Source organism: Flavobacterium cucumis, assembly GCF_900148835.1.
In the GTDB taxonomy this organism is placed as follows: domain Bacteria; phylum Bacteroidota; class Bacteroidia; order Flavobacteriales; family Flavobacteriaceae; genus Flavobacterium; species Flavobacterium cucumis.
Genome location: NZ_FRYK01000003.1, coordinates 288358 through 340712 on the forward strand (window position 1 = coordinate 288358; position 52355 = coordinate 340712).

General features: G+C 34.6%; 52 protein-coding genes and 1 tRNA gene (1 of these 53 running past the window's edge). 20 read left to right on the forward strand and 33 right to left on the reverse strand.

Annotated elements, in window-relative coordinates; all coding sequences use genetic code 11:
• The 4 genes in view from BUE95_RS10160 to arsB are tightly spaced (at most 11 nt apart) and all read left to right on the forward strand, a layout consistent with a single transcriptional unit that may run on beyond the window.
• Nucleotides 1-21, forward strand: the 3' portion of a protein-coding gene (locus tag BUE95_RS10160; RefSeq protein WP_073584080.1) for a class I SAM-dependent methyltransferase. The gene continues 594 nt to the left of window position 1, outside the view; the window shows 21 of its 615 coding nt (coding positions 595-615); the start codon falls outside the window, past its left edge; the stop codon is at nucleotides 19-21.
• Between the two features lie 11 nt (nucleotides 22-32).
• Nucleotides 33-1166, forward strand: a complete 1134-nt coding sequence (gene chrA / locus BUE95_RS10165; RefSeq protein ID WP_073584082.1) for a chromate efflux transporter — start codon at nucleotides 33-35, stop codon at nucleotides 1164-1166.
• Between the two features lie 5 nt (nucleotides 1167-1171).
• Nucleotides 1172-1780: an arsenate-mycothiol transferase ArsC gene (locus tag BUE95_RS10170; RefSeq protein WP_073584084.1), complete on the forward strand. Its 609-nt coding sequence runs from the start codon at nucleotides 1172-1174 to the stop codon at nucleotides 1778-1780.
• A gap of 4 nt (nucleotides 1781-1784) precedes the next feature.
• Nucleotides 1785-2816, forward strand: coding sequence for an ACR3 family arsenite efflux transporter (arsB, locus tag BUE95_RS10175; protein WP_073584086.1), 1032 nt, complete (start codon nucleotides 1785-1787; stop codon nucleotides 2814-2816).
• A gap of 27 nt (nucleotides 2817-2843) precedes the next feature.
• Here arsB and BUE95_RS10180 read toward each other — a convergent pair whose 3' ends face one another.
• The 7 genes from BUE95_RS10180 to BUE95_RS10210 all read right to left on the reverse strand — a co-directional run bounded on the left by BUE95_RS10180 (nucleotide 2844) and on the right by BUE95_RS10210 (nucleotide 10887).
• On the reverse strand, nucleotides 2844-3101 hold the full coding sequence (locus BUE95_RS10180) for a DUF6952 family protein (protein ID WP_073584212.1): 258 nt from the start codon (nucleotides 3099-3101) through the stop codon (nucleotides 2844-2846).
• Nucleotides 3102-3176: 75 nt separating this feature from the next.
• Nucleotides 3177-3485 carry a thioredoxin family protein gene (locus BUE95_RS10185; RefSeq protein ID WP_073584088.1) on the reverse strand — a complete coding sequence of 103 codons (309 nt, stop codon included), beginning with the start codon at nucleotides 3483-3485 and terminating at the stop codon, nucleotides 3177-3179.
• Between the two features lie 78 nt (nucleotides 3486-3563).
• A complete protein-coding gene (locus BUE95_RS10190; protein ID WP_073584090.1) occupies nucleotides 3564-4199 on the reverse strand; it encodes a peroxiredoxin in 636 nt (211 codons plus the stop codon).
• A gap of 195 nt (nucleotides 4200-4394) precedes the next feature.
• Nucleotides 4395-6575: a catalase/peroxidase HPI gene (gene katG, locus BUE95_RS10195; RefSeq protein WP_073584092.1), complete on the reverse strand. Its 2181-nt coding sequence runs from the start codon at nucleotides 6573-6575 to the stop codon at nucleotides 4395-4397.
• A 138-nt stretch (nucleotides 6576-6713) separates the two neighbouring features.
• Nucleotides 6714-8183 carry a Na+/H+ antiporter NhaC gene (gene nhaC / locus BUE95_RS10200; RefSeq protein WP_073584094.1) on the reverse strand — a complete coding sequence of 490 codons (1470 nt, stop codon included), beginning with the start codon at nucleotides 8181-8183 and terminating at the stop codon, nucleotides 6714-6716.
• A gap of 70 nt (nucleotides 8184-8253) precedes the next feature.
• Nucleotides 8254-9612 (reverse strand): M28 family peptidase, encoded by a 1359-nt coding sequence (locus tag BUE95_RS10205; RefSeq protein WP_073584096.1) that lies wholly within the window; start codon nucleotides 9610-9612, stop codon nucleotides 8254-8256.
• A 72-nt stretch (nucleotides 9613-9684) separates the two neighbouring features.
• Nucleotides 9685-10887: an aminotransferase class I/II-fold pyridoxal phosphate-dependent enzyme gene (locus BUE95_RS10210; protein ID WP_073584098.1), complete on the reverse strand. Its 1203-nt coding sequence runs from the start codon at nucleotides 10885-10887 to the stop codon at nucleotides 9685-9687.
• A 188-nt stretch (nucleotides 10888-11075) separates the two neighbouring features.
• Here BUE95_RS10210 and BUE95_RS10215 point away from each other — a divergent pair, with 188 nt between their 5' ends.
• Nucleotides 11076-11534 (forward strand): Lrp/AsnC family transcriptional regulator, encoded by a 459-nt coding sequence (locus BUE95_RS10215; protein WP_073584100.1) that lies wholly within the window; start codon nucleotides 11076-11078, stop codon nucleotides 11532-11534.
• A gap of 107 nt (nucleotides 11535-11641) precedes the next feature.
• Here the strand turns inward: BUE95_RS10215 and BUE95_RS10220 are convergent.
• Nucleotides 11642-11715: transfer RNA gene (locus BUE95_RS10220), tRNA-Met, on the reverse strand.
• 154 nt (nucleotides 11716-11869) lie between these two features.
• On the opposite strand from BUE95_RS10220, the gene BUE95_RS10225 reads away from it, so the two are divergent.
• Nucleotides 11870-12262 (forward strand): START-like domain-containing protein, encoded by a 393-nt coding sequence (locus BUE95_RS10225; protein ID WP_073584102.1) that lies wholly within the window; start codon nucleotides 11870-11872, stop codon nucleotides 12260-12262.
• 52 nt (nucleotides 12263-12314) lie between these two features.
• A complete protein-coding gene (locus tag BUE95_RS10230) occupies nucleotides 12315-13154 on the forward strand; it encodes an aminotransferase class IV (protein WP_073584104.1) in 840 nt (279 codons plus the stop codon).
• On the opposite strand, the gene BUE95_RS10235 is transcribed toward BUE95_RS10230, so the two are convergent.
• The 5 genes from BUE95_RS10235 to BUE95_RS10255 all read right to left on the reverse strand — a co-directional run bounded on the left by BUE95_RS10235 (nucleotide 13147) and on the right by BUE95_RS10255 (nucleotide 17693).
• The gene (locus BUE95_RS10235; RefSeq protein WP_073584106.1) at nucleotides 13147-13707 is read right to left on the reverse strand and encodes a YqgE/AlgH family protein; all 561 of its coding nucleotides are present in this window, start codon (nucleotides 13705-13707) and stop codon (nucleotides 13147-13149) included. The genes BUE95_RS10230 and BUE95_RS10235 overlap by 8 nt on opposite strands.
• Before the next feature lie 122 nt (nucleotides 13708-13829).
• A complete protein-coding gene (locus BUE95_RS10240; RefSeq protein ID WP_073584108.1) occupies nucleotides 13830-14105 on the reverse strand; it encodes an HU family DNA-binding protein in 276 nt (91 codons plus the stop codon).
• 176 nt (nucleotides 14106-14281) lie between these two features.
• The gene (fmt, locus tag BUE95_RS10245; RefSeq protein ID WP_073584110.1) at nucleotides 14282-15229 is read right to left on the reverse strand and encodes a methionyl-tRNA formyltransferase; all 948 of its coding nucleotides are present in this window, start codon (nucleotides 15227-15229) and stop codon (nucleotides 14282-14284) included.
• A complete protein-coding gene (locus BUE95_RS10250) occupies nucleotides 15229-17115 on the reverse strand; it encodes a RecQ family ATP-dependent DNA helicase (RefSeq protein WP_073584112.1) in 1887 nt (628 codons plus the stop codon). Before BUE95_RS10250 ends, fmt begins: the two co-directional genes overlap by 1 nt.
• Before the next feature lie 38 nt (nucleotides 17116-17153).
• A complete protein-coding gene (locus BUE95_RS10255; RefSeq protein WP_073584114.1) occupies nucleotides 17154-17693 on the reverse strand; it encodes an AAA family ATPase in 540 nt (179 codons plus the stop codon).
• A 173-nt stretch (nucleotides 17694-17866) separates the two neighbouring features.
• Between BUE95_RS10255 and BUE95_RS10260 the strand changes: the two genes are divergently transcribed.
• The 6 genes from BUE95_RS10260 (at nucleotide 17867) to BUE95_RS10285 (ending at nucleotide 21557) form a co-directional block, all read left to right on the forward strand.
• Entirely contained in the window at nucleotides 17867-18151 is a 285-nt protein-coding gene (locus BUE95_RS10260; protein WP_073584214.1) for a DUF493 family protein, read from the forward strand.
• A gap of 7 nt (nucleotides 18152-18158) precedes the next feature.
• Nucleotides 18159-18860 carry a DUF4290 domain-containing protein gene (locus BUE95_RS10265; protein WP_073584116.1) on the forward strand — a complete coding sequence of 234 codons (702 nt, stop codon included), beginning with the start codon at nucleotides 18159-18161 and terminating at the stop codon, nucleotides 18858-18860.
• A gap of 8 nt (nucleotides 18861-18868) precedes the next feature.
• Nucleotides 18869-20179, forward strand: coding sequence for a UDP-N-acetylglucosamine 1-carboxyvinyltransferase (gene murA, locus BUE95_RS10270; protein WP_073584118.1), 1311 nt, complete (start codon nucleotides 18869-18871; stop codon nucleotides 20177-20179).
• Nucleotides 20180-20262: 83 nt separating this feature from the next.
• On the forward strand, nucleotides 20263-21030 hold the full coding sequence (locus BUE95_RS10275; RefSeq protein ID WP_073584120.1) for a sulfite exporter TauE/SafE family protein: 768 nt from the start codon (nucleotides 20263-20265) through the stop codon (nucleotides 21028-21030).
• 69 nt (nucleotides 21031-21099) lie between these two features.
• Nucleotides 21100-21285 carry a hypothetical protein gene (locus BUE95_RS10280; RefSeq protein ID WP_073584122.1) on the forward strand — a complete coding sequence of 62 codons (186 nt, stop codon included), beginning with the start codon at nucleotides 21100-21102 and terminating at the stop codon, nucleotides 21283-21285.
• Complete coding sequence (locus tag BUE95_RS10285; RefSeq protein WP_073584124.1) at nucleotides 21285-21557, forward strand: type II toxin-antitoxin system YafQ family toxin; 273 nt, start codon at nucleotides 21285-21287, stop codon at nucleotides 21555-21557. Before BUE95_RS10280 ends, BUE95_RS10285 begins: the two co-directional genes overlap by 1 nt.
• A gap of 90 nt (nucleotides 21558-21647) precedes the next feature.
• On the opposite strand, the gene BUE95_RS10290 is transcribed toward BUE95_RS10285, so the two are convergent.
• From BUE95_RS10290 to BUE95_RS10305, 4 genes are all read right to left on the reverse strand, one after another.
• Nucleotides 21648-24113, reverse strand: coding sequence for a DUF5686 and carboxypeptidase regulatory-like domain-containing protein (locus BUE95_RS10290; RefSeq protein ID WP_073584126.1), 2466 nt, complete (start codon nucleotides 24111-24113; stop codon nucleotides 21648-21650).
• A gap of 196 nt (nucleotides 24114-24309) precedes the next feature.
• Nucleotides 24310-24594 (reverse strand): GxxExxY protein, encoded by a 285-nt coding sequence (locus tag BUE95_RS10295; RefSeq protein ID WP_317041534.1) that lies wholly within the window; start codon nucleotides 24592-24594, stop codon nucleotides 24310-24312.
• A 554-nt stretch (nucleotides 24595-25148) separates the two neighbouring features.
• Nucleotides 25149-25562, reverse strand: coding sequence for a type II 3-dehydroquinate dehydratase (gene aroQ / locus BUE95_RS10300; protein ID WP_073584128.1), 414 nt, complete (start codon nucleotides 25560-25562; stop codon nucleotides 25149-25151).
• A 102-nt stretch (nucleotides 25563-25664) separates the two neighbouring features.
• Entirely contained in the window at nucleotides 25665-26219 is a 555-nt protein-coding gene (locus BUE95_RS10305; RefSeq protein WP_073584130.1) for a porin family protein, read from the reverse strand.
• Nucleotides 26220-26540: 321 nt separating this feature from the next.
• On the opposite strand from BUE95_RS10305, the gene BUE95_RS10310 reads away from it, so the two are divergent.
• Nucleotides 26541-27122, forward strand: coding sequence for an outer membrane beta-barrel protein (locus BUE95_RS10310; protein ID WP_073584132.1), 582 nt, complete (start codon nucleotides 26541-26543; stop codon nucleotides 27120-27122).
• A gap of 140 nt (nucleotides 27123-27262) precedes the next feature.
• Here the strand turns inward: BUE95_RS10310 and BUE95_RS10315 are convergent, their stop codons facing one another.
• Both BUE95_RS10315 and BUE95_RS10320 read right to left on the reverse strand, forming a co-directional pair.
• Complete coding sequence (locus BUE95_RS10315; protein ID WP_073584134.1) at nucleotides 27263-27598, reverse strand: DUF2752 domain-containing protein; 336 nt, start codon at nucleotides 27596-27598, stop codon at nucleotides 27263-27265.
• Nucleotides 27599-27607: 9 nt separating this feature from the next.
• Nucleotides 27608-27967 (reverse strand): TM2 domain-containing protein, encoded by a 360-nt coding sequence (locus BUE95_RS10320; protein ID WP_073584136.1) that lies wholly within the window; start codon nucleotides 27965-27967, stop codon nucleotides 27608-27610.
• A 50-nt stretch (nucleotides 27968-28017) separates the two neighbouring features.
• Here BUE95_RS10320 and BUE95_RS10325 point away from each other — a divergent pair, with 50 nt between their 5' ends.
• Both BUE95_RS10325 and BUE95_RS10330 read left to right on the forward strand, forming a co-directional pair.
• Nucleotides 28018-28908, forward strand: a complete 891-nt coding sequence (locus BUE95_RS10325) for a hypothetical protein (protein WP_073584138.1) — start codon at nucleotides 28018-28020, stop codon at nucleotides 28906-28908.
• 18 nt (nucleotides 28909-28926) lie between these two features.
• Nucleotides 28927-29832, forward strand: coding sequence for a site-specific tyrosine recombinase (locus BUE95_RS10330; protein ID WP_073584140.1), 906 nt, complete (start codon nucleotides 28927-28929; stop codon nucleotides 29830-29832).
• Nucleotides 29833-29843: 11 nt separating this feature from the next.
• Here the strand turns inward: BUE95_RS10330 and lgt are convergent, their stop codons facing one another.
• The 4 genes from lgt to folE form a co-directional block, all read right to left on the reverse strand.
• Entirely contained in the window at nucleotides 29844-30797 is a 954-nt protein-coding gene (gene lgt, locus BUE95_RS10335) for a prolipoprotein diacylglyceryl transferase (RefSeq protein WP_073584142.1), read from the reverse strand.
• A gap of 343 nt (nucleotides 30798-31140) precedes the next feature.
• Entirely contained in the window at nucleotides 31141-31398 is a 258-nt protein-coding gene (gene yidD / locus BUE95_RS10340; RefSeq protein ID WP_073584144.1) for a membrane protein insertion efficiency factor YidD, read from the reverse strand.
• A 46-nt stretch (nucleotides 31399-31444) separates the two neighbouring features.
• Nucleotides 31445-32929 (reverse strand): cysteine--tRNA ligase, encoded by a 1485-nt coding sequence (gene cysS, locus BUE95_RS10345; protein ID WP_073584146.1) that lies wholly within the window; start codon nucleotides 32927-32929, stop codon nucleotides 31445-31447.
• A gap of 316 nt (nucleotides 32930-33245) precedes the next feature.
• Nucleotides 33246-33917, reverse strand: coding sequence for a GTP cyclohydrolase I FolE (gene folE, locus BUE95_RS10350; RefSeq protein ID WP_073584148.1), 672 nt, complete (start codon nucleotides 33915-33917; stop codon nucleotides 33246-33248).
• Between the two features lie 159 nt (nucleotides 33918-34076).
• Here folE and BUE95_RS10355 point away from each other — a divergent pair, with 159 nt between their 5' ends.
• Nucleotides 34077-34487, forward strand: a complete 411-nt coding sequence (locus BUE95_RS10355) for a hypothetical protein (RefSeq protein ID WP_073584150.1) — start codon at nucleotides 34077-34079, stop codon at nucleotides 34485-34487.
• Between the two features lie 17 nt (nucleotides 34488-34504).
• Nucleotides 34505-40717 (forward strand): T9SS type B sorting domain-containing protein, encoded by a 6213-nt coding sequence (locus BUE95_RS10360; RefSeq protein WP_073584152.1) that lies wholly within the window; start codon nucleotides 34505-34507, stop codon nucleotides 40715-40717.
• A gap of 73 nt (nucleotides 40718-40790) precedes the next feature.
• Here the strand turns inward: BUE95_RS10360 and BUE95_RS10365 are convergent, their stop codons facing one another.
• On the reverse strand, nucleotides 40791-41984 hold the full coding sequence (locus BUE95_RS10365) for a pyridoxal phosphate-dependent aminotransferase (RefSeq protein WP_073584154.1): 1194 nt from the start codon (nucleotides 41982-41984) through the stop codon (nucleotides 40791-40793).
• A gap of 125 nt (nucleotides 41985-42109) precedes the next feature.
• Here BUE95_RS10365 and BUE95_RS10370 point away from each other — a divergent pair, with 125 nt between their 5' ends.
• Nucleotides 42110-43432 carry a PDZ domain-containing protein gene (locus BUE95_RS10370; RefSeq protein ID WP_073584156.1) on the forward strand — a complete coding sequence of 441 codons (1323 nt, stop codon included), beginning with the start codon at nucleotides 42110-42112 and terminating at the stop codon, nucleotides 43430-43432.
• Between the two features lie 55 nt (nucleotides 43433-43487).
• Here BUE95_RS10370 and BUE95_RS10375 read toward each other — a convergent pair whose 3' ends face one another.
• Nucleotides 43488-43913, reverse strand: coding sequence for a DUF1573 domain-containing protein (locus BUE95_RS10375; RefSeq protein WP_073584216.1), 426 nt, complete (start codon nucleotides 43911-43913; stop codon nucleotides 43488-43490).
• A 307-nt stretch (nucleotides 43914-44220) separates the two neighbouring features.
• Between BUE95_RS10375 and BUE95_RS10385 the strand changes: the two genes are divergently transcribed.
• Nucleotides 44221-46851: a valine--tRNA ligase gene (locus tag BUE95_RS10385; protein WP_073584160.1), complete on the forward strand. Its 2631-nt coding sequence runs from the start codon at nucleotides 44221-44223 to the stop codon at nucleotides 46849-46851.
• 280 nt (nucleotides 46852-47131) lie between these two features.
• Here the strand turns inward: BUE95_RS10385 and BUE95_RS10390 are convergent, their stop codons facing one another.
• The 8 genes from BUE95_RS10390 to BUE95_RS10425 all read right to left on the reverse strand — a co-directional run bounded on the left by BUE95_RS10390 (nucleotide 47132) and on the right by BUE95_RS10425 (nucleotide 52238).
• Nucleotides 47132-47662 (reverse strand): MepB family protein, encoded by a 531-nt coding sequence (locus BUE95_RS10390; RefSeq protein WP_073584162.1) that lies wholly within the window; start codon nucleotides 47660-47662, stop codon nucleotides 47132-47134.
• A 259-nt stretch (nucleotides 47663-47921) separates the two neighbouring features.
• Nucleotides 47922-48410 (reverse strand): hypothetical protein, encoded by a 489-nt coding sequence (locus tag BUE95_RS10395; RefSeq protein ID WP_143165271.1) that lies wholly within the window; start codon nucleotides 48408-48410, stop codon nucleotides 47922-47924.
• Between the two features lie 152 nt (nucleotides 48411-48562).
• Complete coding sequence (locus BUE95_RS10400) at nucleotides 48563-48940, reverse strand: DUF1304 domain-containing protein (RefSeq protein WP_200778615.1); 378 nt, start codon at nucleotides 48938-48940, stop codon at nucleotides 48563-48565.
• A gap of 473 nt (nucleotides 48941-49413) precedes the next feature.
• Nucleotides 49414-49782 (reverse strand): hypothetical protein, encoded by a 369-nt coding sequence (locus BUE95_RS10405; protein WP_073584166.1) that lies wholly within the window; start codon nucleotides 49780-49782, stop codon nucleotides 49414-49416.
• Nucleotides 49783-50229: 447 nt separating this feature from the next.
• The gene (locus tag BUE95_RS10410; RefSeq protein ID WP_073584168.1) at nucleotides 50230-50667 is read right to left on the reverse strand and encodes a DUF4844 domain-containing protein; all 438 of its coding nucleotides are present in this window, start codon (nucleotides 50665-50667) and stop codon (nucleotides 50230-50232) included.
• A 389-nt stretch (nucleotides 50668-51056) separates the two neighbouring features.
• Nucleotides 51057-51401: a hypothetical protein gene (locus tag BUE95_RS10415; protein WP_073584170.1), complete on the reverse strand. Its 345-nt coding sequence runs from the start codon at nucleotides 51399-51401 to the stop codon at nucleotides 51057-51059.
• A gap of 139 nt (nucleotides 51402-51540) precedes the next feature.
• Complete coding sequence (locus BUE95_RS13875) at nucleotides 51541-51663, reverse strand: DUF4113 domain-containing protein (RefSeq protein ID WP_084530274.1); 123 nt, start codon at nucleotides 51661-51663, stop codon at nucleotides 51541-51543.
• 146 nt (nucleotides 51664-51809) lie between these two features.
• Entirely contained in the window at nucleotides 51810-52238 is a 429-nt protein-coding gene (locus BUE95_RS10425) for a hypothetical protein (protein ID WP_073584172.1), read from the reverse strand.
• Nucleotides 52239-52355 lie beyond the last annotated feature (117 nt).

Genomic DNA, 52355 nt, shown 5'->3' on the forward strand with positions numbered 1-52355 from the left:
TGTTCCTACAGGAAAAAATAGTTTGAAAAAAAATGGAAAATAAAGCCGAATTAAAAGACATTGCAAGACTTTTTTTAAAACTGGGAATTATCGGTTTTGGTGGCCCCGCTGCTCATATTGCGATGATGCAAAAGGAAGTAGTGGAAAAACGAAAATGGCTTACTGAGCAGCATTTTCTAGATTTAATAGGAGCAACCAATTTAATTCCTGGACCAAACAGCACAGAAATGGCCATTCATATCGGACATGAGAAGGGCGGATGGAGAGGATTGCTAGTAGCGGGATTATGCTTTATCTTACCAGCCGTTTTTATTACTGGTGTTTTTGCTTGGTTGTATAAAGAATATGGACAACTTCCTGAAATTGCACCCTTTATATATGGAATAAAACCAGCTATAATTGCGATTATTCTTTTTGCTATTTTGCCATTGGCTAAAAGATCTTTCAAGACAACCGAATTAACGATTATTGGAATTTTAGTTTTAATTGCATCATTGTTTAATTTATATGAAATTTATTTGATGTTTGGTGCTGGTTTTTTAGCCTTGTTTCTTTCTTACGTTGGCAACAGAGAAAGTACTTCCTTAAATAGTTTTTTCCCTTTGACTTTTTTCCCTATTTCTCAGATGGCAATTTTGTCAGCCACTAATGCGAAATTATTTTGGATATTTTTAAAAATTGGGGCTATTCTCTATGGAAGCGGTTATGTCTTATTTGCTTTTTTAGATACGGAATTGGTCGCAACCGGACTCTTATCGCGACAAGAATTAATCGATGCCATTGCTGTTGGACAATTTACGCCAGGGCCTGTCTTTTCATCCGTAACTTTTATTGGGTATCAAATGAATGGATTTTATGGCGCTTTGGTTGCTACAGTTGGTATTTTTTTACCCTCTTTTGCATTTGTAGCTTTATTGAATCCATTGGTTAAGAAAATGAGAAATTCAAAGTTGTTTTCCTCGTTTTTAGATGCTGTAAATGTAGCATCGGTGGCAATTATTATTTCGGTTTGTATTACAATGGGTAGCGAAACGATAACGGATTGGAGAACGATCGTAATTGCTATAGCAAGTATTTCGATTTTATATAAATTCAAAAAAATAAATAGTGCTTTTATCGTGATAGGAGGGTCGCTATTAGGATATTTGTTACAACTTATTAACTAAAGTATATGTTAGAAAAATTAACCAAAACCATCCAAACAATTGCTGCAATTCCTGTAGAAGAGGAACGAAAGGTCGTTTTGCAACCTTTAGTGGAGTACATTCAAAAGAAAGTCAATTCAAATGACGAAATTCGATTGAACTTTATTTGCACACACAATTCGAGAAGAAGTCACTTGTCTCAAATTTGGGCACAAACCCTGGCATTTCAATTCGGAATCAAGAATGTATTTTGCTATTCTGGTGGAACGGAAGCAACAGCAATGTTTCCTAAAGTGGGTGAAACGCTAGTAAATCAAGGATTTCAAATTCAGAAGGTAAGCCAAGAGCAAAATCCAGTTTATGCGGTGAAGTTTGATATCAATCAACATCCTATCATTTGTTTTTCTAAAACCTATTTCGATGATTTTAATCCGAAAGCTAATTTTGGAGCCATCATGACTTGTAGTAACGCTGATGAAGGATGTCCTATGGTTTTTGGTGCAGAAGCTCGATTTCCAATCAAATACGACGATCCAAAAGCATTTGATGGAACAGAAGTGATGAACGAAAAATATGCAGAACGCAGTTTGCAAATTGCTAGTGAAATGTATTTTGTGTTTTCCCAAATAAAATAAGAATATGAAAAAAAGATTACACTTTTTAGACCGCTATTTAACGATATGGATTTTCTTAGCGATGATAATTGGAGTGGGAATTGGTTATTTTATTCCCAATTCAGCGGATTTCATCAATTCCTTTTCATCAGGAACAACGAATGTTCCGTTAGCCATAGGATTGATTTTAATGATGTATCCTCCGCTAACTAAAATTGATTTTTCAAAAGTACCTCAGATGTTTGAAAAACCAAAGCTGTTATCGGCATCGTTTGTCATTACTTGGATTATTGGTCCGTTTTTAATGTTTTTATTAGCAACGTTCTTTTTAAAAGACTATCCTGAGTACATGACTGGATTAATTATCATTGGAATTGCGCCTTGTATCGCCATGGTAATCGTTTGGAATGAATTAGCCGAAGGAAATCGCGAATTAACGGCTGGTTTAATCGGAATTAATAGCTTGTTGCAAGTCTTTTTCTTCAGTTTGTATGCCTACTTCTATCTGGAAGTCATGCTACCTTTGTTCGGTATAAAAGGATTGGAATTAAATATCACCATAGCTGAAATCGCTAAAACCGTTGGAATTTATTTAGGCATTCCTTTTGCACTAGCTCTTATTAGTCGTTTCACGATTAAAAAGTATATCGGCGATACGTTTTTCAATCAGCAATTCATACCAATTGTTTCGCCAATTACATTGATTGCTTTGCTTTTTACCATTGTAGTAATGTTCAGCTTAAAAGGCGAAATGATTGTCGATTTGCCAATGGATGTAGTTCGTATTGCAATTCCATTAGTAATTTTCTTCGCGATTATGTTTTTCTTAATGTTTTTTGTGGCCAAGAAAATTGGGGCTACTTATCGTGATGCTGTAGCGTTGTCTTTTACGGCTTCCGGAAATAATTTTGAGTTAGCCATAGCCGTTTCTATCGGAGTTTTCGGAATTAATAGCGGACAAGCGTTTGCGGGCGTTATAGGACCTCTAGTTGAAGTTCCTGCTTTAATTATTTTAGTAAATGTGGCGTTTTGGTTGAAAAAGAAGTTGTATAAATAAAAACTCTCAATTTCTTGAGAGTTTTATTTATTTATCAATTGAGCCTAAAACTCGTTTCATGAAGTCATTTAGTGCTGTTTTCTTGTCGGCACCATCTTTAACAGCTTGGTGTACTTCAAGAGCACCATACATGTTAGAAATCAGCTCTGCGATCACATCTAGTTCTTCATCTTTTAAGGATGAAACTTCGCAAAGATTTTCTAATACTTCGATCGTTTCTACTAAATAATCCTGATCGTTATCTTCAATAAATTGGGTTAACTGCTTTATAATTGGTAATTTCATTTTTTTAGATTTTAGATTTTCTGATACAGGATTTTCAAACATACGAATAGCTAATATCGGAAAATCAACATATCGTTACAATACTTCTTGAACCAATTCTGCTAAAACTTCAGCTTTATTCGTTTGTGTTTGATTCACTAAAACACCATTTTTGAAAGTTGCAAAAGTTGGTAAATTATCCACTTTTGCTAGTTTTCTCGATTCTGGAAATTTTTCAGCATCAACCATTACAAAAGGAACAGCTTCGTTTTGAGAAGCCATCATTTTAAATTTTGGTTTCATTATACGACAGTTCCCACACCATGATGCAGAATATTGCACTACAACAGTTTCGTTTGATGCAACAATTTCCGCCAAATTGTCTTGTTCTATTTCTGTAAACATTTTTTTAAATTTTCAATTAGACAATAGTCAATGTGCCAATTTTTGTCTAATTGACACATTGATTATTGCCATATTATTTTAGTGAGAAGCTAAATAAGCAGCTGTAGATTTTCTATCAGCGTTCATAGCTTCTTTTCCTTCTTCCCAGTTTGCTGGACAAACTTCTCCTTTAGTTTGAACGTGTGTATACGCATCGATTAATCTTAAGTACTCGTTTACGTTTCTTCCTAATGGCATATCATTTACGCTTTCATGGAAAACTTTTCCTTCTTCGTCAATTAAATAAGTTGCTCTAAAAGTAACGTTAGATCCTTCTAAAATTTCATCGTTAACGTCTTCATTGTAAACCCATTCCGCATCTAATATATCCAAAGCAGCAGCTAAATTTCTTGTCGTATCAGCTAAAAGTGGGTATGTTACTCCTTCGATTCCACCATTATCTTTAGCTGTATTTAACCAAGCAAAGTGTACTTCGTTTGTATCACAAGAAGCACCAATTACCATTGTATTTCTATTTTCAAATTCTTGTAAAGCAGCTTGAAAAGCATGTAATTCTGTTGGACACACGAAAGTAAAATCTTTAGGATACCAAAATAAAACTATTTTTTTCTTGTTATTCACCGCTTCTTCTAAAACGTTGATTCTTAAGTTATCTCCCATAAAAGAGATTGCGTCTACTGTAATGTTTGGGAATTTTTTTCCTACTAATGCCATGATTTTGTATTTAAAAATGATTAATTTTTCTTGGTGCAAAAGTACAAATTGAATGCGTAAAAAAGTATGATATTTATTATATTTTTAGATATAATAATAGAGAAAACTTATGAAAGATTTTTTATCAAATTTTAGCATAATAACACAAAAAAAACCACCTATATTAGGTGGTTTTAACTTGATTATAAAAGCAGTTTATTTCAAATCAAATCGATCTGCATGCATTACTTTTGACCAAACACTGATGAAATCTTTTACGAATTTTTCTTTGTTATCGTCTTGTGCATATACTTCAGCGTAGGCACGTAGAATTGAATTTGAACCAAAGATTAAATCTACTCGTGTGGCTGTCCATTTGGTTACTCCTGTTTTTCTATTCACGATATTGTAAAGATTATCCCCAACAGGTTTCCAAGAATAATTCATATCAGTTAAGTTCACAAAGAAATCATTAGTTAAAACGCCTTCTTTATCTGTGAAAACGCCATGTTTGGTTCCACCATAGTTGGTTCCTAACACACGCATTCCACCAATTAAAGCAGTCATTTCTGAAGCGGTTAATCCTAAAAGCTGCGCTTTGTCCAACATTAATTCTTCAGGTTCTACTACATATTTAGCTTTCATAAAGTTTCTAAAAGCATCGTTTGTAGGCTCCAACACTTCGAATGATTCCATATCTGTCATTTCTTGTGAAGCATCACCTCTTCCTGCATGGAATGGCACTTTTACGTCAAATCCTCCTTCTTTTGCAGCTTGTTCAATTGCCGCACTTCCTCCTAGAACGATTAAATCAGCCAAACTTACTTTTTTAGATAAATTTGCTTGGATTTCTACTAATTTATTTAAGACTTTTTGTAAGCGTTCAGGCTCGTTAGCAACCCAATTTCTTTGTGGTTCTAAACGAATTCTAGCACCATTTGCACCTCCTCTAAAATCGGAACCTCGGAACGTTCTCGCACTGTCCCAAGCCGTATTGATTAATTCGGTTCTCGTTAATCCTGAATGTAATAATTTTACTTTTAAATCTTCAATCTCAGCATCAGTTAACGTGTAATCCACTGTTGGAACTGGATCTTGCCAAATCAAATCTTCTTTTGGAGCATCAGCACCTAAATAACGCGTATTTGGACCTAAATCTCTATGCGTTAATTTAAACCAAGCTCTTGCGAAAACATCCGAAAAATAGGCAGGGTCTTTGTAAAAACGTTCTGAAATTTCTCGGTAAGCGGGATCCATTTTCATCGCCATATCGGCATCTGTCATGATTGGATTTCTTTTAACTCCTGGATTATGAGCATCAATAGGTTTGTCTTCTTCTTTAATGTTGATGGGTTCCCATTGCCAAGCACCTGCTGGACTTTTCTTCAATTCCCAATCGTAGTTTAATAGCAAGTGGAAATATTCGTTGTCCCATCGAGTTGGATGCGTTGTCCATGCACCTTCTAAGCCACTTGTCACAGCATTTGCGCCGCCACCTTTTGGGTTTAACCAACCAAAACCTTGATTTTCAATTGCGCCAGCTTCAGGTTCTGGACCTAAAGTAGAAGCGTCTCCATTTCCATGTGCTTTTCCTACGGTGTGTCCACCTGCAGTTAAGGCTACTGTTTCCTCATCGTTCATCGCCATTCTTTGAAAGGTAACACGAACGTCATGTGCAGTTTTTAGTGGGTCAGGTTGTCCGTCAACTCCTTCTGGGTTGACATAAATTAATCCCATCATTACCGCTGCTAACGGGTTTTCTAAATCTCTTTCTCCTGAATATCTTGTGCCTTTACTTCCTGATTTAGCCAACCATTCTCTTTCCGCTCCCCAGTAAATATCTTTTTCAGGATGCCAAATGTCTTCACGACCTCCAGCAAATCCAAAGGTTTTTAATCCCATCGATTCATAAGCCATATTACCCGCTAAAATCATCAAATCCGCCCAAGAAATTTTATTTCCGTATTTCTTTTTAATGGGCCATAATAATCTTCTGGCCTTATCTAAATTCCCATTGTCCGGCCAACTGTTTAGCGGTGCAAATCTTAGATTCCCTGTTCCCGAACCACCACGACCATCTGAAATTCTGTAAGTACCAGCGGAATGCCATGCCATACGAATAAATAAGCCACCATAGTGTCCCCAATCAGCTGGCCACCAATCTTGGCTTTCAGTCATTAAGTTTTTTAAATCGGTTTTCAAGGCTTCTAAATCCAGCTTTTGGAATGCTTCTGCATAATTGAAGTTTTCTCCTAGTGGGTTGGTTTTAGTGTCGTGTTGGTGCAAAATATCTAAATTCAATGATTTCGGCCACCAATCGTGATTTTTAACACCGTCGCTCAATCCTTTTTGGTTTTGATGAAATGGGCATTTGCTAATGTCATTTGAGTTTTCCATATTCAATAATTTTAATTTATAATTGTAAGTGTTTGTTTTTTAAATTTCTACACTTGCTAATTTACAAATAAAAAAACCATTACTCAATTAAAGTAATGGTTAAATTTTATTTAAGTATAAATTAAAACTATAACAATTTTAGTTTTTAATAGTGTTAGTCAATTGTTTTATTTTAATGTTAAACGCAGCAAATAATAAAGTCATCACGGGACTAATCAGATTGAAAAAGGCATACGGTAAATAGTCAAAAGTATCGACACCTAATGTTCCGGATTGATATGCTCCACAAGTATTCCAAGGGACTAAAACAGAAGTAACTGTTCCAGAATCTTCCAAGGTTCTACTTAGGTTTTCAGGTGCAAGTCCCTTTTTCTCATAGGCTTTAGCAAACATTTTACCGGGTACTACTATGGCTAAATATTGATCAGATGCGGTAATATTGAGTGCCAAACAACTCCCTACTGTTGAAGCAAATAGCCCTAAAGTTGTTTTGGCTAATTTTAGCAACTCTTTGCTTATTCTTGATAAAGCTCCAATGGCATCCATTACGCCACCAAAAACCATGGCACAAAGAATCAACCATATGGTTCCAAGCATTCCGGTCATCCCTTTTGCTTTGAATAGTTTTACTAAATTTTCATTTTCAGTCGGAATTACAGTTTCTGTTGTTATAGCATTCATGACTCCTTTATAGGCAGACTTAAAAGTCATAGCATCTACGTTCATCAGCTGATTAAGAAGTTGTGGCTGAAAAAGAAGTGCAAATAATCCTCCTAATAATATTCCAATGAAAAGCGCTATCAAAGGTTCTGTTTTTTTGAATATTAATCCAATAACAATAACAGGTACAAGAAATAACCAACCGGTTATATGAAATGCTTTTTCGATATCCAATAACATTTGTGTGGTATCGGTTTTCCCTTGAATATCTACGGTTAATCCTAAAATTACAAATAATAGCAATGAAATAATAAAGGTAGGAACCGTTGTCAATGTCATGTATCGTATGTGCGTAAACAAATCTGTACCAGCCATGGCAGGTGCTAAATTAGTAGTGTCTGACATTGGTGAAAGTTTGTCTCCAAAGTAAGCTCCCGAAATAACCGCTCCAGCTACCATCCCAACAGGAAATCCAATGGCACCACCAATCCCAACAAGTGCTATACCCACGGTTGCAGATGTGGTCCAAGAACTACCTGTTGCAATTGAAATAATAGAACAAATAATCATAGTGGCAGGTAAAAATACCGCTGGACTCAAAAGCTGTAATCCATAATATATCATTGAGGGAATAATGCCACTAATCAACCAAGTTCCGGCTAATGCGCCTACCATTAATAAAATCAGAATCGCTCCTGCAGTTGATTTGATGTTATTGGACACTTCTTCTATCATGCTGTGAAAGGAAACTTTATTCAAAAGTCCCACTATTACTGCTACACCGGCACCAAGTAACAAAACAAATTGGTTACTACCCGCAAGAGGATCATCGTCTTCGCCGTTGTAAGCAACTAATACATTATAGGCTAAAAGTCCAATTAAAACAATTACAGGAATTAAGGCTTCCCAAATATTTAATTCTTTATTTTTATTAATTTCTTTGTTCATTTAGTTAGGTTTGGTCTCGCAATATAGAGAAATGTCAGTTGTTATACAAATGCCTCCAGAATACATTTTTTTATCTTTTCTTAAAAGTCTCTCTTATAATGTCTTGTGGAAATACAACTACACTTTCGTGTCCATCTTTACCTACAGCTGCTACTCCAAAAAAGTAATTGTCTATAACGATGCCTTTTAATTCGAAGTTGTCTACATCTCCTACAAACCTACTAAACTCCCATTGTGGTGCAGTGGTACTTCTCCAGTATATTTTATAACCAATACAATTGGCATCGTCACTTTTTTTCCAACGAAGTTTAACGTTGGGCTCTACTATTCCTCCAATCAATACATTAGAAGGTGCTTGAGGCGCCCAAGCCAAAGAAGCTAAATTGATGGCATTAACAGCAGTTAACTTTTTGGCATATTCAAAATTTACACCCTCGATTACGTCGCCATATTGGATTCCATTCTCGGTTCTTAAATTTTGGTGTTGACGGTTGTAATTTTCATTCGTTTCCATGATGCGAATTCCAGCAAAACCTAAATCATTAAAAGGACGATGATGGCCTCCACGACCAAAACGGTCTAGTCGGTAGATTAACATTGGATTCATTTCAGGCATATACGTTTTGGTTGTTTTCTCAATATAACGAGCCAATTGTCTTGAATTCCCATCTACTTCACCGCCATAAAAACGTCTCAAATTACGTGTTCGATCCGATTCATTTGCAGGAGTAGGCTCTGAAAAAATTCGAAACGAACGATTGTCAATTACACCATTAACCCCTTCTATGTTTCCAATCATATCGTTATTGAATACTCCTATGATTTCCCAATTGTTTTTCACAGCGTATTCTGCGAGTCCTTTTCCACCAAATAAACCTTGTTCTTCACCTGATAGGCCAACATAAACAATGCTGTTTTCAAATTGATACTGACTTAAAACTCGTGCCGCTTCAATGGTTCCAGCCATTCCAGAAGCGTTGTCGTTTGCTCCAGGGGCATCGCCTAAGTAATCCATAGTGTCTGAATTACGACTGTCAATATCACCACTCATAATGATATATCGGTTGGGATATTTAGTTCCTTTTTGAACCGCAACTACATTTACTATCCATGTGTCTTTTGGAACGCGCTCGCCATCATTTGTAGTTACAAAGTCTTTTTGGTAAAAAACATCTAAGCAGGTGTTGCATTTTTTTGAGATGGCATCAAATTCATTTTTAATCCACCTTCTGGCAGCACCTATTCCTCTTTTGTTAGAAACAGTATCGCTAAAGGTGTTTCGGGTTCCAAAGTTGGCCAACTTGATAATGTCGTTTTTAATTCGTTCCTCTGAAATTCGATCTATAATATCATAAATTCTAGGATCGGTTTGTGCTTGAATCAGGAAACTACTGACTAAAAAAAGCAGGCTAAATATAATTTTTTTCATAGTAAAGTTTCTTTCAAAGATAAAAAAAACCGCTACAAAAGCGGTTTTACAAAATATATTTTTTTGTGATATTTATAGAATAGAAAGCTCTTGCATGCATTCACGCATCGTTTGATACGTTCTTTCAATATTGTTGTCTAGTCCTATAGAAAAACGAATTAAACCATCCGTTAATCCCATTTCAGCCTGCTCTTCTAAAGGAATTTCCGATGATGTTGATGTTCCTGGCGCACTGAATAGCGTTTTATAAAATCCTAAACTAACAGCTAAATACCCTAAGTTACGTTCTTGCATCAGTTCCATTAATGCATTCGCTTTGTCTAAACTTCCTACATCAATGGTCATCATGCCTCCAAATCCATATTCTGGATTAATCATTGTTTTATAGATTTCATGGCTTGGGTGACTTTTCAATCCAGGATAAACGGTTTTAATACCGTCTGCTTCAAATCGGTTGGCCAAATACATCGCATTGTGACTGTGCTGTTTCATGCGAATGTGTAAGGTTCTTAAGTTTTTCATTACCGATGCCGAACGCAAACTATCCATTGTTGGACCTAATAGCATGCTGGCACCGTCGTTTACATTTTTTAAACTATTAATGAAATCTTGTGACGCACATACCACACCACCCACAGTATCGCTACTTCCGTTGATGTATTTTGTAAGCGAATGAATTACAATATCAGCTCCTAACTTCGCAGGAGCAACAGACAAAGGAGAAAAGGTGTTGTCAACCACCAATTTAATATGGTGTTTTTTAGCAATTTTAGCCAATGAAGCAATATCTGCTACTTCCAATAATGGATTGCTCACGGTTTCGCAATATAAAACCTTGGTATTTGGAGTAATCGCTGCTTCAACTACATCTAATTTTGTAATGTCTACAAATGTCGTTTGAATACCCATTCTCGGTACGAAATTTTTCAAAAACGCATACGTACCACCATAAATAGTGCGGCTAGAAACAATATGATCTCCATTGCCACACAATTGCAACAGGGTAGGAGTGATTGCCCCCATTCCAGAAGCTGATACATTTGCGGATTCTGTTCCTTCCATTGCTGCTAATGCTTTGTCCAAATATAAATTACTAGGAGAGGAATGACGGGAATACAAATAGCAACCTTCGGCATTGCCTTCAAAGGTGTCAAACATGGTTTTAGCCGAAAGAAAGGTATAAGTAGAACTGTCAGAGATCGATGGATTCACACCACCAAATTCACCAAAATATTGAAGGTCTTGAATTTTGTCTGCAGGATTGAATTTTTCCATAAATTTGAAGTTTAGTTGTTTTTAGAATATCAAATCTCTGAAATGCCTATTTATTTTTCAATAGTTTTCTTTAAAATTAGTTTTTTATACTTTATTTTAATATATTTGTAGAATATAAATCTATAAATATTGATTTATAGCATTTTTTTAACTGAAACTAATAATTGTAATAGGAATAAAATTGTAATATGGACGCAATTGATAAAAAACTTCTTGGATTACTGCAAGCTGACACTAAGAAAACAACAAAAGAATTGTCTATGGTATTAAATCTTTCGGTAACCGCAGTTTATGAAAGAATAAAAAAATTAGAGCGGGAAGGTGTAATCCACAAGTATGTCGCTCTTTTAGATCGAAATAAGGTAGAGAAAGCTTTTGTTGTTTTCTGCCACATCAAATTGATCCAGCACACCAAAGATTTTGTCACTACTTTTGAAAGCGAAGTAGTAAAGCTTGACGAAGTATTGGAATGTTTTCACGTAAGTGGTGACTACGATTATATTTTAAAAGTACACGTAAAAGACATGGATGAGTATCGGGAGTTCATGATTACCAAACTAACGAGTTTGCAACATATTGGAAGTACACACAGTTCTTTCATGATAGGTGAAGTTAAAAACACGACTGCTTTTAATTTATCGAAATGATTTTTTTGAAGATTTTAGAAGCTAATTTCAGGTTGTTGGTACTTTATGTAAATAAAAAAACGGATTAGTAAACACTAATCCGTTGATTTTTAAAAACTTAATTTTCGTAGCGAAGACGGGAGTTGAACCCGTGACCTCAGGGTTATGAATCCTGCGCTCTAACCAACTGAGCTACCTCGCCAAATGTTGGTCTCACATCCTTGCTGAATGCGGGTGCAAATATAAAACTAATTATTTTGTTTGCAAATATTTTTTCATCAAAATAAATTAAAATAATTTTTTTGTTAATTCGATTAATTCTGTATATATTTCCAAACTGAAAATTAAAATAGACTATGAGTGTAAAAGTAAAATACGAATTAGAATTCCCAATACAATCCTCGCCTCAATTATTATATCAATATATTTCAACTCCTTCAGGTTTATCAGAATGGTTTGCCGATAATGTAAATTCAAGAGGAGAATTTTTTACTTTTATCTGGGATGATTCCGAAGAAAAAGCAAAATTAGCTTCAAAAAAATCAGGCGAACGAATTAAATTCAAATGGCTGGATGAAGAAGGTAATGAGACCGATTATTTTTTTGAGTTAAAAATTCTAGAAGACGAAATCACAAAAGATGTTTCCATTATGATTTCGGACTTTGCTTACGAAGAGGAATTAGATGAATCCAAGTTGCTTTGGGAAAATCAAATTTCGGACCTAAAACATGTCTTAGGTTCCGTTTAAAAACTCAATTATATAAGTTATATTTGTCCCGATTTTAAAATCGGGTTTTTTTATGATAAATTTTAACGGAAATATTCAGCAAGAAAGTGCTATTGCTGTTGAAAATAATAGGGGTTTTTTATTTGGAGATAGTGTTTTTGAAACCATTAAGGTACTCAACGAGCAAGTACTATTCCTAGAAGATCATTATTTTAGATTGATGGCTTCAATGCGCATTTGCCGTATGGAGATTCCAATGAACTTTACTATGGAATATTTTGAATCCCAAATTTTAGATTTAGTTCAAGCGCAAACAGGTGCTAGTGCTTATCGTATTCGTTTTTCGGTTTACCGAGATGCGGAAGGTTTTTACCTGCCAAAATCGAGAAAAGTACAATTTATTGTGACCGCTGCTCCTTTAGAGTCGGAAGTATATACTACGGGAAAAGAGCAGTATGAAGTAGAACTTTATAAAGATTTTTATATCACTAAACAATTGCTCTCTTCATTGAAAACGAACAACAAAATGCTTCAAATTACGGGAAGTATTTTTGCAGAAGAAAACGGTTATGACAATTGTTTGGTTTTAAATGATGATAAGAATGTAGTGGAAGCATTACAAAGTAACCTCTTTATGAAAATGGATAATGTAGTTGTAACACCACCGATATCAGAGGGTTGTTTGAACGGAATTATGCGCAAACAGGTACTCGAATTGCTTAAAAAGATAGATGGTCTTGAAGTCAAGGAAGCGGTTATTTCTCCTTTTGATTTGCAAAAAGCAGACGAACTCTTCTTAACCAATGTAATCTCAGGAGTCCAACCCATTACAAAATACCGCAAAAAAGAATACACTTCAGCATTGGCACATGAGGTTGTAAAAAGATTGAACGCTAAAATACGACTTAGTTAAGAATTGGATTTTCAGGAGCATTTGAGAACAAGACGTATTCGCCTCCTTGCTCAATTATTTTTTCTTTCCAAAATAGGTTGCTTGCTTTTGATAACAACTTGTTTTTCAAAGTGTTTTCATTTATAATCCAAGCATTTTCTTGCAGTTCCATTTCAAGTTGGTTTACACTCCAACCGCTGTAACCTAGAAAAAAACGAATGTTATTTCGTCCAATTTTTCCCGTATTGATCAAGTGTTTTGTGGTTTCAAAATCGCCACCCCAATAAATACCATTTGAAATTTCAACACTATTTGGAATGACCTCTGGAATGTTGTGAATAAAGTACAAGTTGTCTTGTTCTACCGGTCCGCCATTGTAAATTTTAAATGAAGCATCAATCTCCGGAATGAGATCGTTAATAGTGTAACTCAAAGGTTTGTTTAAGATAAAACCAATGGATCCTTCATCATTGTGTTCGGCTAACAAAATCACAGAGCGATTGAATGATATATCGCCTAAAGTAGTAGGTTCTGCTATCAGCAAATGACCTTTTTTCGGTAAAATAGATATCATATTCGGTATGTTTAATTCCTAAAGTTATCAAAAAAAGTATAAAAAATCAAATTTTTTAGACAAAAAGCAAAAAAAGAGTCCCGATTTGCATCGGGACTCTCTATTTTGTTGTAACAAAAATATTATTTGTTTACTGCTCCTTCTAATTCAGCACCAGCTTTAAATTTTACTACATTTTTAGCAGCAATTTTGATAGTTTTACCAGTTTGAGGGTTTCTTCCATCTCTTGCAGCTCTTTTAGATACTGACCAAGAACCAAAACCTACTAAAGATACTCTTCCACCTTTTTGTAAAGTTCCTTCTACATTGCTTAAAAATGATTCTAAAGCTAATTTAGCAGCTGCTTTTGTAATTCCAGCAGAAGCTGCCATTGCATCGATTAATTCTGATTTGTTCATGATTAAAGTTATTTATAATTGGTTAAACTTAATTATTTGTAGCAAATTTAGCGGTATTATTGAGCCGTGCAAGTTTTCGTGCTAATTTTCGACTAAAATGTTAATAAATTCATTTAAATGTTAATAACATTGTTTGTTTTTTTAAATTTTAGGCGCAAATACAGTGTTTTCAGGGCTTAAAGAGCTATTGCGTTTTCAGATAGCTTAACGCCATTTAATAATTCATGCGTTCCCATTCTTTTCTTTCCTGGAAATTGCAAACTTTCAATTTTTAAAACACCTCCATGTACCGCTACAAAAAGTTCTTTTTTAGTAGTAGTTATTTTTCCAATAGTATCCGTATGTGCCTTTTCTTCAAAACTAGCCGAGTAAACCTTTACATTCCACTCATTTTCGCCATCCTTAATAAATGTCCAAGCAGCTGGATAAGGCGACAAGCCTCTGATTAAATTAAAAATTGTCTTTCCCGATTGCGACCAATCAATTTTACAATTCTCTTTGTTTAATTTATAAGCTGTTTTTGGTTCAGGCTGATTCTCTTGTAAAGTAGTTGTTGCTTTTTCGGATTCAATTAATTGAAGTGTTTCTAAAACCGTTTCGCTTCCCAAATGCATCAAACGATCGTGTAATTCACCTGCAGTTTCATTGGCTCCAATTGCTGTTTCCTTACTTAAAATCATCGCACCAGTGTCAATTTTATCATCAATAAAGAAGGTAGTAACGCCTGTTTTAGTTTCACCATTAATGACAGCCCAATTAATTGGGGCAGCGCCACGATATTCTGGTAACAAAGAAGCGTGTAAATTGAACGTGCCTAGTTTTGGCATTTTCCAAACCACTTCAGGTAACATTCTAAAGGCAACCACTACTTGTAAATTGGCATCCAAACTTTTTAGATCGGCTAAAAATGCTTCCGATTTTAAATTGGTAGGTTGTAATATGCGTAAGTTTTTTTCCAAGGCATATTCTTTAACGGCACTCATGCTTACTTTTTGTCCACGACCTGCTGGTTTGTCGGGAGCAGTGATAACCCCTACAATATCGTAGTTGTTTTTGTAAATAGTATCCAAAATCCCAACAGCAAAATCGGGTGTTCCCATGAACACAATTCGTAATTTTTCCATTATATAAGGTAATATTGATTGTTTGTATTGATTTTGATGCGCCCTTGCTCTAATAATATTTGAATCGCAAAGATAGTGGCTTCTGTAGAAATGTGCAGTTGGTTTTCAATTTCTCTTGAAGTCAACGCCTTATTTTCTAATAATTGTAATACCGATTGGGTGATTTCAACGGGTTGGACTTTTTTTTTAGCAGTACAATACGAACAAGTGCCACAATCCACTTTCGCTATTTCATCAAAATAAGCAAGAAGTATTTTATTTTTACAAGTGTCTTCATTACTTATATAATGTACCACACTATCAAATTGAGCTTCTTTTAATTTATTTTGATGTTCTAAAAACTTTGCTACACGATTGATGGTCAAATCGTCCTCTCGAGCTTCGTTAAAAGTAATCGAACTATCATTGTTTTTAGCATGCAAAACAATGCATTGATTAGTCGCAAGCTTATCAATGACTTTATCAACTTGATCAAGTGTTACTTGTGCTTTTTTGGCTATCAAATGAGGATTGATAGTTGTTTCTGTATCAAAAATCCCAGAATAGGTCCTTAAAATCGCTGTAATAATAGGTTCGTCATGTGGATGCAAACTGATGTAACGGATAACTTCTTTACTCGGAATGATAAATTGCAAACTTATTTTCTCAGTGGATTCACTTTGAAAAGTAATAATACCTTGACGATCCAAAAACTGCAAACTATTGAATGCTTTGATTACTGGAAAATGATAATGGGCACAAAACTGATTCAAATTGAAAGCAAAACTTTCGTTATAACCTTCGCCGTAAGCAATTTGAAAGTAATTGTTCAATTTGATGTAAACGTCTTTTACGAATTTTTTATCCGGTAAAACATCGATAAATTGGGCTTTAGTGTAAGCAATATCAGATGGATTCGTAACAATGATTCCGAAGGCTTTTTCGCCATTTCGTCCTGCTCGTCCCGCTTCTTGATAATAATTTTCTAGATTTTCTGGAAGTTGAATGTGAATTACGGTTTTTACATCAGGTTTGTCGATCCCCATTCCAAAAGCGTTTGTGGCTACAATAACTTGTGATTTGTTTTCAAACCACGATTGCATGTTCTTTTCTTTTTCTTTTGCGGGCAATCCTCCATGATAAAACGTACAAGTAAATCCCAATTGATTCAATTGTTGCGAAGTTTCAATACACGATTTTCGATTGCGAACATAGATTATCGAAGATTGCGGATTTTTTGTTAATATCTGCTGAATCTTGAATAATTTATCTTCGGTTTTAATGACATGATACGCTAAATTTTCTCTAGTAAATGACTTCGTGAAAACTTTTGGGTTAACCAATGCTAAATGCATGCAAATATCTTCCTGAACTCGTTTGTTGGCTGTTGCAGTTAAGGCTAAAAATGGAGTAGAAGGAAAGTGCGTTTTTAAAGCCGAAATCTTCAAATACGCCGGTCTGAAATCGTGCCCCCATTGACTTACACAATGCGCTTCGTCAATTGCAATAAGATTGATAGGTAATTGTTTCAAGCGTTCAACAATCCAATCATGTTGCAAACGTTCGGGTGAAAGGTATAGGAATTTGTAATTTCCGAATTGGCAATTGTCTAAAATAGCAATTATGTCGTCTTGAGAAACGCCACCAGTTAAGGCAATCGCTTTGATGTTTTTGCTTTGTAAATTCTGAACTTGGTCTTTCATCAAAGCAATTAATGGGGAAATCACCAAGCAAATTCCATTCCGCATTAACGCTGGAATTTGAAAACAAACCGATTTCCCGCCACCAGTTGGTAAAAGTGCAAAGGTATCATTTCCCTCTAAAATCGATTGAATAATGGCTTCTTGAGGTTCCCTAAAACGATCGTGTTTCCAGTATTTTTGAAGAATTTGTAAGGCTTCCGACATGTGAAAAGGCTTTTAGAAACACTAAAATACAAAAAAAATTATTTAACAAGATGTTTCATAATAAATTCAACACGATTTTCTACCGTGTCTTTAGGAACTTCTGTAATGGTATAACCGTATTTTTTATAAGTTTCCATCAAATGTTCGTGAATCAAAACGGCTTGTTCGTAGTTTTCATAACGCTCCGCATCACTTACATAAATTTCTTTCCAAGGTGGTAAAACAAAAATGGCGGAATATTTGTGGTCTTGACAAGCTTTGTCAAAAAAAGAGGGATACGAATCACCAATATAATGCATATAAGCCAAGACATCAGGAATGCCGCGATCTAAAAAAACAATGTTTGCTGTTTCATTCAAAGCTTCTTTGTATTGTCTTTTTCGGCCTTCAAGCAGTAATTCACTAAATAAAAGTGGTTTTTCAAGAAACAATTGTTCAATGCCTTGTTCTTGTGCTTCACGAATAACTTCACGTGAAACCTCAGGATAGCAAGTGTGTCCTTTTTCTTTTAATGCCTCGATTAAGGTGGTTTTTCCAGAACTTGGACCACCAATTAAAACCACAATTTCTTTATTCATCTTGAAATACTAAGGCGCAAAAGTAAGTTTTTTTAAAAAGCTAATCAACTTTAAATCCAGAATCCGCATTAGACTTCGTTATGAAACAGAATTAGGCATTAAAATTTATAAGGTACTACAATACAATTCTAAACAGAATAAAGTATATTTGCTTTTCCTAATACGAAATGATGATGGATAAGAAAACAGAAGAATTTTACATCCGATTAAAAGAAGAATTAACGAATTCAACACTTTGGCCTTCAGAGTATTTATACAAATTTATCATGCCTTCCAATTTACACAGTATCGCAAAAGTGGAAGCCGCTTTTAACAATATGGGAGCAGTTATCACAACCCAACAATCAAAAACAGGCAAGTTTACAAGTGTTTCCATTAGCGTGAACATGCCAAATCCTCAAAGTGTAATTGATAAATATATTGAGGTTTCAGACATTGAAGGCATCATTTCATTATAAAACAATCATGCAAGAAGAAGTAAGTTATTTAGAATACAATTCGCAACGTCCGCATTTGATTATTCCTGAGTACGGAAGACATTTACAGAAGTTAATCGATCAGGCTACCGCTATTGAAGATCGTGAAGAACGAAACAAAGCAGCAAAATATATCATCTCAGTAATGGGTTCCTTAAATCCACATTTACGTGATGTGCTAGATTTCCAACATAAATTATGGGACCAGTTGTTTATCATGTCAGATTTTAAATTGGATGTCGATTCGCCTTATCCAATTCCATCCAAAGATATTTTAACACAAAAACCGGAACGTTTAAAATACCCGCAAAATTTCCCGAAATATCGTTTTTATGGAAACAACATCAAATACATGATTGATGTAGCGAATAGTTGGGAAGAAAGCGAATTGAAAAATGCTTTGGTCCTAGTGATAGCCAATCACATGAAAAAATGTTATTTGAGTTGGAACAAAGACACCGTAACCGATGAAGTAATTTTCGAACATTTATTAGAACTTTCGGGAGGGAAATTAAATCTTTCGAAATCCAATGAAGAACTTTCGAACACACACGATTTGATGAAAGTGAATAAGAAAGTATCCAATAAAACGCAGTTTGGTACAAGTAAACCCGGAATTGTGAAGAAAAACAACAACAATAAAGGGCATTTAAATAAAAACAATCAAAATAAGAATACATTTAAAAAATAGGCAGTTGCATGGGAACATTTAAAATTGAAGGAGGAAAAGCATTAAAAGGAGACATTACACCTCAAGGCGCTAAAAATGAGGCGTTACAAGTATTATGTCCTGTGTTGTTAACTTCTGAAAAAGTGAGAATTACCAATATTCCAGACATTATTGATGTTAATAAATTAATCACCCTTTTAGGCAATTTAGGGGTTAAGATTCAAAAAAATGGACCTGGTGATTATACCTTTCAAGCCGATGAGGTAAATGTAAACTACCTAAAAACTGATGCTTTCAAAAAAGAGGGGGGAAGTTTAAGAGGTTCGATTATGATTGTAGGACCTTTGTTAGCACGTTTTGGTTGTGGCTACATTCCAAAGCCAGGAGGCGATAAAATTGGACGTCGTCGTTTAGATACGCACTTTGAAGGTTTTATTAATCTTGGAGCAAAATTTAGATACGAAAGAGAAGACCATTTCTACGGAGTGGAAATCGATGGAAGATTACAAGGAACGTATATGTTGTTAGACGAAGCTTCAGTAACGGGAACAGCAAATATTGTAATGGCAGCGGTTTTAGCAGAAGGAACAACAACAATTTATAACGCAGCTTGTGAGCCTTACTTACAACAATTGTGTAAAATGTTAAACGCTATGGGTGCAAAAATCACCGGAGTAGGGTCAAACTTATTAACGATTGAAGGAGTAGAAAGTTTAGGCGGTTGCGAACACCGTATTTTACCTGATATGATTGAAATCGGTTCTTGGATTGGTCTTGCAGCTATGACAAGAAGTGAAATTACTATTAAAAATGTGAGTTGGGATAACTTAGGTCAAATTCCCAACGTATTTAGAAAATTAGGGATTACTTTAGAAAGAAAAGGGGATGATATTTACATTCCCGCTCATAAAGATGGATACGAAATCAAGACGGATATCGACGGTTCTATTTTGACCATCGCAGATGCCCCGTGGCCTGGATTTACTCCCGATCTGTTAAGTATCGTTTTGGTCGTAGCTACACAAGCTAAAGGAGACGTGCTAATTCACCAAAAAATGTTTGAAAGCCGTTTGTTCTTCGTGGATAAATTAATTGATATGGGTGCCAAAATTATGTTATGTGATCCACATAGAGCGGTGGTAATGGGACATAATTTCCAATCGCAACTAAAAGCGACTACTATGAGTTCACCAGATATTAGAGCTGGAATTTCTTTATTAATTGCTGCATTAACAGCAAAAGGAACTTCAACTATTCAAAATATCGAACAAATCGACAGAGGTTACGAGCGCATCGATGAAAGATTAAGAGCTATCGGAGCTAATATTGTCAGAGTATAGTTCAGTGCTTAGTGTTCAGTAATGAGTTAGTAGTTTGCAAATCTTAGTACTGAACACTAAAACTGAACACTGATTACTAAAAAATGGAAACCTACATCATCCTTTTTCTCTGCATCGCTTCCTTCATAGCTGGTTTTATCGACGCTATTGTGGGGGGTGGCGGACTTATTCAAACGCCAGCAGCTTTAATTTTATTACCAAATTTGCCTGTTGCCTCTATCATTGGGACATTGAAAATTCCTGGCTTTAGCGGAACGAGTATGGCAACTTATCACTATTTGAAATCGGCAAAAGTGAATTGGAAGTTATTCCTTGTAATGGCTGTTATTTCTTTTGGATTTGCATATTTGGGTTCGAGTCTACTCAATGTAATGCAAAATGACTTCATGAAACCCTTACTTTTTGTGGTTTTACTTTTGTTGCTGTTGTATACCTACTTTAAAAAAGATTTTGGACAATTTCATATTGATAAATTAACAAAAAAGCAGACTTACCTCTACGGATGTATCATCTGTGTTTTTCTGGGATTCTATGACGGTTTCATTGGTCCAGGAACAGGAAGTTTGTTAATAATGGCATTTATTGCAATTCTAGGATTCGATTTTTTACAAGCCAACATATATGCAAAATTGGTCAATTTAGCAACCAATATAGGTTCTATTACCTTATTTGTCTTAAAAGGAAAAATCATATGGACTATTGCCATTCCTATGGCAATTTGTAATGTGACCGGTTCTTGGTTGGGCGCCAGGTTAGCCATTTCAAAAGGCAACGGATTTATCCGAATCTTTTTCTTAATTGTGGTAGGATTGGCGTTACTTCGTTTTGGATATGATGTGTTTTTTAAATAATTTATCATTTAATAAAGAATTAATTTAACTAGCACGATTTTTGTATATTTGTATTAAAATACTATAATCATGGCAGAAATAACATTAAAATTCGATGCAAGAAACCCAATTGCAAAAAAAACGATAGATTATGTTCTTTCACTTGGAGTTTTTAAAAAAGTTTCAGGCTTAGATCAAGCGCTTGAAGATGAAAAGAAAGGTAAAGTGAAAAAATATAAAAATAGCGAGGATTTGTTCAAAAAAGTATTGGGTTAATGTACAAAATAACTACAACCAACAAATTTGACAAAAGTTTAAAACTTTGTAAAAAGAGAAATTATGATTTGTCTTTGTTACAAGTAGTAATTGATTTACTTCAAAAAGAAGGTAAGCTACCACAAAAATACAAACCACACAAATTATCAGGAAATTACAAGGATTGTTGGGAATGTCACATAAAGCCAGATTGGCTTTTAGTTTGGAAACAAAACGATACTGAACTCATACTACTTCTTTTAGATACAGGTACGCATAGCGATTTGTTTTAGTTTTTTTACATATTCTGATGCTTCGTTTTGGATATGATGTGTTTTTTAAGTAAAAAAGCACTCCATGTAGAAGTGCTTCTTATTATTTTCTTAGAATTTCAACCCAAACATCACCCCATCACCTTGAAATCCATTTTGGTAACTTCTTACATAATCTACACGTAGGAATCGAAGTTTACCCCAACCAATATTGTCAAACCCAACCGTAAATTCTTGATACGGTTTCATGTTGGGAATGTTCAATTGATGAAATCCTCCAATTAAATTCCATTGTAATTTGTTCAACAACGGAATCTTATTCATAATGTAACCTTTAAAATTATGCTCAATATGCGTTTCTAAATAGGCATCATTAGTTGAGTGACTATAGTAAGGCAACAAGTTAAACGCATTCAAAGAATTATTCAATAAGTTCACATGCGTTTGATTTCCGTTGAAGTGTTTATAATCTACAAAAGAAATATTCTCGGCATTAAAGAATTTACCCGCTTTAAAACGTAAGCCAAAATCACCTTTGTTACCAACAGTTTTGTTATAATCAATCGTTCCACTGATTAAATCGTAATGGTAGTTACTATTTGAAGCACCAAATGCTTTTTCATAGTAAAAACTCAATATAGGATAATTATCGTTCTGGATGTTAATCTTTCCGTCAGGGCGTGAAATGTATTTTTGTCCAAAACGAATGCGTGTTCCTAAACTTGCTTTCATAATGTGATGCTTTTCAAACGGCACCGAAGTATAATTATCAGGTTGTAACGGATCATTGGAAAAATACAAATCATCGTTTTTAATGATGGTATAATCCGTATTGTTAAACAATGCACGTCGGTTTTCGTAGACTAATTTACCACTAGCAAAAAGACCATTGGCAACTTCTATTCCGTAGTTAAGCTCAGCAAACTCTTTGTTATACAATTTCATGAAATTGTTCTTAAAGAACAAAGTGGCAACAGCGTTCACTAAATTACTAATCGGCTCATTCGGATTAAATTGACTAATAGCACTTCCACCGCTTAAACTAATGTAGGCGTTGTTTCTGTTGTTGAATCGGTGATAAAAACGGCCATTTAAACGTAATCGATTTTCAGCAAAACCATAATTAAAAGTAGACGAAATAGAAGTGAATTTCCCTGTTTCTTCATTCCATTTTCGGAACGAAAAACCGCTATCTAAATTATATCCTTGAACGGTATTAAAACTCAGAGAACTCAAATTGGTCAAACCTTGGTAGTTGAAATTCCAATTTTTAAACGAATTCTTATAAGTATAACCGGTAATGACCTTTGATAGTTTGAATTTATTCCCTTTGGCATCAATAGAATCCAAATACACTTGTGATTTTCTGATGGTTTGAATGCTGTCCTTTTTTACATAATTCGTTGTTTCTTCTTCCGTTAAAGGAACGGGACGATTTTCTTCCCAATACGATACTTCTTTTTTATTTGCATTTTCGGCAAAAGTGACAATTTCTTTACCAAAAGTCTTCTTCTCGAAGGCGTCTTTAAAGTTGTAATTTGTGAAAACGTGCGTAAATTTTCCAGTAAACTTCATTCCAAAAATACCAGCTTGGAAATCCAAAGCTTGTATGTTCTTCGCCCAAATTTTACTTTCCGAATTGTAACTGAAATTTTGTGTCAATTTCATGGTTTCTAAAATCGGCTCTTGCATGCGATAACCTTTAATGTCAAGATCTATTCCGAAAATAGCCCATGAATCTTCAACGATATATATATAACCCTCAAATACCGGTTCTTTATCACGCTTAGGCGTTACCAAAATCTTATTGATTAACTGATTTTTATCGTCGTAAAATGTACTTTCTAATTTGTATTTGTAATAATTAAAAGCGTTATCCGCAATAGGAGAGACCATGTTGATACCTAAATTAACATAGTTTTCGTAAAAATCATAATTGGTACTCAAAGCGGTATTGTAGCTAAAACCATTATCATCACCTGCTATTTTTGAAGCAATAATCTCTTCTCTTAAATTATCAGGCTTCTGGAACTTTATTTTTGATACCGTTTCCGATTGGTAAATTATACCACTTCGGGTGGTATCTAAATTTCCATCTAAATCGCCAATCTCTACCCCCATAAATTTTTTAGGAATATCTTTCGCCCTAAAAATCCCTCTCGAATAAAAGTCGGCTTCAAACTTATCGGTTTTAGCAGCATTTTTCTTTTTGGATGTTATAGCACTTCGAATAATTTCGTTAGCAGGGTTTTCACCATTTACAATTACGACTTCTTTTAATTGAAAATCTTCTTCTTGTAAAGTCACATCAAATTCAAAAGGAAAACTGCTGATGTTTAAAATATGTTTTTGTGTTTTGTATCCTAAATATTGAAAAATCAAATGCACCGTGTTTTTGTCCGTCGTATTGAGTTCGTATTTTCCCAATTCATTTGAAGTCGTACCTACATAGGTATTCTCAATATAAATATTTACAAAAGGAAGCGGATTTCCATCTTTGTCTTTGATGGTTCCTTTTATTTGAGAAAAAGAGATTGATGTTAATAATAATAAGAGTAGCGTAATTTGTTTTTTCATGTTGTTTTGTTTTATTACACAGAGCTTCACAGAGCTTTTTTTTGATTTTCTTTGTCTTTATAGAGCTACACCGAGGCGTTTCACTTTAGACGTTAAATGATAATCATTGTTACATAGAAAATCTTTTTATACCTTTTGATAATAGTTTAGTATTAAAATTAATGAGTAATCCTGTATTGTAATTCCCTAATCGCAATTAGGTTAATATTTGAGCTTTATGAACATCGGTGAAAGTTTCTACTGTTTTGATTTCAACAACTAATGTGTCTTCAATAAGTAAATCAATTCGATATCCATGATCCAATTTAATTTCTTTGTATGCTATGGGAAGTTTTTTTTCTCGTTCAACTTTTAAATTAGCTTTACTAAGTTCATAATACAAACACTCCTGATAAGCAGATTCCAATAATCCGGGGCCTAAATGTCTATGAACCTCAATAGCCAAACCAATTACTTGTTCCGTTAACTTATCAATTTCCATAAAAGTATTTCATTTTATTTATATTCTTAATTAAAAAAAAGGCAACGCCCTCTCCATCTCTCTTTCAACACAAAGTATATAAAGACCTCTGAGAATCTCTTCTTTACTCCGTGAATCTCGGTGTAACTTCAAAGTGCAACGCCCTCTCCAACTCTCAAATTCAACACAAAGAATATAAAAATCTCCGTGAATCTCTTTTTACTCTGTGTATCTCGGTGTAATTTCCAAGTGCAACGCCCTCACCATCTCTCACATTCAACACAAAACACATAAACCCTCCGTGAATCTCTTTTTACTCTGTGCATCTCTGTGTAACAAACCAAGTGCAACGACTCTCCATCTCTCTTTCAACACAAAGCAAATAAAACCTCTGAGAATCTCTTTTTTAACTCTGTGTATCTCGGTGTAACTTCAAAGTGCAACTCTCTCTCCATCTCTCACATCCAACACAAAGCATATATAACCCTCCGTGAATCTCATTTACCTCTGTGCATCTCTGTGTAATAAACCAAGTGCAACGCCTCTACATCTCTGTGTAACAAATAAGTAAAACGCTACTCAAAAGCCCTCAACCCTAACTCATAGCTCTCCATCCCAAAACCAATAATAACTCCTTTAGCATTTGGTGAAATATAAGACTGATGACGGAAAGACTCTCTTGAAAAAGTATTCGAGATATGAACCTCTACAACTGGAGTTGTAATCGCTTTAACGGCATCACCAATTCCGATGGAAGTATGGGTATAAGCACCTGCATTTAGAACAATACCAGCATAACTAAAACCTACATCTTGAATTTTTGAAATGATTTCTCCTTCAATATTACTTTGGAAGTACTCTAATGTAATATTGGGGAACTGATGCTGAAGTTTTTTAAAGTACGATTCAAAAGTTTCATTGCCATAAACTTCGGGTTCTCTTTTGCCTAACAGGTTGAGGTTTGGACCATTTATAATGATAATCTTCATGAAAATTGTTTTTGTAAAAGTAAAAAAACCATTCGTTTGAAGAATGGTTTTAGTAAAATATTGTGAAATCTATTCACTTTGTAGAAGCGGTATCTCCTTTTTTTAAAACATAATCCCTACTGAGAGTTGTACATTTGAATTCTTTACATCAGCATCGCGTTTAGGTTCCGTTAAACCTGCGATATAACGACCAGAGATAAAAAGGTTTTCCGTTATTTTGAAACTTAACCCTCCAGCAACACCAAAATCAAAAGTATTACTGTCTTCCGAATTTACTTCGTTTCGTTCACTAACTAAAACCGAAGCTTGTGGACCTAATTCTAAACTCAATTTGTTTTTAGATAAGTAGAATTTCGCTAATACGGGTAAGGAAATGTAACCCAACTCATTTTTAATTTGTTCGCCCAAACCTTCCAATTCAGCACCTTGTGTAGAGTAGAGGAGTTCGGGTTGAATTGAAAAATTTTCAAATAGATTTACTTCAGCAACTATACCAGCATGATAACTGGTTATGGTTTTAAAATCAAAACCTTCCACGTTTCCTCCTGTGTAATTAGAAAAGTTTAATCCTCCTTTTACTCCAAATTTTAATAGTTGTGCCTGTGAAGTACCATACCCAATAAATAAAAGTACTACTAATAAAACTCCTTTTTTCATAATGTTTTGGTATTAATAAAGGTTATACGTAAAATACAACGTAAATTTCAACAATTTATTGAACGAAATCCTTTTTTTATCAAAATTTTATCATTTACAACTGTTTTGTAGATCTTACTTTTTTCCCTCGTTTTTTACTTGTTAATAAGTTTACCCCCTTTTTTGTTAAAATTTGAGAAAAAGTTAGTAGAATCAACATTCTGATTATCAATTATAATCTAACAAACACACTAAAAAAATGTTAATAATTTAACAAAACAAGTTTCTATGTAAAGAAAAATACTATAAATTTGTTCTATTAACTTTAAATTTAAACTAAACATGAAAAAAGTTTTATTATCTGCAGTAGCTTTATTAGCTTTTGGCTTTGCTAATGCACAAGAAGAAGGAAATGGATTTGGAAAAGGATCTACGTTTGTTTCAGGTGCTTTCTCAATCGGATCTCAGTCAACAGGTGATAACAAATCTTCAGGATTTGAAATTGAGCCTAAAATTGGTTACTTTTTAACGGAGAACATTGCAATTGGAGGTAAGTTAGGTTATTCTACTTTTAAAGCTGAAAATGCTTTTGGTGATACTGCTGATCAGGCTGCATTAACAGTTGGAGCATTTGGTCGTTACTACATGACACCAGCTTCTCAATTTTCAATTTTTGGAGAATTAGGATTAGATTACAGCTCAATTGACAATAAATTAGCTGATGTTCAAGAAAGTGAAATTGGTGTGAATTTAGGCTTAGGTTTAAGTTATTTTGTATCAAGCAACTGGGCTATTGAAGCTTCTTGGGCTGGTTTAGGATATACTACTAATGATAATGGTGGAAACGGTGCTGAAAAAACAAATTCTTTTGGTTTAGGTGCTGATTTAAGAGCTATTGAATTTGGAGTTGTTTACAAATTCTAATTTGTAATCAAATAAGCTAAACCCGAGCATTGCTCGGGTTTTTTTTGTTCATTATCTTAAAGTAGTTTCAGATAATGAACAAAAATATATAATCTAGTTTGCCTAATAAAGGGGTAATGCAATAACAAAAAAAGGAGCTGTTAAGCTCCTTTTGCATACATTAATCTTCCAATGACTCCAGGCATTCTTTTGCCTTGAATATCGTAAATAGACTTCACCCACATCGGAAATAACATCGGCACAACAATAAACGAAAGTTTATTAAAGTTCCATGCTTCTTCAAATTCAAAATGCACGAAGTGTAGTGTTGCTTTTGTTAAACCACAAGCATAGCATTCAATACCAGCTAGTCTAACAGACAAACATACACTTTCTCCTTTGTCAAAAAAATCAGAAGGTAATAACCATAAGATAAAAGGGGTGGCAATAGTTACAATGTGTATGGTATAAAATATGAATTTACGAATATATTGCATTAAAATAGATTATAGAGTTGTAGTGTAAGAACCATTTTTAGGCTGTAAATCACCTGTAATAATTCGAATTAAATCAATTAAAGCCCAAATACCACATCCACCAAGAGTAAGTAATTGAACAATACCTTGCCATGTGTAACCTAAATAGAATCTGTGAATTCCTAATCCACCGATTAAAGCAGCTAAAATTAAAGCAACTACTTGGCTTTTTCCTTCAGCAGCTGCAGCTGGAGATGATAATTCCTCTTCATTGTTCTCAACAACAGTTACGTTGTCATTTGTAGTTCTTTGAACTGGAAAAGAGGCATAGGATACTGATAAAGTTCCTAAAGTTAGCATTAATGCCATTAAAAATAATTTAATTTTCATAATTAAAAATGTTTAGATTTGTACAAAAATATAAAAATCTAGTTAACAAAATGAATTTTCTTATTAAATCAATCTTAATTTTTTTATCAATTTCTTTTTCAACATATTCACAAAATAATTACGAATTCTTAGGAGCTATTAAATTAAATGGAAACGATAAAACACTGATAACATATAGAATAGTTTTTGAAGAAAATAAGGGAGTTATTAAAGGATATTCTGTGACAGATTTAGATGGTGCTCATGAAACTAAAAATTCCATATCAGGGACATACGATAAGAAAAATAAAATGTTAACCTTCAAAGAAAATGATATTTTATATACCAAATCTAAGTTTTCTGAAAGTTCCTTTTGTTTTGTGAATTTTTCTGGTAAAGTGAAGTTGGTCAACAATACAAGTAAAATTGAAGGCGCATTTAAAGGATTGTATAAAAACAATAAGAAATGTATTGATGGGACTGTAGCTTTAGTAGGAAGTGAGAAAATTTATAACTTGGCAAACAAGGTGAACAAAAAAATTCAAAAGTCTAAAAAAATAGACGATGATGTTAAAATGAAAAGTAACCCAATTGCCTTGTTAGATAGCTTGAAAATTAATAAACTTTCAAGAGATCAAAATTTAAATGTTTTTTGGGAATCTAAATCAGCAAAGATCGAAATTTATGATGTTGGACAAGAGGATGGAGATATCATCAACCTGTATCATAACGATAAGTTGATTTTAGAAAATTATAAAATTAAGCATGATAAAAAAATAATTTTGGTGTCCTTGGATTTTTCTGTTGATAATGTATTTAAAATTACAGCAATGAATGAAGGTACAATAGTTCCTAATACAGCAAAAGTTGTATTATACGATAACAACAGATCTTTTGAACTTTTTACATCTTTTAAGAAAAATGAATCGGCTTTTATTACGATTATAAAGAAAGAATTGTAAATTTTGTTTAACGATAAAATGACTACCTGGCAATCCTACATAAAAGAATATCAAAATTACCTGCGTTTAGAACGCAGTCTTTCTAAGAACACCATTGAAAATTATACTTTCGATATTGAAAAGCTAGTTTTATTTCTTAAACAGTACGATATCAAAATGTCGCCCATAACCATTACTGGGGAGGTAATCCAACAATTTATATATGAGATAGCCACTACTGTAAATCCTAGAAGTCAAGCCCGTTTGATTTCTGGATTGAAGAGTTTTTTTAACTATTTAATTTTCGAAGATTATAGAACAGATACGCCATTAGAATTAATCGAAATCCCTAGAGTAGGAAGAAAACTCCCCGACACATTATCAACGCAAGAAATTGATGCGTTAATCGCTGCTATTGACCTATCAACGCCCGAAGGTGAAAGAAATAAAGTAATGCTCGAAACACTTTACAGTTGCGGTCTAAGGGTTTCAGAACTGGTAGCACTTAAGATTTCGGATTTGTTTTTTGAAGAGGGTTTTATTAAAATAACGGGTAAAGGAAACAAACAAAGATTTGTTCCTATTGAAGCGGCAACCATCAAATTAATAACAGATTATGTCAACTTTGTTCGTGTATCTAATAGCATCCAAAAAGGATTTGAAGATACGCTTTTTTTGAACAGGAGAGGACGCCAACTCACACGAGCCATGGTTTTTACCATCATAAAAAACTTGGCAGTGAAAATAAACCTCAATAAAACCATTAGCCCACATACATTTAGACACTCATTTGCGACGCATTTACTCGAAAATGGGGCAGATTTGAGATCCATTCAGTTGATGTTAGGACACGAATCCATTACCACAACAGAGGTTTATGTGCATTTAGATAGAAAATTCTTATCCGAAGTTTTAAACCAATATCATCCCCGTAGTTCGAAATAAAAATTTCAGAACTATACTGTTTTATCCGCTTTAGCTCGAAATACCAAGTAGCAACCAATGATCACAAATGGGATACTCAACCATTGTCCTGTTGACAACGCATTGAATATAGGATATTTTTCAAATCCACCTTGACTGTCTTTGAAAAACTCCACTACAAAACGAATGGACCACAATAGAATTAAAAAAATTCCTAACAAGTAACCCGCTTTGTTTCTTGCTTCCGTTTTCCAATATAAAAATAGCAAAATAGCAAAAACAAAAACATACCCTATCGCCTCATACAATTGCGCTGGATATCGATAAGGGAAAGCATCTAAAATGGTTTTGAATTGAGGATCAGTTGCCACAGCATTAAAAGCTTGTTGGGCATCTTGTATATTCGTTTGTGCTTTTATAGCAGGTTCTCCTAATGGACCCAAATAATCTTCCCCTTTAATAAATTTCATGGCCATAAAACTATCGGCAGATGTTGGTTTTCCAATAATTTCAGAGTTCATGAAATTCCCTAAACGAATGAAAATAGCACCTAGAGAAACCGGAATTACAATTCGATCCAAAATCCAAAAAAAAGAGCGCTTGATCACTCTTCTTTGAATGTAAAACATGGTTACGATAATTCCAATTGCTGCTCCATGACTCGCTAATCCAGCGAATCCAGTGAAATGAAGCGAAGGCTTTGTGCTAATTGGTAATAAAATGCTCAAAGGATCTTCATAAAACAATTCCGATTGATAAAAAATTACGTGTCCTAATCGTGCTCCCAACATGGTAGCGACTAAAGTATATACAAACAATTTGTCTAAAGATTCCACGGTTTCGTTTTCTCTCAGAAAAATAGGTTTCATTACATACCAACCTAATCCAAAAGCCAATACCCAAGAAAGGCTGTAAAAACGTAACATGAAAAATCCTAAATCAATTCCTTCTGCAGGATTCCAAACCATATTGAGTGCGTATATCATAATTTTTGTTTCTGATTAAAGCGTAAAAATAAATAATAAATTTGGGAAACGTGTTAAAAATCCGATAAGAAATTTTGAAAGTACAAAGACAATTTAAAAAATCAACTCAAACCTGAAACTTGAAACCTGAAACCAATAATTAGGAACACAGATTGAAGAAATTTTGAAAATTTTTAAAATCGTTACAACTCTACGTCTTTGTGAGCTAATTTTGTAATATAAAGTGTCACAAAGCTTTCTACAAATACTCACAAATGAAATCAGTGTAAATCCGTTTAATCTGTGTTATCCGTGTTCTTAAAAAAACTTCTAAAATCAAAAATCGTTGATCTTAAATCTGAAATCAAGGCACCGGATCATAACCGCTTTTTCCCCAAGGATGACAACTAAAAATACGTTTTAATGCCAGCCACCCACCTTTAATTAAACCATGCTTTTGCAACGCTTGAATGGTGTAAGTAGAGCAAGTAGGTTCAAAACGACATGTAGCCGGTGTAAAAGGAGAAATCCCAACCTGATAAAATCGAACTAATAGAACAAATGGATAAATCACCCATTGTTTTAGTGTTTTAGGATATTTCGATTGGTGTTGGCTACACATGATTATGGGTTAAAAAAAAGAACCTCAATTGAGATTCTTTGTATTGTTAAAAGGTAAAACTAGTCCCTTCTTTTCCGTCTTTTAATTGGATGCCTAAAGCTAATAATTGGTCGCGAATTTGATCCGATAAAGCAAAGTTTTTGTTCGCTCTAGCTTCATTTCGCATCCCAATTAACATTTCAACCACACCGCTTAATTTTTCAGTGGTGTTAGAATTTCCTGAATTTTCGTTACTAATTCCCAATACATCAAACAAGAAACTTGAAATCGTATTTTCTAATAGTTGAATATCGTCCGCTGTTAACGATTCTTTCCCATCGTTTACCAAATTGATGTAACGTGCCCCTTCAAACAATTGTGCAATTAAAATAGGGGTATTAAAATCGTCGTTCATCGCGTCATAACAACTTTGTTTCCAAGCTGCAATATCCAAAGTAGAGGTAGTACCTGCTTTCAACACTGGAATTAATTTGTAGGATTCCATCAAACGAGTATATCCTTTTTCGCTTGCTAACATGGCATCATTTGAAATATCTAAAACGCTTCTGTAGTGCGCTTGTAAGAAACAAAAACGTACAATATTGGGTTGGAAAGGTTTCTCAAAAAACGTATTTTCACCCGTAACCAATTCCATCGGAAGAATATAATTTCCTGTCGATTTACTCATTCGCAAACCATTCATAGTTAACATATTGGTATGCATCCAAAAATTCACAGGCGAATGTCCGTTACATGCTTTTCCCTGCGCCACTTCACATTCATGATGTGGGAATTTCAAATCCATTCCACCGCCGTGAATATCAAAGGTTTCGCCTAAGTATTTCGTGCTCATAGCCGTACACTCCAAGTGCCAACCTGGAAAACCTTCACCCCAAGGCGAGTTCCAACGCATAATGTGTGCTGGAGAAGCGTTTTTCCAAAGGGCAAAATCTTGTGGGTTTTTCTTTTCACTTTGTCCGTCTAAATCGCGCGTATTAGCGAAAAGTTCTTCAATGTTACGGTTACTCAATTCACCATATTGCAGTCCTTTTTGGTTGTAAGCAAACACATCAAAATACACCGAACCATTGCTTTCGTAAGCAAATCCCTTATCAATTAATTTTTGAGTTAACTCAATTTGCTCTAAGATATGTCCCGTTGCCGTTGGTTCAATCGTTGGCGGAAGAAAATTAAACGCATCCAAAACTTTGTGGAAATCCACCGTATATTTCTGAACGATTTCCATAGGTTCTAATTTCTCCAAGCGCGATTGTTTCACAAAACGGTCGTTATCTACATCACCGTCATCGGTTAAATGTCCCGCATCGGTAATGTTTCTTACATATCTAACTTTATAACCTAAATGTTGTAAATAACGGAAAATCACATCAAAACTCATAAACGTACGAACGTTTCCTAAGTGTACATTACTGTAAACTGTAGGGCCACAAACATACATGCCAATAGTTCCTTCATGAATAGGAGTAAAGGTTTCTTTCTCACCCGATAGCGTGTTGTATATTTTTAACGTTTGATTTTTATATAATTCCATTATACTGTTTTTTTGAAGCTATTCCTGCTATTCATTACAAGTCCTCGCATAAAAAGCTGTTTTTCTATATTTTAAAAAGTGCTTCTTAGGTCGCATTTTTAAAACAACAAAAACTACATTTTTATTGCTCCGGGCTTTTCATTACTATCAGGGCTATTGTTTAGTTTTCAGTTGACAATCTCAGTTTTCAGTTGTAAATTATTGTTTCAGGTTTTTTGATTTTGTCATTCCGAGCTTGCGAGGAATCTCATAACCTAAGGCAACCGTTAAAGAAAGTTTAGCACAAACTCCCAACTTCCATCACCCAACTCCCTAATTAAAACTGCGTATCCAACTTAATATAATCCAAAAACTCTCTTCTTACTTTGTCTTCTTTGAACTTTCCACCAAATTCTGCTGTAACCGTACTGCTTTCAATATCGCGAATACCTCTTGAATTTACACAAAGGTGTTTAGCATCAATTACACAAGCAACATCAGCAGTACCTAATACTTTTTGTAATTCTTGAACAATTTGAATCGTCAAGCGTTCTTGTACTTGTGGTCTTTTGGCATAATAATCTACAATTCGGTTCATTTTAGATAGCCCTACAACTGTACCGTTAGAAATATAAGCCACATGAGCGCGACCTACGATGGGTAATAAATGGTGTTCGCAAGTTGAATACACTACAATGTTTTTTTCAACTAACATTTCACCATACTTGTATTTATTGTCAAATGTGGAAGAGCTAGGTTTTTTACTTGGATTAAGACCACCAAAAATCTCTTTAACAAACATTTTTGCTACTCGATTTGGTGTACCTTTTAAACTGTCATCTGTTAAATCTAAACCTAATGTGTTTAAAATATGTTCTACGTCTTTTTTTATCAATTCAATTTTTTCATCATCAGAAATAGAAAAAGCATCTTCCCTTAACGGAGTTTGTGCACTTGTTGCTATGTGATCATTTCCTATTTCGTCCTGAAAATCCTCGTTTTGTATCATTTTATTTGTTAGATTTAATGCGCTTTTTAAAGACCGCAAATATAGGTATAAATTTTTTTTTTTAATTCTAAAAGTGTTAATTATAAAAAAAATAACACTTAAGTTTAAAATTTTGTTAAATTTGCTTTATTCAACAAATTATAAAACTATTTAACAATAATGAAAAAAATTTTACTAATTTTTGCTGTTATGTCTTTATTCACCGCTATTGGGCAGAATATTGAAAAAAGAACTATCTACGATTATAAGTTAAATTTTGTTAAAAGTCCGACAGTAATTACAAGTGGCGACATATTAGCAAGAGGAGAATGGGACTTTTCAAAACTTGATTTAAAAAATACTACAATAAAAATTGAAGTGATTTCAATTAAGGATTGTCATAATAGTGATAATGCGACTAGATATAAAGAAGACCTCTCCATATTAATTGATAATAAGACTTACAAAAGTAAAGGATTTAAAGATTTTAGTCATTTAACACTAATGACGAAATGTTTTAAATGGAGAGTAATTATTAATGGAAAAAAAGGAGAAGAAATTTCGGATTGGAATTTCTATTCTTTTATCTAATCTAATCGAGAATTATTATGAAAAAAATAGTATTTTTTGTAGCTTATTTTATAATCAATTTTGCTTTTTCTCAAGGGAATACTTGTGCTACAGCTGATCCTTTTTGTTCTGGAGATCAAGCTTTGATTTTTCCGAATACTGTAGGGCAACCCAACAGTTCTCAAATTGCTTGTTTGGGTTCTCAACCCAACGCAACTTGGTTTTATCTTCAAGTAGAAGATCCAGGTATTTTAGAATTCGATATCATTCAAAACACGGCATTTGATGCAGCAGGAAATCCAATAGGAACAGGTCTTGATGTCGATTTCGTCGCTTGGGGGCCGTTTAGTCCTAATGATGACTTTTGTACCATGATTGACATGAACGACTGTCCTACCTGTCCAAATAATACATCGAATCCTAACTTTTATCCTTTTGGAAATATTATTGATTGTAGTTATTCTGCTGCTCCAGTGGAATCGTTGACCATCAATAATGCAGTTGCAAATCAAATTTATGCGATATTAATCACAAATTTTAATGGGGATCCTGGTTTTATTAAACTAGTTCAAACCAATTCAACAGCACCAACTTCGGGTTCTACCAATTGTGAAATTGTTTGTGGAGTAGATTTAGGTTCGGATCAATTTTATTGTTCTACAACGATAACAAGCCATACTTTAACCGCTACATTTAATCAAGCACCAAGTATACCAGGTACGCCATCGTATTCCTGGTTTTTAGACGGTGCACTTCAAGCAACTACGACTACAAATTCATTAACCGTTAATCAAAGTGGTGTATGGTCGGTTGAAGTAGTTCGTCCAGGCTGTTCTGATGTGGCAACAGACAGTGTAGAAATTAGATTTTCATCAGAACCCGTTCTAAATGCACCACCATCCACTATAGATATTGGGTGTGGCCCATTTGATTTAACATCTTTAATTCCAGCATTAGTAGCTCCTGAATCTCCAGCTGATTTTGTTGTTTACTTTTACACAGATCAATTGGATTGTTGGGATGGAAATGCAAATTATATTCCAAATCCAACTGCCTTCGCTCCAACAGTTAATACAGATATTTTTATTAGAGTAGAAAATGTTGGAAATCCTTTGTGTAATAATGCAGATCAATTTTTAACCTTAATATACAACTGTAATCCTTTAGCGAGTATCTCTTCAAGTAGTAGTGTTTGTGAAGGATCTACAGCAACAGTGACTTTTACTTCTGATCCAGGAAATGTTATCACTTATACTGTGGATGGCGGACCTGATCAGACAGTAACAATAGATGCTACGGGTCAGTATGTTTTAACAACTCCTCCTTTATCAGCAGATTCGGTTTATACAATCGTAAGTGTTTTTGATGGTGTTACAACAACAACTTTAACAGGGGTATCAACTACAATTTCAGTAATAGCTTTACCAACTGTAACTATTTCAGGGACTGCAGATATTTGTTCAGGAACTTCAACGGATTTAACCTTCACAGGAACTCCAGATGCTACGGTAACGTATACTGATGGTACAACTAATTTTACTACGATATTAACTGGTGGTGTTGCAACAGTTACGGTAACTCCAACAGCAACTACCACATACAGTTTAGTAGATGTTGCAACGAATACAACACCCGTTTGTAACGCATCACCAGCACCTTCAGGAAGTGCAGTTATAACGGTTTCAACCCAGGTTACAGGGAGTTTAAGTTATTCACCATCAGATTTTTGTACGATAGATGGCGCAACTTATTCACCAACTGTTACCATCACAGGTGGTGGAACAGGTTTATGTCCATCTGCCACACCATTTTATGCTGCAACTCCTGCAGGTCTTTCAATTGATCCTGTAACAGGTGTAATTACACCAAGTACAAGTACTCCAGGAACATATACCGTAACGTTAACTTACCCAGCATGCGGTGGTTGCGCATCGATTGATTTTACTACTACGGTAACTATTAGTTCGCCTGGAACGGCTTCAGTTTCTTATACAACTCCTTTATGTACTAGTGATTTAGCTACATATTCACCAACATTAACAGGGGCAGCATCAGCTACAAATTATACGGCAACTCCTGCAGGATTAACTATTGATGTTGCGACAGGAGTAATTACGCCAAGTACAAGTTTACCAGGCACATATACAATTAATTATTTACCTTCATTTGTTGGAGCTTGTGTAGTAACAGGAACTCCAACAACAGTTACGATAACAGCTGCTCCAACGGCTTCAATTAGTTATGCAGCTACGCCTTATTGTAATGATAATGCTACTGCTCAAGCGGTAACTTTAACAGGAACCAACAATTACACAGGAGGTGTTTTTAGTGCTGTACCTGCTACAGGCTTAATTTTAGATGCTTCTACAGGAGCTATTACACCAAGTGGAAGTACTCCGGGGACGTATACCGTATCTTATGCTATTCCAGCAAATGGTGGTTGTACACCAGCTCCTGTAACGACAACAGTTACCATTACACCGCTACCAACAGCATCAATTAGCTATGCAGCTTCACCTTATTGTGATGATAATGCAATCGCTCAAACAGTTACTTTAACAGGAACTGGTGCTTATACAGGAGGGACTTACAGTGTGCTGCCAGCAACAGGCTTAATTTTAGATACAACCACAGGAGCTATTACACCAAGTGGAAGTACTCCAGGTACGTATACCGTATCTTACGCTATTCCAGCGAGTGGCGGATGTACGCCAGCACCAGTATCAACTACTGTTACGATAACAGCTGCTCCAACGGCTTCAATTAGTTATGCAGCTACGCCTTATTGTAATGATAATGCTACTGCTCAAGCGGTAACTTTAACAGGAACCAACAATTACACAGGAGGAGTTTTTAGTGCTGTACCTGCTACAGGCTTAATTTTAGATGCTTCTACAGGAGCTATTACACCAAGTGGAAGTACTCCGGGCACCTATACCGTATCTTATGCTATTCCAGCAAATGGTGGTTGTACACCAGCTCCTGTAACTACAACAGTTACTATTACACCGCTACCAACAGCATCAATTAGCTATGCAGCTTCACCTTATTGTGATGATAATGCAAGCGCTCAAACGGTTACCTTAACAGGAACAGGTGCATATACAGGAGGTACATATAGTGCTCTGCCAGCAACAGGCTTAATTTTAGATACTACTACAGGAGCAATCACACCAAGTGGAAGTACTCCAGGAACGTATACCGTATCTTATGCTATTCCAGCGAGTGGCGGTTGTACGCCAGCGCCAGTATCGACTACTGTTACGATAACAGCTGCTCCAACAGCTTCAATTAGTTATGCTGCTACACCTTATTGTAATGATAATGCTACTGCTCAAGCGGTAACTTTAACAGGAACCAACAATTACACGGGAGGAGTTTTTAGTGCTGCACCTGCAACAGGTTTAATTTTGGATGCTACTACTGGAGCTATTACACCAAGTGGAAGTACTCCAGGTACGTATACCGTATCTTATGCTATTCCAGCAAATGGTGGTTGTACACCAGCACCTGTAACGACAACAGTTACCATTACACCGTTGCCAACGGCTATTATAAATTATGCTGGATCACCATATTGTGAAACAATAACGACAAGTCAAGCTGTAGGATTAACAGGAACTGGTGCTTATACAGGAGGTACCTATAGTGCTCTGCCAGCAACAGGCTTAATTTTAGATACTACTACAGGAGCAATCACACCAAGTGGAAGTACTCCAGGAACGTATACGGTATCCTATGCTATTCCAGCGAGTGGCGGTTGTACACCAGCACCAGTTAGCACAACTGTTACAATAACTTCAGCACCTACGGCATCTTTTACCGTTGAAAGTCCAATTTGTAGTGGTGCTACCTCATTAATTACAATAACAGGTACTCCTAATGCTGTTGTAACTTACGCTATTGACGGTGTTACACAACCAACAGTAACTTTAGATAATACGGGACAATTGCAATTTGATTCTAGTGTCCTTACTAATTCTGTTGTTTATAATTTAGTTGGAGTTGATTTGGGTTGTTATACAGACTTAAGTGCGCAACCTTCTCAAAGCATTACGGTATTGTCTTTACCAACAGCTGCTGTTAGTGCTAATGCTACATGTGAAGGAACTACAGGAATTGTTACTTTTACAGGTACGCCAAATGCAACAGTAAGCTATACTTTTGATGGTTCACCAGTTCAAACGATTTTCCTTGGACCATCAGGAACTCAAAATTTAATAACACCAGTTTTAACTTCAAATTCGGTTTATACAATAGAGAGTGTTTCATTTACTACAGGAACTTTAACATGTGTTCAAAATATTGGAACAAGTGCTACTGTGATTGTAAATCCAATTCCGGATGTAATTGCAACACCAAATACGCAGACAGTATGTTCAGGTACAGCTACAAGTATCAATTTGAGCAGTTCAGTAAGTGGTACAACTTTCAGCTGGGTTGTAACTAGTCAAACGAATGTGACAGGGGCAACTAATGGTTCTGGAGCTGTTATTTCTAATGTCTTAAGTACCGTAACAGGGGGTAATGGAACAGTTGAATATTCGGTTACACCAATTTCAAATGGTTGTACAGGAGCTCCTATTTTAGTTCAAGTTGATGTTACTCCAAGACCAACATTATCTTACACGGTAACCAATTCCGTTTGTGATGGAGCGACATTAGATTTTGTTTTAAACAGTAATTTACCAAATACAACTTACAACTGGAGTGCTTCTGTTTCAAATATCTCAGGCAGTTATTTAACTACAACAAGTGGAGATGAAACCAATATCAATCAAATAGCTACTTTAACAAATTCGGAGAATGTAGGAACGATATCGATGATTATTGTTCCAAGAGCTAATGGATGTGATGGTATTGCTTCTGATCCAATTGTTATTACGGTTAATCCAATACCGGTGATTGAAAGTGTTACTGTTGCAGATAATTCGGTTTGTTCTGCAACGAATGGCACCAACAACGTTCATGTCGATATTGTTGGTAATGTAAGTGGAATTACCTATACTTGGTCGGCTATAACTAATGGGGCAACTATAGTAGGTGGGGTAACAACAGGAACTGTTACAGCTTCATCAACGACACTTGCTTTGGATTTTCAAGTTGTAACTTCTGATCCTCTTGCATCAGGAACAATTGTTTTCGAAGTTGCTGCGGTTCGTAATGGCTGTACTGGAAATATCCTACAAAGTGAAGTAATCACTGTAAATCCAATTCCAGGAACTCCAATTCCATTAGCAGATAAAACCATTTGTAGTGGTGAAGGAACAGACTTAATGATCGATGTTTCTCCAGTAATTGCAGGTACCGAACTAGTATGGCAAGTACTATCAGCTGTAAATGTAACAGGTGCTCAAGCAGGTACAGGAATTGCACCACAAGCCATCAATGATACGCTTACTTCTGATCAGGGAGGATATGTAATTTATAGAGTACGTACTCGTTTAGGAGATTGTGAAGGAGGTTATACAGATTATAGAGTTGATGTAACGCCTTTACCAGTTCCGGTAATAGCGGCGGGTAATATTTGTGTTACTGCAAGTGGAGAGGTATTTCAAACCTATACTTTGAATACGGGTCTAAGCGATACGGATTATGATTTTGAATGGTTTGATACCAATGGAACGATTATCGCTGGTGCAACAAGTGCAACTTTAGTAGTTGATGAAGCAGGTACTTATAGTGTAATTGCAACGAATGTATTGACTGGATGTTCGTCTGATCCTACTTTAGCTTCGGCAACAGCAGTTGTAACAGCAACAATCCCAGCTACAGCGATGACAGTTGTTCAAAGTGAATATTTTAGTGATAACGCAACAATAACAGTTACCGTAGCTGATGGTACAGGAACTTTATTATATCAATTAGATGAAGGGGCTATTCAGAGTTCAAATGTCTTTACTAGTGTTGCTGCAGGGCCTCATGTAGTTAAAGTGTTTGATGCCGAGGGATGTACTTACATTGAAGAAAGTATATTTGTAATCGATTATCCAAAATTCTTCACTCCAAATGGTGATGGTTATAACGATACATGGAATATTACAGGTTTAAATCAAACAAATGCTAAACTGTATATTTTTGATCGCTATGGGAAGCTTGTTAAAGAACTAAGTGCAACCGATGCTAGTGAAGGATGGGATGGAACCTATAATCAAGAAGATCTTCCTTCTACAGATTATTGGTTTACTCTAGATTATGATGAAAATGGTACGAAAAAACAATTCAAAGCTCACTTTTCGTTAAAACGATAAATGCGTTTTTAGGACAATAAAAAAGCCGTCTCAATATCAAATTGGGACGGCTTCTTTTTTTAGCTCTTCTGTATTATAATTTATTGTAGGCAGCTATTGCTTCTTTTAAAATTTGCACCGATTTTATTAAGTCTTCTTTTTTCAATACATAGGCAATTCTAACTTCGTCCAAACCGACATTTGGAGTGGAATAGAAACCAGCAGCAGGAGCAACCATAACTGTTTCGCCATTCAAATCATAAGATTCTAATAACCATTGTGCAAATTTATCGGCGTTATCAATCGGTAATTTTGCGATACAGTAAAAAGCACCTTTAGGTTTAGCAACAACAACCCCTTCAATTTTATTTAACTCAGTAATCAAGGTGTCTCTGCGGTCTTTGTATTCGGTAATTACATCGTCAAAATAACTTTGTGGTGTTTCTAAGGCAGCTTCACTGGCAATTTGGGCGTAGGTTGGCGGACTCAAGCGGGCTTGTGCAAATTTCATAGCCGTAGTCATAACTTCTTTGTTCTTAGAAACGATACAACCAATTCGAGCACCACACATACTGTAACGTTTAGAAACAGAGTCAATCATAATAGCGTGCTCTTCTAAACCAGGAACATTCATTACAGAGAAATGTTTATCACCATCATAGGTGAATTCACGATACACTTCGTCAGCAATTAAGAACAAATCATGCTTCTTAACAATCTCGGCAAGTTTTAAAATCTCTTCTTGTGAATACAAATAACCAGTAGGGTTACCAGGATTACAAATTAAAATGGCTTTGGTTTTTGGCGTGATCAACTTCTCAAAAGCTTCGATAGGAGGTAAGGCAAATCCTGTTTCAATACCTGAAATTACAGGAATAACATTTACCCCAGAGGCAGTTGAGAATCCGTTGTAATTGGCATAAAAAGGTTCGGGAATAATGATTTCATCCCCAGCATCCATAGTACTTCCCATAGCAAAAAGAAGCGCTTCTGAACCACCAGTAGTTATAATGATGTCTTGGGTATCAATTTGCAATCCCTGATTCTTATAATACTGAGAAAGTTTGGTTCTGTAGCTTTCAAAACCAGCAGAATGGCTGTATTCTAAAACTGAAATTGCAGCATTTTTAACCGCTTGTAAAGCAACATCGGGTGTTTTAATATCGGGTTGTCCAATGTTCAAATGATATACTTTATGACCTTTTTTCTTAGCTATTTCAGCGTATGGAACCAATTTTCTAATTGGAGATTCAGGCATTTGTTGCCCTTTATTTGAAACTTTTGGCATGATGTGATTATTTTGATAATTGCAAAATTGCGATTTTTTTTTGTGATATTATTGAAACAACGCTTTAAAAAATGTTAAACCCATATTTTGTATTCGGGTTTTTAGTATCTTAGAACAAAAAACTTATGATTAAAGTATTCTTGCTAAGAATAATGATTTTTAATATAGCATTCACTTTTGGACAAAGTAAAACGTTTTTCAATTCTAAAAATGATAAGATAAAAATTCCTTTTGAATTAAGTAACAATTTAATTATTGTTGATGCGGTATTCAATAATATTCCTTTAAAAATGATTGTTGATACTGGGGCTGACTCCAATTTATTGTTTAGTTATCCTGTCGAAGATACAATTCGTGTTGACAAAGATAAACGACTATTCATTAAAGGAATTGGAACAAGTCAATCTATAGAGGCTTTTTTATCATCTGGAAATCAATTCACGATTAAAGAATATCTAGATAGCAATTTTGAGATTCTTATTATTCCCAATTTAGAAATTAACTTAGTTAATAAACTGGGGATACCCATCAACGGAATTTTAGGCTATAGTTTTTTTAAAGATTATTTAGTGGAAATTAATTATGAAAGAGAATTGATTTTCCTTCATGCAAACAAAGAAAAAGCGATTCGTAAAAGAGCAAAAAAGTTTAAGAAAAGCAGTGTAGAGGTTGAAAACTTTAAACCCTATCTCCAACTTAAAACAGCTTTAGACAAGCAAGAATATCAATTAAAATTATTGTTTGATACGGGATTAAGTGATGGTTTGTGGTTGTTTGAAAGTAAAACGATTTCAAGTGATCGCTATTATATTCAAGATTATTTAGGTAGGGGACTTTCTGGGGATATTAAAGGAAAACGTTCCCGAGTTAATAAAATTAGTTTTTCGGATATTGAAGTTAATGAGGCATTGGTATCCTATCCAGATAGTTTGTTTTTTAAACAGATTTCACTAGTGAAAGGTCGAAATGGTTCTTTAGGAGGAGATATCATCAAACGATTTAATTGGTTTCTCGATTATGAAAATAAAGTCTTTTATTTTAAAAAAAATAAATTATTGGATGCTCCTTTCGAATACAATATGTCTGGAATGGAAGTACAACACTCTGGATTGGAGTTGGTTCAAAAAGAATTTTCGATTACAAAATTTGTCAGTGTAGATAGTGAAACAAGCTACGTGGCTGATAGAAGCCAAATTATACCAAATTTTAGATTCGAATTAAAACCAACCTTCGAAGTTTGTGCCATACGAGAAGCTTCACCAGCCGCAAAGGCAGGATTGAAAGTTGGAGACAAAATAATAAGTATTAATAATAAACTAGCTTACAATCTCAATCTACAAAAAATTACAACACTCTTTCAATCCGAAGCGGGTAAGAAAATAAAGATAGCAGTTGTGCGAAACGGAAAGATTTTAAATTTCGAATTCACCCTTGAAAAAATATTATAAAAAAAGGCCCCAAAAAGTAAGAAACTCTTTGGGGCCATTATAGGAATTTTCTATTTTAAGAATTTGGAAATGTTTTCTTTTTGATTAACGGACTCACTTCTTCCTTCACAATTACAGTTCCTTTAATTCGTAAGGGAATCATTCCGTTAGGTTTGTTAACAGCATTACTTTCAATAGTAATGGTCTTGCTTATCGGACCCGGATTCATGTTATATTGTACTTTTATTTTTCCTTTTCCTCCTGGAGCAATCGGTTCTTTTGACCACTCTGGAACCGTACAACCGCATGTTGATTTAGCATTTTTTATAAGTAAAGGAGCATCCCCCGTATTGGTAAATTCAAAAATACGAATTCCGTCATCTTTACCTTTTTCAACTTCACCATAGTTAATGGTTTCTTCTTTAAATTCAATTTTAGGACCAGTTTGAGCGAATGAGGCCATTCCAACAAATACAGTTAAGTAAACAAGTAATTTTTTCATCATTTTATAATTAATAGGTTATTGTAAAGTTAATTAAATATAAGTAACCAACAAACTACTCCTAACATTTTTTTTATTTTCGTGATATAGTTACTTTTGCAAGTAATAAAACAAAAAGCATACCAAAGTTAGGTTCTGGTATTTTAGAAGCGAATGGTTCGGGACGTATTTGCAATCCATTTTTCCGGCTGTCCGCTCTACAAGGTGCCGCTCCCATAGGAGCTAGAAACCTAACTTTAGGATTTTTTACAACTGTTGTTTCATAGAAAATTAAACAACAAACCATTAACATTAAACAATAAACGATATAATGATTCCTGCACAATTCAACGCTAAAGAAGTAGAACAAAAGTGGTACGACTACTGGATGAAAAACGATTATTTCACCTCTAAACCCGACCACAGAACGCCGTACACCATTGTAATTCCGCCACCAAACGTAACGGGAGTCTTGCATATGGGGCACATGTTGAATAACACCATTCAAGATGTATTAATTCGTCGTGCGCGTTTAAAAGGGTTCAACGCTTGTTGGGTGCCAGGAACAGACCACGCCTCTATTGCAACCGAAGCGAAAGTAGTAGCGAAGTTAAAAGAAGAAGGCATCAATAAAAACGATTTAACGCGCGAAGAATTCCTAAAACACGCTTGGGAATGGACCGAAAAATACGGCGGTACCATCTTAGAGCAATTAAAACAATTAGGGTGTTCTTGCGATTGGAGTCGTACCAAGTTTACGATGGATGACGATATGTCAGCATCGGTAATACATTCGTTTATAGATTTGTACAACAAAGGATTGATTTACCGCGGTTACCGAATGGTAAACTGGGATCCAGAAGCCAAAACGACTTTGTCTGACGAAGAAGTAATCTTTGAAGAACGTCAAGGAAAATTATATTTCATCCAATACAAAATCGAAGGTTCGGAAGATTTCTTAACCGTGGCAACTACGCGTCCTGAAACGATTTTTGGAGATACTGCAATCTGTATCAATCCAAATGACGAGCGTTTTTCGCATTTAAAAGGAAAGAAAGCAATCGTTCCAATTTGTGGTAGAGTAATTCCTATCATCGAAGACGAATATGTAGATGTAGAATTCGGTACAGGATGTTTAAAAGTTACGCCTGCTCACGATACCAACGATAAAACTTTAGGGGATAAACACAATTTAGAAATCATCGATATTTTCAACGAAGATGCGACGTTGAATTCTTTCGGATTGCATTATCAAGGAAAAGATAGATTTGTAGTTCGTGAAGAAATTGCGAAAGAATTAGAATCGATTGGAGCCTTAGCCAAAACCGAAACACATTTGAATAAAGTAGGAACTTCTGAAAGAACGAAAGCGGTAATCGAACCAAGATTATCCGACCAATGGTTCTTAAAAATGGAAGATTTAGTAAAACCTGCTATCAAAGCCGTTTTAGAATCAGACGAAATCAAATTATATCCAAGCCGTTTTAACAATACCTATGCGCATTGGTTGAACAACATTCGCGATTGGAATATCTCACGCCAGTTGTGGTGGGGACAACAAATTCCGGCGTACTATTTTGGCGATGGAAAAGAAGATTTCGTAGTAGCTGAAAACATCGAAAAAGCCCTTGAGCTTGCGAAAGCAAAAACGGGCAACGCAACACTAACTAGTGCTGACTTACGTCAGGACGCTGACGCCTTAGACACTTGGTTTTCTTCATGGTTATGGCCAATGGCTGTTTTTGGAGGTGTTTTAAATCCAGAAAGTGAAGATTTTAAATATTATTATCCTACCAATGATTTAGTTACGGGACCCGATATTTTATTCTTCTGGGTAGCGCGTATGATTATTGCAGGTTACGAATATGCAGGCGAAAAACCATTTTCAAACGTATATTTAACGGGATTAGTTCGTGACAAACAAGGTCGTAAAATGTCGAAATCTTTAGGGAATTCACCTGAACCACTTGGACTAATTGAAAAGTTTGGTGCTGATGGCGTTCGTGTGGGATTGTTATTGAGTGCTTCGGCAGGAAATGATATTTTATTCGACGAAGAATTATGCAACCAAGGAAAAGGTTTCTCTAACAAAATTTGGAATGCTTTCAAACTAATCAAAGGTTGGGAAGTAGCGGAAATTGCACAACCAGAATCGTCTAAAGTAGCGATTGAATGGTACGAATCGAAGTTGCAACAAACCTTAGCCGAAATCGAAGATAATTTTGATAAATACAGATTATCAGACGCATTAATGGCAATTTACAAATTGGTTTGGGACGATTTTTGTTCGTGGTTCTTAGAAATGATCAAACCAGGTTACCAGCAACCCATCGACCGCGCTACATTTGAAAAAGCAATTGAAATGTTAGAAGCGAACTTGAAATTGTTGCATCCGTTCATGCCGTTTTTAACGGAGGAAATTTGGCATCATATTGCAGAAAGAACGCCAGAACAAGCGTTGATAGTAGGCGAGTGGCCAAAAGCAAAAGCATTTGACGCAAAATTGATTACCGATTTTGATTTTGCAACCGAAGTTATTTCTGGAATTAGAACGATTCGTAAAGACAAAAACATTCCGTTTAAAGATGCGATGGAATTAAAAGTGGTGAACAACGAAAAAGCATCAACGTATTTTGATTCGGTGATTCAGAAGTTAGGAAATGTTACGACTTTAGAATACGTTTCTGATAAAGTAGATGGAGCTTTATCGTACCGTGTGAAATCGAATGAATATTTTATTCCAATTACAGGAAACATCGATGTAGAAGCTGAAATTGCAAAATTAACCGAAGAGTTAAACTACATCAAAGGGTTCTTACGCTCGGTACAAGGGAAATTGTCTAACGAGAAATTCGTAGCCGGCGCACCCGAACAAGTAATTGCCAACGAACGCAAAAAAGAAGCCGACGCTTTAGCAAAAATTGCGACTTTAGAACAAAGTTTAGCGAGTTTGAAATAGATTTTATACAAACCTGACAGGTTTCCGAAACCTGTCAGGTTTTAAAATAGTAAATCCCGAGTGGGCTCGGGATTCCTAATTTTTAATGTTCTTTAATTTTATCTAAAGTCATATCTAAAACACGTTGCATTTTTTCTAACGCTTCAAAAAAGGCTTTTTCAGGACTATCAGACGTTGCGGTAACGGCTATGGGCTGTTTTTCTCTACACGGACTTCAATAACACATTTCTTATCGTTTAAAATGAAGTAAAAAAGGAATCATTGGAGCACTTGAGATTTTCTAGCTTAACAATTTTTTAGCCAAATCAAAGTCGGTTTCGTCGTTATTCTTGATGGTTAAAAAATAGTTTGTTTGCCAATTTTGTGTTTTTTCCGCTTGTTTATTTGTTGGGATATCCCAAGGAGGATAAACCCGAATTCCACGTTTTCCCTCTTTACCGTTTTTTGTTAGTATTCCTTTTTCAGCCAAAACAGCTTTTGGAAAAATAAATTGACCGAAGTTTTCATCATTTCTTGCTGTGATAATTACAAAATCAAAATTGTCTGAAATGTTAAACGGCTCTGTAATTCCCTTATCATTTCGCTTCCAAATTGTTACAAATTGTCCTGTTTTTGTTGGTGTTATTTTGGATATTCGTTGTTGTATGAGCTTTCCATTAAGTTCAAACGTACAAGCGCCATATGCTTTACTTTCAAGGTTTTGTTTCAGATTTGTTAGGTCAAAACCACATTTGTCATAAACCAATTCTTTCACCGCTTTTAGGTCGGTTTGGATGGAGTTTAAAAGGGGCAATGTGTTTTCATCTGTCATATTTTGTCAATATTTTTGGTTGGTAATTTTTTAGAGAGGTCCATTGATTTATTATGGTTGCCAATGGAAGACTGCGAAAAAACTCAAAATCACCTTAACATATAAAATAAAATAGTTTATGGTGCATTTCAAATTTTGAATGTAAGTGCTACACATTCAAGGAATTTCCCGTCAACACTCATGGAATAATTTTAAGATAAAATTTTACAGCTAATAGAGGGACTTTACAGATGCTTTAAAATGCAAGAACAATAGTATTTTATTTAAGTTTCTCATTAATGAATTCTGAAACTGTTTTTAGTTCGTTAAAATTGTCTTTAAAATTTAGATTTATTTCAAAGTGGGCTTTTACTATTAAATGTTGAGTTGCTTTAATTTTTATTTTACGCTCCGAAGTTTCGTACTTTTCTAATAAATACACTTTTGAAACGCCATCTAGTTTTTCCGTATATTCATTTTTGGCTATTTGAATTATTGATTGCTGCATATTGAAAATTTTTTTTCTCAATATGATTAAGAGTTTTTCATCAAAAAGGATTACATCACATGTAAACAGCTGAAAGGATGAAGATAATTTACCAGCTGCATAAATTTCAGTTTCTATGTTTTTAATTTCTAAAAATTTTTGATGGCCAATTTTTTTAAACAGAAGTTTTCGTTTGTTTTTAAAATATAAGTGGATTCCATAATTCCCAAAAATGAGAAATGATAACATGAAACTTAAGATAATAATTAGATTGATATTCATTTTTTAATATTATTGCTATATGACTGTATTTTATGCTATTGTGTCCAATTCCTCAAAAGTAGGGAGACATTCAGCGTTGCTACTTAACGCATCAAATGTTACTACCTTAAAAAGAGCATTAATGATTTTTTCTTTAGAGTATCTTAAGTCAATCATGTTGAAATAAACCCAATTAAAACAAACAATAAGGCTAAAATCGCGGGTAATGCTTGGATGAAAAATATTTTCTTTGTTGTCGTTACTGCTCCGAATATCCCTGCAATCACAACACATGTGAGAAAGAATAATCGAACATTTGTCGCCCAAATTACATCTGAAATCAAGAATGACCAAATTAATCCTGCGGATAAAAATCCATTATAAAGCCCCTGATTGGCTGCCATTCCTTTTGTTCGAGCAAATAAGTCATCTGGAATAGTTTTAAAAGTCCTCTTACCTTTGGTTTCCCATGCAAACATTTCAATCCACAAAATGTACAAATGCTCTAGTGCAACTAAAGCGGTCAATAAACTAGCAAAAAATTCTATCATGTAATATTTCATTTTAACAATCTATGCAAACAAAAGCATTAAATCATAATTCAACATGGAAGTAATGCAGTAAATTACATTTTTTGTTTTATTAGTCAATGTTTCTTCTTTATTCTTAAAAATTGTCGCTAATAAAATTCCAAATGTTAGCATTAGTCCAACGAACAATAGCATATGCATCCATCCAAGTCCTTCGTTGTCGTGTGAACCACCATTACTTTACAACGCTTGAAGAAAAGAGGGTATGTTTCTTTAACCGAATTACATTTACAACTTAACCCATCTCTTGGAGCCTGTCCCGTATTTTCAGTAAACCGCCGAGTACGTGACCTCCCGATAGCTATCGGGACTCGGTGGTGTTTGAAATAAGTGTTTATTTTTTATAGGTATTTCAAGATATCGCTTCGCTAAGTTGAGAGGCGCACTCCGTCAGTTTCTGGCGGAGCCGTCTACTCGATTATGTGCAGTTATTTTCATGTCAAGTTTTGTGGTGGTCCAGCTTGTCCAATTACATCACCACCAAATTTTACCAAATCAAATAGTCGAGTCACCGCCCAACTAAGTTCGTCCTGGTTACAATAATACCCTTCAATTTGTCCATATATTTTGTAGTCCGAAATATTGAAACCATCTTCTATGTCATTATACCAAATAACCTTTGTCCCGCAAATTGCCACTACCCAAAATCCACCTCCTTCGTCTCCATAATCTTTCTCTGTCCACTTTGTCGGTTCGGTTTTAATCAATTGCCAAAAGTTCCAAAGTTCACCGTTTAAATCCGCTTCCGTCTTTTGGATTTGGTTGTAAAGTTCACTTAATGATATTGGTTTCCATTCTGTCATGATTGTCTACTATAATTGCACATAACGTCAGACTGTGAAAAAACCTCACAATCCTATTAACAAATATAGCTAAATAGTTGTAAGAAAAACACAAATTTTGTATATTTAATCATGCAACACATCCAAGGAATTTCTAGCCATCAGCTTCAAATGAGTAGTTTAGAAGATAAGATTACATATGATAATCTTGGCGATAGCCAAAATTCAAGTTCCTATAAAAACTAATTTTATGGGTAAGGGTATTAATGCCTAAAAGTGAAGGAAAACACACTAAAAAACCAATGAATACACTTCATAAAAAAAGAGGAAACTACATCCTCTTCTAAATCTTTATCAAATCATATCGAAATCCCCATAGTGGATAGACAGTAATCGGTTCCGTTCAACAGGAGTTTCATTGTTGGCTTTGCAAGCCCAACGAAACTCTAGCTATTGTAACAAGTTTTTTTATTCGGAAAAGTCAAACCCATACATAAATTCATTAAGTAAACCACCCGAGCTTTCTAATCCGACAATATCCATAAGCTCTTCAAAATATGTGCATATTCTTTCGCGATTTTCTGTGTCCAATTCTAAATATATTTTTGAAAATCTGTTTAAGCCTTTTTCAATTGCATTCTGATAATAATTATCAGACGCTATTCCTTTCATCGCAATATTTTGAAAATCTTTAGCCGATTCATTTATCAATTCGGTTAATATTGGTTTCAATTTTTCATCACCAATTCCAGGATAAAATATTTTCGAATCAGGTAAAAATTTTTCTTTTGAAATAAATTCTTCAAATTTATTCATAGCTGATATAGGAGTTTTAATTTTATTTTGACCACATGAATAAGTTGAAGTCAAAACGATAAATGAAATAAAAAAAGTTAGCTTTGTCATTTAGTTGGTTATAAAATTTGTTACAACTTGTTTATATGCGAAATTTTTAAACCTGTATCATACCTAATTGGCAAGATTGGCGAAAGTTTAATATGTATTTATTTCAAATATAACGATTCTTTTAAATCTTAATAGTTATTATCTCATCTATTCTTGTTGTATAGGATTTTGATAATTTTCTTGTATCCTTTTTCATTGTCTGCTGTGAGATTGATTGGTGAAACGTTTAGTGGTGGTGGGAATGTTACTTTGTGCTACTTACCACGTGATGGGAATTGGGCGGGAGTAGGGGGAATTATTAACTCGAGAAATAGACGAAATATAATTCTTACTCAGAGTTGTGAATAACTTTATGGTGCTTTAAATAGGAACCGCTGTTAACAGCCGTATTAATTTTCAATTTTTGCTTCAAAACCGATTTTCAAAGCTCTTTTTTCAGGTTCAGTTAAAGCTCGATTATTTATTTCTTCCCATAACTTTTCTACTTCTTCAAGAGAATCAATTCCAAGTGATTTAACTTTCGCTCCCCACATTAGTATTCCAAAATCTTTTTTATTATATAGAATATCACCAAAACGAATGAATGGTGCTTTTGAGTAATCTCTTTCTACAATTTTTGAGAAATCAAGTTGTCCACCAACACTTTCATTTTTAATAAAATCTAATGTTTGTTGTTTTTGTGCATTACAACTTAAATTTATCAATATTAAAATAAGGAAAATTAATTTTTTCATACTCTTTTTTTGAATTACCACATTTTTAAAATATGGCTGCTAACTTGTTTATTGGCGAAACTTTCAGACTACTTTTATGCCTTTTGGGCAAGATTGGCGAAAGTTTAATATGTATTTATTTTCAAATATAACGATTCTTTTAAATCTTAATTGTAATCACTTCATCAATTCTAGTTGTATATGATTTTGATAATTTTTCTTGTATCCTTTTCCATTGTCTGCCGAGGGATTGATTGGTGAAACGTTTAGTAATAGTGGAAATGTTGCTATGTGCTACTTACCACATGATGGGAATTGTGCGGGAGCAGGGGAATTATTAACTCGAGAAATAGACGAAATATAATTCTTACTAAGAGTTGTGAATAACTTTATGGTGCTTTAAATAGGAACCGCTGTTAGCAAACGTTTTTAATTGGTTGATAATTTTAATTTTTGTGGTGGAAGAAAATAATAATGAATAGTTTTTTCTCCATTTTTTTGGGTTATTGTTGTGGCTAGTGGTAATAATTTTTTTCCTTTAATTTTATATCTGTATTCTGCAAAACTCTTTTTCCAGATAATATCATTTCCATAATCAGTTTCTTCTTTAACATCCAATATAAGTTTCCCATTTTCAATTTTCCAATCACCTTTCATTTGTTTATACTTTATTTGATGATAATTGTATAAATAAGTTTGATGGAAATTTCCATTTTTATAGAGAGCTAAACTATCTAATTCGTAATGTGTGAAGATTCCTTTCTGTTTTTCTATTTTAAATTTATATACAGATTCTATTTCTTGTGAAAAGATAATGTTTGTTAAAATTCCAAATAATATTAAAAAGGTCTTTTTCACACGATATATTTTAAATGTTTGCTAACGTCAGACTGTGAAAAAACCTCACAATCCTATTAACAAATATAGCTAAATAGTTGTAAGAAAAACACAATTTTTGTATTTTTAATCATGCAA

Excerpts from the sequence above, each read along its gene's own strand:
- chrA (WP_073584082.1), top strand. The coding sequence starts at position 33 with ATGGAAAATAAAGCCGAATTAAAAGACATTGCAAGACTTTTTTTAAAA.
- BUE95_RS10170 (WP_073584084.1), top strand. The coding sequence starts at position 1,172 with ATGTTAGAAAAATTAACCAAAACCATCCAAACAATTGCTGCAATTCCT.
- arsB (WP_073584086.1), top strand. The coding sequence starts at position 1,785 with ATGAAAAAAAGATTACACTTTTTAGACCGCTATTTAACGATATGGATT.
- BUE95_RS10180 (WP_073584212.1), bottom strand. The coding sequence starts at position 3,101 with ATGAAATTACCAATTATAAAGCAGTTAACCCAATTTATTGAAGATAAC.
- BUE95_RS10185 (WP_073584088.1), bottom strand. The coding sequence starts at position 3,485 with ATGTTTACAGAAATAGAACAAGACAATTTGGCGGAAATTGTTGCATCA.
- BUE95_RS10190 (WP_073584090.1), bottom strand. The coding sequence starts at position 4,199 with ATGGCATTAGTAGGAAAAAAATTCCCAAACATTACAGTAGACGCAATC.
- katG (WP_073584092.1), bottom strand. The coding sequence starts at position 6,575 with ATGGAAAACTCAAATGACATTAGCAAATGCCCATTTCATCAAAACCAA.
- nhaC (WP_073584094.1), bottom strand. The coding sequence starts at position 8,183 with ATGAACAAAGAAATTAATAAAAATAAAGAATTAAATATTTGGGAAGCC.
- BUE95_RS10205 (WP_073584096.1), bottom strand. The coding sequence starts at position 9,612 with ATGAAAAAAATTATATTTAGCCTGCTTTTTTTAGTCAGTAGTTTCCTG.
- BUE95_RS10210 (WP_073584098.1), bottom strand. The coding sequence starts at position 10,887 with ATGGAAAAATTCAATCCTGCAGACAAAATTCAAGACCTTCAATATTTT.
- BUE95_RS10215 (WP_073584100.1), top strand. The coding sequence starts at position 11,076 with ATGGACGCAATTGATAAAAAACTTCTTGGATTACTGCAAGCTGACACT.
- BUE95_RS10225 (WP_073584102.1), top strand. The coding sequence starts at position 11,870 with ATGAGTGTAAAAGTAAAATACGAATTAGAATTCCCAATACAATCCTCG.
- BUE95_RS10230 (WP_073584104.1), top strand. The coding sequence starts at position 12,315 with ATGATAAATTTTAACGGAAATATTCAGCAAGAAAGTGCTATTGCTGTT.
- BUE95_RS10235 (WP_073584106.1), bottom strand. The coding sequence starts at position 13,707 with ATGATATCTATTTTACCGAAAAAAGGTCATTTGCTGATAGCAGAACCT.
- BUE95_RS10240 (WP_073584108.1), bottom strand. The coding sequence starts at position 14,105 with ATGAACAAATCAGAATTAATCGATGCAATGGCAGCTTCTGCTGGAATT.
- fmt (WP_073584110.1), bottom strand. The coding sequence starts at position 15,229 with ATGGAAAAATTACGAATTGTGTTCATGGGAACACCCGATTTTGCTGTT.
- BUE95_RS10250 (WP_073584112.1), bottom strand. The coding sequence starts at position 17,115 with ATGTCGGAAGCCTTACAAATTCTTCAAAAATACTGGAAACACGATCGT.
- BUE95_RS10255 (WP_073584114.1), bottom strand. The coding sequence starts at position 17,693 with ATGAATAAAGAAATTGTGGTTTTAATTGGTGGTCCAAGTTCTGGAAAA.
- BUE95_RS10260 (WP_073584214.1), top strand. The coding sequence starts at position 17,867 with ATGGATAAGAAAACAGAAGAATTTTACATCCGATTAAAAGAAGAATTA.
- BUE95_RS10265 (WP_073584116.1), top strand. The coding sequence starts at position 18,159 with ATGCAAGAAGAAGTAAGTTATTTAGAATACAATTCGCAACGTCCGCAT.
- murA (WP_073584118.1), top strand. The coding sequence starts at position 18,869 with ATGGGAACATTTAAAATTGAAGGAGGAAAAGCATTAAAAGGAGACATT.
- BUE95_RS10275 (WP_073584120.1), top strand. The coding sequence starts at position 20,263 with ATGGAAACCTACATCATCCTTTTTCTCTGCATCGCTTCCTTCATAGCT.
- BUE95_RS10280 (WP_073584122.1), top strand. The coding sequence starts at position 21,100 with ATGGCAGAAATAACATTAAAATTCGATGCAAGAAACCCAATTGCAAAA.
- BUE95_RS10285 (WP_073584124.1), top strand. The coding sequence starts at position 21,285 with ATGTACAAAATAACTACAACCAACAAATTTGACAAAAGTTTAAAACTT.
- BUE95_RS10290 (WP_073584126.1), bottom strand. The coding sequence starts at position 24,113 with ATGAAAAAACAAATTACGCTACTCTTATTATTATTAACATCAATCTCT.
- BUE95_RS10295 (WP_317041534.1), bottom strand. The coding sequence starts at position 24,594 with ATGGAAATTGATAAGTTAACGGAACAAGTAATTGGTTTGGCTATTGAG.
- aroQ (WP_073584128.1), bottom strand. The coding sequence starts at position 25,562 with ATGAAGATTATCATTATAAATGGTCCAAACCTCAACCTGTTAGGCAAA.
- BUE95_RS10305 (WP_073584130.1), bottom strand. The coding sequence starts at position 26,219 with ATGAAAAAAGGAGTTTTATTAGTAGTACTTTTATTTATTGGGTATGGT.
- BUE95_RS10310 (WP_073584132.1), top strand. The coding sequence starts at position 26,541 with ATGAAAAAAGTTTTATTATCTGCAGTAGCTTTATTAGCTTTTGGCTTT.
- BUE95_RS10315 (WP_073584134.1), bottom strand. The coding sequence starts at position 27,598 with ATGCAATATATTCGTAAATTCATATTTTATACCATACACATTGTAACT.
- BUE95_RS10320 (WP_073584136.1), bottom strand. The coding sequence starts at position 27,967 with ATGAAAATTAAATTATTTTTAATGGCATTAATGCTAACTTTAGGAACT.
- BUE95_RS10325 (WP_073584138.1), top strand. The coding sequence starts at position 28,018 with ATGAATTTTCTTATTAAATCAATCTTAATTTTTTTATCAATTTCTTTT.
- BUE95_RS10330 (WP_073584140.1), top strand. The coding sequence starts at position 28,927 with ATGACTACCTGGCAATCCTACATAAAAGAATATCAAAATTACCTGCGT.
- lgt (WP_073584142.1), bottom strand. The coding sequence starts at position 30,797 with ATGATATACGCACTCAATATGGTTTGGAATCCTGCAGAAGGAATTGAT.
- yidD (WP_073584144.1), bottom strand. The coding sequence starts at position 31,398 with ATGTGTAGCCAACACCAATCGAAATATCCTAAAACACTAAAACAATGG.
- cysS (WP_073584146.1), bottom strand. The coding sequence starts at position 32,929 with ATGGAATTATATAAAAATCAAACGTTAAAAATATACAACACGCTATCG.
- folE (WP_073584148.1), bottom strand. The coding sequence starts at position 33,917 with ATGATACAAAACGAGGATTTTCAGGACGAAATAGGAAATGATCACATA.
- BUE95_RS10355 (WP_073584150.1), top strand. The coding sequence starts at position 34,077 with ATGAAAAAAATTTTACTAATTTTTGCTGTTATGTCTTTATTCACCGCT.
- BUE95_RS10360 (WP_073584152.1), top strand. The coding sequence starts at position 34,505 with ATGAAAAAAATAGTATTTTTTGTAGCTTATTTTATAATCAATTTTGCT.
- BUE95_RS10365 (WP_073584154.1), bottom strand. The coding sequence starts at position 41,984 with ATGCCAAAAGTTTCAAATAAAGGGCAACAAATGCCTGAATCTCCAATT.
- BUE95_RS10370 (WP_073584156.1), top strand. The coding sequence starts at position 42,110 with ATGATTAAAGTATTCTTGCTAAGAATAATGATTTTTAATATAGCATTC.
- BUE95_RS10375 (WP_073584216.1), bottom strand. The coding sequence starts at position 43,913 with ATGAAAAAATTACTTGTTTACTTAACTGTATTTGTTGGAATGGCCTCA.
- BUE95_RS10390 (WP_073584162.1), bottom strand. The coding sequence starts at position 47,662 with ATGACAGATGAAAACACATTGCCCCTTTTAAACTCCATCCAAACCGAC.
- BUE95_RS10395 (WP_143165271.1), bottom strand. The coding sequence starts at position 48,410 with ATGAATATCAATCTAATTATTATCTTAAGTTTCATGTTATCATTTCTC.
- BUE95_RS10400 (WP_200778615.1), bottom strand. The coding sequence starts at position 48,940 with ATGATAGAATTTTTTGCTAGTTTATTGACCGCTTTAGTTGCACTAGAG.
- BUE95_RS10405 (WP_073584166.1), bottom strand. The coding sequence starts at position 49,782 with ATGACAGAATGGAAACCAATATCATTAAGTGAACTTTACAACCAAATC.
- BUE95_RS10410 (WP_073584168.1), bottom strand. The coding sequence starts at position 50,667 with ATGACAAAGCTAACTTTTTTTATTTCATTTATCGTTTTGACTTCAACT.
- BUE95_RS10415 (WP_073584170.1), bottom strand. The coding sequence starts at position 51,401 with ATGAAAAAATTAATTTTCCTTATTTTAATATTGATAAATTTAAGTTGT.